This window comes from Streptomyces sp. NPDC006207, assembly GCF_040613835.1.
Classification (GTDB): Bacteria; Actinomycetota; Actinomycetes; order Streptomycetales; family Streptomycetaceae; genus Actinacidiphila.
Genome location: NZ_JBEXSX010000056.1, coordinates 1 through 57,671, shown reverse-complemented (window position 1 = coordinate 57,671; position 57,671 = coordinate 1). Strand labels below are relative to the sequence as shown.

Below are 57,671 nucleotides of genomic sequence, written 5' to 3'. Positions count from 1 at the left end.
TCACCACGCCGGGGAGGCCGAGTTCATCGAGCAGGGCTGGGCGCGGATCGTCAGTGCGCGGGTCGACGACCAGTACCCCGTCGACGCGGTGCTCGGCCCACCAGCGACGGTAGACACCGCACTCGGCTTCGGTGTCCTCCACTACCTGGAGCAGCAGGCCCAGATGACGCGGGGCCAGCACCTCCTGGATGCCCGAGACCAGTTGCAGGAAGAACGAGTCGACGCCCAGGGTCTCGGCGGGCCGGGCCAGTACGAGGCCCACCGTCGCCGCCCCTTCGCCGGACAGGGCCCGTGCCGCGGCGCTGGGTCGCCAGCCGAGCTGCTCGGCGACGCGGCGCACACGGTCGCGCGTTGCCTCGGAGACGCCGGGACGGCCGTTGAGCGCGAACGAAGCAGCGCTCTCGGACACCCCCGCCCGCTGGGCGATGTTCTTGATCGTGGGACGGCGGCGCCCGGCCGGACGGCCGTGCCCCGGCGCATCGGCCCCGCCTCTGGCCTGCTGCTCGTCTGCCACCGCGAGTGGTCCCCTTCCGTGCATGTGAGCACACATCGTACGGCCCCGCGCATGTTTCTCCGACCAGGGTGGACGGACGGAACTAAAGCGCTTCAGCGAACTTGCCCTAAAGCGCATTAGTTGCGAGCGCAAGACGCCTCTCACACTCGCTCTGACCTGCTTATATGCATCGACCAGGAAGAAACCTTCAGGGAATTCGTTGACTTTCCCCGCGACGGCTGGAATGGTCTCCTCCACGTGCGCACCCGGCCGGCCCAGCCCCGGGGCGTCATCCACGCGCAAGGTCCGAGCAAAGGAGCCGTCCACCGTGCGTTCCTCCTACAAGGCGGTAGCCACCGCCGTCGTCGCCGCCGCGACGTTCTCCCTCGCCGCCTGCGGGAGCGGCGGGGGAGATGCGTCCACCGACTCGTCAGGCAAGGTGACGGGCACGATCACCTTCCAGACCTGGAACCTGAAGGCCAACTTCGCGGGCTACTTCGACGGCGTCATCGCCGACTTCGAGAAGAAGTACCCGGGCACTCACGTCAAGTGGGTCGACCAGCCGGCCGACGGCTATGCGGAGAAGCTCAGTGCCGACGCGTCCGGTGGGACCCTCCCCGACGTCGTCAACGTCACCCCCGACTTGCTGGCGCCGCTCGCCAAGGCCGGTCTGGCCCTGGACCTCGACAAGGACGCGGCGGAGTACAAGTCCGAGTACCTTCCCGGTGCCTGGTCCGCCGACGTAGTCCCGGGCCTGGAGGGCACCTACGCCTTCCCGTGGTATCTCAACACCGGTCCGCTGTTCTACAACAAGGCGCTGTTCAAGGAGGCCGGGCTGGATCCGGAGAAGCCGCCGAAGACCTACGACGACCTGTTCGCCGACGCCCTTGCCATCTCCGAGAACAGCAAGGGCAAGGTGGCCACCCTGTCCAACGTGCCCACCATCGAGGACTTCGGCCGTTACGGGGCCCAGCTGGTCAACAAGGACGGCACCGCGTTCACCTTCAACGACGCCAAGGGCGTTGAACTGCTCACGCACTACAAGAAGCTGTACGACGCGCACGCACTGGACCCGCAGGCTCTGACCGCCACCCCCGAGTCGGCCGGCCACAAGTTCCTCACCGGCGCGGTCGCCATGAACCCCGGTAGCGCGCTGGACCTCAAGAACTTCAAGACACAGGCGCCGACGCTCTACAAGAACATCGGGATCACCGACCAGATAACCAACACCGGCAAGGTCAACGTCTACGTGCAGAGCATGATGGTGAACTCCAAGGCCAAGCAGAAGGCTGCCGCCATCGCCTTCGCCCACTTCGTCACCGACAACACACGGCAGATGGCCTTCGCCAAGCAGGTCGCGATCTTCCCGAGCACGGCCGGAGCTCTGAAGGACCCGTACTTCACGAAGGAGGACGGCACGGACGAGACCCGGGTGCGGATCGCGGCGGCCAGCTCCCTCGCCAACGCCGTGAACTACACCCCGGTGCAGTTCAGCGACCAGATGAAGACCGCCCTCGGCAACCAGGTGGCCAAGGCGCTGCAGGGCAAGGAGAGCCCCAAGGAAGCGCTTGACAACGCTGTCAAGGAAGCCAACCAGCTCCTCGCCCAGAGCTGACCGGGATACGCCATGACGTCCTCGACCGCCCCTGGCACGATCGCCGGCGGTCCGCGGGCAACGGCCGTCCGGAGCTCCGGCTCCGGCCGGCCGCGCCCCCGCGGGATCCGCCGCCACCGCTGGTGGAGTCCGTGGCTGTTCGCCGCGCCGGGCCTGATCGTGGTGTGCGCGTTCAGCCTCTGGCCGTTCTGCAGCACCTTGTACAACTCGCTGACCGACCGCCGGACGCTCGTCGGCGGCAGCTTCGTCGGGTTCGAGAACTACCGGGCCCTGGTCCACGACGACGCGTTCTGGATCGGGCTGCGCAACAGCTCCCTGTACGTGGCGGGCGTGGTCCCGGCGCTGGTGGTCCTGCCGCTGCTGCTGGCCCTGCTCGTACAGCGCCGCATCCCCGGTATCGCCTTCTTTCGCGCCGCCTTCTACACGCCTGTCGTCGCCTCGGTGGTCGTGGTCGGCCTGATCTGGGTGTGGCTGCTCGACGACCGCGGCCTGCTCAACTCCATCGTCACGGCGGTGGGCGGGAGCCCGGTCAACTTCCTGGGCGAGCAGTGGACCCTGCTGCTGAGCGCCATGGCCCTGACGATCTGGAAGGGTCTGGGCTACTACATGATCATCTACTTGGCGGCGCTCGCCGACGTCCCGCGCGAGCTGCACGAGGCGGCCGCGGTCGACGGCGCGGGAGCCCTGCGCCGCTTCCTCACCGTCACCGTTCCGGCCGTCCGCTCCACGATGGTGCTGGTCGCGGCACTCTCCGCGGTCTCCGCCTTCAAGGTCTTCACCGAGGTCTACGTCCTCGCCGGGCCGAACGGCGGCCCCGCAGGCGAGGACACCACGCTGGTGATGCTCGTCCAGCGCACCGGCACCGGACTGACCGGGCGGGTCGGGTACTCCTCGGCCATCTCCGTCGTCATCTTCGTGGTGGTGGTCGCGCTGATGCTGCTGACCCTGCGCGCCGACCGGAAGGAGGACGCGTGACCAGCGCCACCGACACCCCCAACGCTCCCGCCACCACGCCGGCCGCCGGTCGCCGGCCGCGACGCGGAGTGCTGGACGCCGACGGCCGCCGCGTGCGGGTCCCCGAGCTCGTACTGCGCTACCTGCTGCTGCTCGCCGTCCTCGCCATCAGCGTGGGACCGTTCCTGTGGCAGCTGTCGACGTCGCTGAAGGGCCCGCACGAGGACATCTTCAGTACGCCCCCTTCGTTCCTGCCGCAGCAGCCCACCCTGCACAACTTCGGGCGCGTCTCCGAGACCATCCCGGTGTGGGACTACGCGCTCAACTCACTGACCGTGGCGGTGTCCAGCGTCGTCACCAACTGCGTCGGCGCGGCGCTCGCGGGTTACGCCCTGGCCCGGCTTCAGCACCGCGGACGGCGCGCGGTCCTCCTGGCGTTCGTGCTGGCGATGCTGGTGCCCGTGGAGGGCCTGATCATCGCCCAGTTCACCTTCGTACGCGACCTCGGCCTGAACAACACCTTGATCGGCGTATTGCTCCCCGGCTCCGTCGGCGCGCTGAACGTGTTGCTGATGCGCAACGCCTTCCGCAACCTGCCCAACGAGGTGGAGGAAGCCGCATACATGGACGGCGCCAACGTCTGGCAACGCTTCTGGAGCATCGCCCTGCCATCCGCGCGGGGCACCCTGGCCGTCGTGGCGATCTTCGCCTTCATGGGCGCCTGGGACGACTTCCTGTGGCCCCTGGTGGTGCTGAGCGACCCCTCGAAGTACACCCTGACGGTCGGCCTGAACTACCTGCACGGCACCTTCGCCAACGACGAACGCCTGGTGGCCGCCGGGACCATCATCGCGGTGGCCCCCCTGATCGTGCTCTTCGGCGCCCTGCAGCGGTACTTCTTCCGCGGCGTCGGGGAGGGAGCCGTCAAGGGCTGACCGTACGACCCCGCCCAGCACACCGGCACCGCCCCATCCCACTGCTCCGCCCCCGGCGGAACAGGGCCCCACGAGAGTCAGGACACCCGATGCCCGCCCAAGGACCGCGCTTCGGCGCCAACTACACGCCCAGCCAGGGCTGGTTCCACCACTGGCTCGACTTCGACCTCGATGCCGTGCGCAGGGACCTCGACGCGATCGCGGACCTCGGCCTGGACCACGTCCGGGTCTTCCCGCTGTGGCCGGTCTTCCAGCCCAACCGCTCCCTGATCCGGCCCCGGGCCGTCGAGCAGCTCGTCGCGCTCGCCGAGGCCGCCGGCGAACGCGGCCTCGACGTCAACGTGGACGGACTGCAGGGGCACCTGTCCAGCTTCGACTTCCTGCCCTCCTGGACCCAGACCTGGCACCGGCGCAACATTTTCACCGACCCCGACGTCGTCGCCGGCCAGACCGCCTACCTGAGCACGCTGGCCGCCGCCCTGGACAGCCTGCCCAACTTCATCGGCATGACCATCGGCAACGAGATCAACCAATTCTCCGGGCCGCCCCATCCGGACCCCGACCCGATCACCCCGGCCCAGGCCGCCGCCTGGCTGCGGACCGTGCTCGCCGCATGCGAGGACGCCGCCCCCGGCAGGCAGCACCTGCACGCCGCCTACGACGCCGCCTGGTACCTGGACGGGCACCCCTTCACCCCCGCGCACGCGGCGAACCTGGGGGCGATGACCGCAGTGCACTCATGGGTCTTCAACGGCACGGCCCAGCGGCACGGCCGCACCGGAACGGCCACCGAACACCACGCCGCCTACCTCATCGAGCTGTCCAAGGCATGGGCCGGCGACCCGCACCGCCCGGTCTGGCTCCAGGAGGTCGGCGCGCCCGCACCCCTGATACCCGCCGAACACGCCGCCGACTTCACCGAGGCCACCGTCGCGAACGCCCTGGACTGCGAAGACGTATGGGGCATCACCTGGTGGTGCTCGCACGATGTCTCCCGAGACCTCGCCGACTTCCCCGAACTCGAGTACTCCCTCGGCCTGCTGACCAACGAGGGCAAGGTCAAGCCGGCCGGCGAGGCCATCCGGAGGATCGTGGGGGAGCGCCGCGCCGAACCGCGCCGGCCCGCCCCCCGGACCACCGCGCTCGCCGTCAACGTCGGCGACGACGATGCGGCCCCCGACCGCTCCGTGTGCGCGCCCGGAGGCGCGTTCTACGAGGCGTTCGTCCGACTCACCGCCGACGGTGTCCGCCCCGCCGCCGTGCTCGCCTCCCGCGCAGACGACGCCGCCCACCTTGCCGCACGCGGCATCACCGAAGTCGTCCGGCCCGACCAGGTGCACTGACCCGCGGCACTCCTACCTGACGTCACTCCTTCCGCACCACCCGCACAGGAGCCATCCCAATGCACGACGACCGCAAGCTGGTCGAAGCCCGCCTCAAGCGCGTCCTCGACGAACGCATCCGTCCCGCCCTCTACCCGGACTCGACACCGCTCGAGGTCGCCGTGTGGACCGCCCCGGGAGAGCCGGTACCCGTTGCCGAGGGCCTGACCGCCCCCGCAGAGCCGATCGCCGTCGGCGATCGCTGGGGCGCCCCCTGGGGCACCAGCTGGTTCCGTGTCTCAGGCACCGTGCCAGAGGCGTGGGCCGGGCGGACCGTCGAGGTGGTCCTGGACCTCGGCTTCGACGAGAACATGCCCGGGTTCCAGTGCGAGGGCCTGGTCTACCGGCCCGACGGCACCCCGGTGAAGGGTCTCAACCCCCGCAACCAGTGGGTCCGGATCGCCTCCCCCGCCAGCGGCGGTGAGCAGGTGCTGCTCCACATCGAGGCTGCCTCCAACCCGGTCCTGCTCGACTACCACCCCTTCCTGCCGACCCAGCTCGGCGACAAGGACACCGCGGGCAACGACCCCCAGTACACCCTGACCCGCATGGACCTGGCCGTTCTCGACGAGACCGTCTGGGAGCTGGTGCAGGACCTGGAGGTGCTCGGCGAGCTCATGGCAGAGCTCCCCGAGGACTCCGACCGCCGCCACGACATCCTGCGCGCCATCAGCCGCGCCCTGGACGCCATCGACCTGCAGGACGTCAACAGCACCGCGGCCGCCGCCCGCGAGCGGCTGGCCGGCGTCCTCGCCGTACCCGCCCGGCCCACCGCGCACCGCATCAGCGCGGTCGGGCACGCGCACATCGACTCCGCCTGGCTGTGGCCGCTGCGCGAGACCGTGCGGAAGGTCGCCCGTACCACGTCCAACATGACCGCCCTGCTCGAGGACGAGGGCGACTTCATCTACACCATGTCCCAGGCCCAGCAGTACGCGTGGATCAAGGAGCACCGCCCCGAGGTGTACGCGAAGGTCAAGAAGGCCGTCGCGGAGGGACGCTTCGTGCCGGCGGGTGGCATGTGGGTGGAGTCCGACACCAACATGCCCGGCTCCGAGGCGATGGCCCGCCAGTTCGTTCACGGCAAGCGCTTCTTCCTCGAGGAATTCGGCATCGAGAACGAGGAGGCGTGGCTGCCCGACACCTTCGGCTTCGCCGCCGGCCTCCCTCAGATCATCAAGGCCGCCGGGTCGAAGTGGCTGCTCACCCAGAAGATCTCCTGGAGCACCATCAACAAGTTCCCGCACCACACCTTCACCTGGGAAGGAATCGACGGCACGCGGATCTTCACCCACTTCCCGCCCGTCGACACCTACAACTGCTCGATGAAGGGCAGCGAGATCGCGCACGCCGCGCGGAACTTCAAGGAGAAGGGCAGGGCCCGGCACTCCCTCGCGCCGACCGGCTGGGGAGACGGGGGCGGCGGCACCACCCGCGAGATGATCGCCAAGGCCGCCCGGATGCGCGACCTCGACGGCTCTGCGACGGTCCACTGGGAGACGCCCCGCGAGTTCTTCACCAAGGCCGAGACCGAGTACCCCGACCCGCCGGTGTGGGTGGGCGAGCTCTACCTCGAACTGCACCGTGCCACGCTGACCAGCCAGGCCCAGACCAAGCAGGGCAACCGGCGCAGCGAACACCTGCTGCGCGAGGCCGAACTGTGGGCGGCCACCGCCGCCGTGCGGACCGGCTTCAGCTACCCCTACGAGCAGCTGGACCGGCTCTGGAAGACGGTGCTGCTGCACCAGTTCCACGACATCCTGCCCGGCTCGTCGATCGCCTGGGTGCACCGCGAGGCCCGCGCCACGTACGCCGCCGTCGCCGAGGAACTGCTCGGCATCATCGACGCCGCGCAGCGTGCCCTCGCGGGCCCGGCCACGGGCGGCGAACTGGTCTTCAACGCTGCGCCGCACACCCGTGCCGGCGTGCCCGCCGGCGCCGCCGCCCCCGTGGCCCCGGCTGCGGCCACGGCACCGCTTCCCCGCGACGGCGGCGGATTCGTCCTCGACAACGGCCTGCTCCGGGTGGAGATCGACGGGCGCGGCCTGGTCGTCTCCGCGTTCGACCTCAGCGCACGTCGCGAGGCCGTGGCCCCAGGAACGGCGGCCAACCTGCTGCAGCTCCACCCCGACTTCCCCAACCAGTGGGATGCCTGGGACGTCGACGAGTTCTACCGCAACACCGTCACCGACCTGACCGACCTGGAGGAGATGGCCCCGGCCGGCGACGGCACCGCGTCGGTACGCGTGGTGCGCCGCTTCGGCTCCTCCTCGGTCACCCAGCTGCTGTCCTTGGCTCCGGGCGCCAAGCGCCTCGACATCGACACGGAGGTGGACTGGCAGGAGACGGAGAAGTTCCTCAAGGCCGCCTTCCCGCTGGACGTGCACGCCGAGCGATACGCCTCCGAGACTCAGTTCGGACACGTCTTCCGGTCCACCCACACCAACACCAGCTGGGACGCGGCCAAATTCGAGGCGTGCAACCACCGTTTCGTCCACGTCGAGGAGCCGGGCTGGGGGGTCGCCCTGGTCAACGACTCCACCTACGGGCACGACGTGACGCGCACCGTGCGTAACGAGGACGGCGGGACCACCACCACTGTGCGGGTCTCGCTGCTGCGCGCGCCGCGCTTCCCCGACCCGGAGACCGACCAGGGGGTGCACCGCTTCCGGCACGCCCTGGTGCCCGGGGCCTCGATCGGCGACGCGGTCGCCGAGGGCTACGGCATCAACCTCCCCGAGCGCCGCGTGCCGGGCACAGCAGCGGTCGAGCCTCTGGTCGTCCTGGACAACGACGCGGTGGTCGTGAGCGCGGTCAAGCTCGCGGACGACGAGAGCGGCGATGTGATTGTCCGGGTGTACGAGTCGCGGGGCGGGAGGGCGACCACGCGGCTGCGGCCGGACTTCACGGCGGCCGAAGTCACCGCGACCGACCTGCTGGAGCGGCCGCTGCCCAGCGTGGCTAGCCCGGAGTTGGTCGACGGCGCCGTAGAACTCCTGCTGCGACCCTTCCAGATGGTGACTCTCAGGCTGACCCGTAGCAACTGATGACGGCACGAACGCGATGCCCGGAAGCCGTGCTCGGCTTCCGGGCAACGCCGACAGGGACTGAGCCGGGCACCGACCCGGAACACACAAGCGGCGGAGGACGGGCGGTCGCTGCACTCCTCGTGCCGGCCCGGTCACCGGCCCGATGGACAACATGCGGGTGTACGTGCTGGACGTCGGTCTGACGCCGGTGCCGACAGGGGCTTGCGTACTGGCTAGGCGACCGTGATCATTACCTCGGGCGAGACGTGGGCCCAGGCTCGCTTTCCTCGCCTACTCCCCACTGCGAGGCATGGCCACCTCAAGTCCACGGCGCGCTCGCGTGCTCGAAGAGCTGGCGGCGCACTATGACGCCACCACCGCACAGATCGCCCTCGCTGGCTGCTCGCCCGGTCCCCGTCCCTCATTGCGGTCTCCGGGGCGACCCGGCCGGAAACCGTGCGGAATTCGGCGGCGGCCGCGACGATCACCATGAGGCCCGAACACCTTGAAGAACTGGACAAAAGCATGGACCGCTGAGATCGCCGCGAGCCCTGGTCAGCCCGGCTCCTGATGCCACGGTCCGCTGTGGTCCGGCTCAGCGAAGGCCTCGGGGTGGGTGTGCGATGGGACGTCCGGCGTCAATCCGCAGGCACGAGCGCAGTCATCCTTCGGGGCTCAGCGGCGCGTGAGCGGCTGTGCCTGGCATCAACGTGCGAACTTCTCGATGGCCGCTGGGGTGACGGGGGTGAAGAAGTTGACGAGGTTGCCGTCGGGGTCGCGGAACAGCAGTGACCGGTTGCCCCAGGGCATCGTGGTGGGCCCGCTGACGAAGTCGGTGACGAAGTCGGTCAGGTTCTGGTGAACGCGGTCCACGTCGTCGACGAGGAACTCGGTGATCACGCTGTGGTTGTCCGCCGGTCGGGCAGAGCCGGGGGCGAACATCGGGACGGTGCGGGTGCCGGCGATCGCGAGAGTGGCGCCCGCGGTCTCGAGCTCGGCGAAGTCCGCGGTGGCCCACGTCGCCCGCGCCCCTGTGGCTCGCTCGTAGAACTCGACGAGGCGGGCCACGTCGCTGGTGATGATGCGGATGGAGACGAAATCCACGGGATCTCCTTGGCTGTGCTGAAGGGCGTGCACTCGGCAGGCTAGGAGAAATAGTGGACAGAATCGGTCCTGTATAGACCATAGACTGTGACCATGTCTCGCCCTACCGGCCGCGTGCTGACACTCCTGGAGCTGCTGCAGTCGGGCGGCACCCGGACGGTGGCGGAACTGGCCGACCGGCTCGGCGTCGAAGGGCGCACTGTGCGGCGATACGTGGACCAGCTGATCGACCTGAACGTGCCCGTGGAATCGGTGCGCGGCCGCTACGGCGGGTACCGGCTCGCCCCCGGGTACCGCCTGCCTCCGCTCATGCTCAGCGACGACGAGGCGCTGGCCGTACTGCTCGGCCTGGTCGCCGGGCGCCGCGCAGGGCTGTCCACGACGGAGCGCACGGCGAACGAGACGGCATCGGCGAAGATCCGGCGGGTGCTGCCCAGGCACGTCGCCCGTCGGCTCGACGCCCTCCTGGAGGCTCTCGCCTTCACGGATCAGCCGGGCGAGTTCGCGACTCCGGACGCTGCGGTGCTGCTCGCCATCGCCGACGCGGTGCGCCACCGCCGACCGCTGTCGATCCGCTACGCCGACCGCGACGGACGGCGCAGCGAACGCACGCTGCACGCGCACGGGATCGTCGCCCATTCGGGCCGGTGGTACGTCACGGGCGTGGATGCCCGGATCGGCGAGGACAGGACCCTCCGGCTCGACCGCATCGCAGACGTGCGCACCCTGCCCGGCTCTTTCGAAGCGCCCGTGGGTCCCGATCCGGCGCAGCGCGTGTTGGCAGGCTTCGCCACGGCCGAGTACCAGCATGAGGTGACCTTGCGGATCCACGGGACAGTTGATCAGATCCGTGCTCACCTTCCCGCCGGCATCGCGAGCCTGGAGGAGCACCCCGAGCCCGCGGCGGCCCAGGACACGGAGACCGAGCGCTGGCTGCGCGTCGAACTACGGGCGGAGCGGCTCGACTGGTTGCCTCGGGTGCTCGCAACCCTCGACCGGCCGTTCGTCATCGAGCGCCCCCATGAACTGCGCGACCTCGTCATCGCGTTCGCCGATCGCCTCGCTTCCCACGCCCGGCGAGTCTGACGGAGGGCGAGGTACCCCCATCATGGGATGGCGCAGCCGGCACGTCGCGCTGGCCGGTGCAGATGACGGTGACGGGGGGATGGGTCAGTTGGGTGGGGAAGCGGTGGGGCCGAGTGTGGCGAAGGTGGTGTTGTCGTAGTCGGCGATGGAGATGTCGTCGGGGACTTCGAGTCCGGCTTCGCAGACGGCGTGGAGGACACCCATGGCACGACGTCCGCGCAGGCGAAGATGGCGGTGGGGCGCGGGGCCTCGGCCCCTATGGCGTCGCCGGCAGGCAAGGGCTGGGCCGCAAGCGGAGCGTCATCACGGACACCCCCGGTCTCCTGCTGGCGGTCCTGGTCACCGCAGCCAGCGTCCAGGACTCCACCGCAGGTCAGACTCTCCTCGACCGGGTGGCCGCGGCCCATCCCACCATCCGCAAGGTCTGGGTCGACGGCGGCTACCGCAAGCACTTCGTCGAGCATGCCGCCACCCTCGGAATCGACCTCGAAATCGTCCAACGTGCTCCCGGAGCCAGGGGATTCACTCCCATCCCGAAACGCTGGACGGTCGAGCGAACGTACGGCTGGCTCATGCTCCACCGCCGCCTGGCCCGCGACTACGAATCCCTCCCTGGCAGGTCCGAAGCCATGATCCACCTCGCCATGACCGACCTGATGGCCCGCCGCCTCACCGGCGAGAGCACCATCTCCTGGCGCGACCCGACATCACCACACCAAGCCCGCATCACGGGATAAAACAACGGGACAAAACGACCTCTTAGTGGCGGTGGACCTCAGGCGGTCGTGCTCTGCATCTGGGGCTCTGCTTGTGTGCGGTGGGTGGCTGCGATCGTGCATGCGACGCGTACGAGGGCGGCAACGGCCGGGGAGCGGGCGTCCTGGGGCCACGCGATGGCCAGTGTGCAGTTCGGTAGGTCGCTGACCGGCCGGTAGGCGACCCCAGGTCGCGGGTTGCGTTGGGCGACCGAGGCAGGTGCGAAGAACACGATGCTGCCCGTTTCGACGAGGTTGAAGATCTCCGACAAGTTGGAGGCCGGCCTTGTCGCCCCGGGCTGGCGCGGCTCGGCGCGGCCGGCCTCGGCTGGCGCACCGCTGGGGAGTTTCCGGCCGGCCAGGTCCGCCAGGCACAGCTGGGTCCTGGCGGCCAGCGGGTCGGTGGCGGCCATGGCGACCAGGACTGGCTCGGTGATCAGCGGCTCGCTGTCCAGCCCGCGGTCGTCCATGGGGCAGAGCACGAGTGCCACGTCGGCCAGGCCATCGCGCAGTGCCTTGGGCTGATCGCCGAACCCTCCGAGGATCAGTTCGGGGGGCAGGGCGGCGGGGTCGGTGCTGTAGGCGTCCAGGATCTGTGGCAGCAGGCCACCGTCGATGTCGGCCTTGAGTGCGATGCGCAGCCGGGGCGAGGTGCTGCCTGCGTGCCGAGCACGGTGGGCGGCGGCGGTGATCGCCTCCAGGGCGGTTCTGGCGTCGCGCAGCAGAACCTCCCCGGCGACAGTGAGCTTCACATGCCGGGTGGTCCGCTCGAACAGCGTCACACCGAGCTGCTGTTCCAGGTCCCGGATCGTGCGGGACAGCGGGGGCTGCGCCATGCCCAGCCGGGCGGCGGCGCGCCCGAAGTGCAGTTCCTCCGCGACCGCGACGAAGTACCGGAGCTGCCGTACCTCCAGATCATTCATATCCCCAGGGTATCAATCGCGACCAGGTTGGTCCTTCACCTGCAGCGTTGCTCCGGGTTCACTCGAGAGCACCTGCCCGGCGCCCTTGGGTGCGCCGTCTACCACCACGCATGGAGGCAATTCATGATCACCATTACTACGCCGACCGGTGACATCGGCCGGCAAGTCCTGGACCGCGTTGTGGACAGCGGTGAGCCGGTCCGGGTGATCGTCCGCGACCCCTCCCGCCTCCCGGAGCACGTGCGCACGCAGGTTGAGGTGGTGGCGGGCTCCCACGCCGACGCGGACACGATCGCGAAGGCACTGGAAGGCGCTGAGCGGCTGTTCTGGCTCGTGCCCCCGGCCGGATTCCGTGACGCCGGCCCCGCCAGGCGCTACTACCTGGACTTCGCTCGGGCAGTAGCCCAGGAGGCCGCGAGCCGGGGCGTACGGATGGTGCACGTCACCTCCCTGGGCCACGGCTACCAGGACGAAGCCGGACTCCTGTCGGCCGCGCTCGACATGGACGAGCTGATCGCGAGCACCGGCGTGCAGTACCGGGCCCTGGCACTGCCGTTCTTCATGGAGAACCTGCTCCGTCAGGCCCAGACGATCACAGAGCAGGGGGTGTTCTCCATGGCGAACGCCGCGGACCAGCCGCTGTTGACCGTCGCCACCCGGGACGTGGCTGCCACGGCGGCAGCGCTCCTGCTGGACACCGCCTGGAGCGGACAGGCCCGCGTTCCACTGGTCAGCCCCGACAGCCTGACCCCCGCCGCCATGGCCGAGATCATCTCCGAGACCTTGGGCCGCACGGTGCGCTATCAGCAGGTCCCGCTCGCGGACTTCCAGGCCCGCATGGTGCAGCGCGGCGCGAGCCCGGCGCTGGCCCAGGACATGGCCGACATGGTCAACGCGCAGAACAACGGAATCTACGATGCCGAACCCTGCGACCCCGCCTCCGCCACCGCCACCGATTTCCGCCAGTGGTGCCAGGGCATCTTGCTGCCGTCCCTCCAGTCCTGATCAGCGCGCCGGTCGGTGCCCGGCACAGCCGCCCAATCCAGCACCGAAGGAGGCGGCCCCGCACTTCAGCATCGGGCGATGCCGCCCTTCGAAATGGTCAATAGAGATCGCGCGCCGCGAACGGGATGTTTGGCAGATCGTCCCGTTCGCGGCCTTGCTCTCTAGAATCCAAACCCCCAGAGGCGCAGGTGTCCCACCCCCATGCAGGGTCGAAGACCTCCGGGTGGTGGAGCTGTCTAGGACTGCACCACACGGAGGTCTTCGTGTCCCACCGTATGGCCCGGCTGACCGTTCAGCAGGCAGCTGCTGGTCGCGCGTGTCTGCGTGGGACGCCCAGTCGCGCATGTGGCCGCCAAATGGGGCATCTCCCGCGCCACGGCGGGTGGTCACCAGCCGCAACAGGCTCCTAGGACTGGTGGCCCAGGAGGGGCCTATCCTCACCGTGCCGCGGGCCGGTTGCCGGCGTCAGCCGCGGTGCTACTCGTCGTTGCCCAGTCCCAGAACAGCGCACCGCTCCTCAGCGGAGCATGCACGCGGCGAGTGCGGGGCCTTGGGCTCGCAGTGATGCTGTCCGCCAAGGCAGCACGGCGCCTCACACTAGGTTTCACTTTGCCCGCAGGGCTCTTGGCATCAGTCCGATCCATATGCTGTCGCTCTCGCGGAGTACGTTGACCGGGTCGGTCCGGGGTTCCCAACCGATGGGTACGACGTAGTACCGGCCGCCTCGCTCGAGCAGCAGTCGCAGTCCCGTGTAGCGATAGCGCAGCCGGTACTCCGATCCCAGATCCTGCTCGTGTCCCGCTCACGCTCCCGCGACCATAGGCTCATCGTTGCAGACCTAGATCTGCTCCTGTGCCCTTAGGGACGAAGCCGTGATCGTCGGCAACGCCGCATCCGACGGCTGCTTCCCGCGCCATGGGGCCAACCGAGAAGGTGTCGGGGACGGTGTGCTCAGGCGGCCTTGAGCGCTGCGACTTCCTGCGCCCGACCGGCCAGATTTCGCACGGACGGCCGTGCGGTGCCGCCCGAGTTCGTTGCGCATCGTGCCGAAGTGGTCGTCGCCCCGGACCGACGGGTGGTTGGCCCGCGAATCCTTGCGGGCAGAGGTCGCCGTGGGCGGCCCATGTCTCGACTTGGCCAGTTGAGCGCAGATCAGCGGCGGGAGGGGTCGCCGACGAGCTGTGGGGTACGACATCGGACGGTCGCATCAGCCAAGCAACGCCGAGAGGGGAGGCGACATGATCCCGGTTCTGGTTCTCGTCCTGGCCGTCGCGTTGGTGGTCTTTGCGTGCATCTTCGTTGTGGCACGCGAGAGTCGACGGCGTGCGCTTCGGGAACGTCCTACCCTGATCACGTCCGGCGTCGTCTTCAGGCGCGCAAGGCGGGGGGCCATGTGGTCGATGCAGTCGGCCTGGGTGCGGAGCCAACACCGCGGCTGCGGCAGGCGGCGTCGGTCGGTGACGAGGATGACCGCACCGGCCAGCTCCTGGACGAGCTGTGTGCGATCGGCCGCGGTCAGGGGTTTCTGACCCTGCGGGGGAAAGACCGGCGGACCCGGGAGATCGGTGCCGAGTTGGACGAGATGGGCGGGAAGCAAGAGATGCTCGACGCGCACAGCGTGGTGCGGGCCCGACTTGGCCCGCTGTGCGCACGCGAACTGGAGGCCGCGTGGGATGGGGTCGGTTCGTGGCTCGGATAGCCGTCCACCGGGTTCAGAGGGCCGAGGCAGGGTGAAGGCCGTGGTCACCGCAACTCATAGTGCCACCCACACTTCGGTATTCAGTCGCATGTGATGATCTTGGTCGTGTCTGGGTTGATCACGGCGTCGGAGCCTTCTTGGATAGTCACGTTCAGCGGGCTGAGCCCGGGTGTCTTCGGCAAGTTGGTGGCGCAGCTGCGGCGGGATGGCATCGACGCCCCGGGTACGGGCCGGCCGTGGCAGCTGGCGTTGGAAGACCGGGTGCTGCTGGTGGCTGCGCACGGGCGAACGAACCTCACCATGCGCCAACTCGCTCCGCTGTTCGGGGTGTCGAAGTCGGCGGCCGACCGCGATAGCGAAGACCTCGGCCCGAAGCTCGCCCTCCAGACCCCGCAAGCGGTTCGTGTAGGACGCCGCCCTCATGGTGGACGAAGCCAGCGTCAGCAGCAGTTGGGGGCGTGCCGGCAGCAGTACGACCAGTGGGCGGCCGGTCAGCTGGCGGAGATCCGCGGCCACAACGCCGGTATCACGCAGCTGGCCGGCGCCGTTCGCGACGGGGACCCCGAGGCGGCCGTGGAGTACTTCTCGGCCGCCTTGTATGCCTCGGCCGGCTGGCCGGAAGGTCTGCCGCGCCAGCTGACCGCCGCGTACGACGCGCCGGTGCGGCAGCCGCGCCTGACCAGGCTGGGGGAGTACCGATGACGGTCACCGCTCCATGCCTGCGCAGCTGGGCCTTCGTGCTCCTGGCTGCCATCGGCCTGCTGTTGGGCACCACCGCTCCGGCCGCGCGCACGCCGCGCTGACACACAGCACGCCCGTGCACGGAGCGGTGACCGCCCGGCCACCCACCCGGGTCGTCCTGGTCTTCTCCGAGAAGATCGCCCTGAACAGCGACGCCATCCGCGTCCTGGACCCCACCGGCAAGCGCGTCGACGACGCCCACCCCACCCCACAGGGCGGCACCGCCTACGCCGTCGGCCTGCCCACAACACTGGCCCACGGTACCTACACCGTCGCCTACAGCGGTCCGCACGGACCGCGGGGCCGGGGCACCCCGGCCCTGATCGTCGCCGACGAACCCACCGGCCAGCTCGACGCCGACACCGGCCGCACCGTCATGGAACTTCTGCGCGCCGTCGTCCACAGCGAGGGCGTCACCGCCCTCGTTGCCACTCACGACCCCGAACTCCTCGCTCTCGCCGACCGCGTTATCGAACTAAACGACGGCACCCTCGTCGACTCCGTCTGAGGCGGGCGCATAGTCGGCTCCGCGCGCTCCGTCGTCAGATGTCCGGAGCGCCCGCGCCCAGTCGTCAACTCCGCCTTCCCCGATTCTACTTATAAAAGATTAGCTACTTACCTGCCACTTTGTGAGGTGGGCCGCTACGCGCATCATGGACGCGTGACGGGGTGATGGCCCCGATCGGGAGCCCGACGTCGCGGAGAAGACCCATTGCACAGCGCCCTACCCGACCCAACCCTGTGTCCGCGTCCTAGGGGGTCCCGCCGTAGGGGAGGCTGGACCGCTGTCGGTCGCCCCGGCCTCGACAGGACTGGTCGGGGATGGGAGCGGCGCACAACGGCCGGGCGAGCCACTGAGCCGGCCACCCCCTCCGGGATACCAGGCCTGCGCCGGGTGGCGTCGACAACCTCTGCCGCAGGCGGGTGCCCGGGCTTGTTTCGGATTCACATCCTGAGCGAACAGCGCCCCGGCGATTCGCGCATCTCGTGCCCGCGCACGGCGTCAGCTGTTCTTGCGCGGCACCACCTCTGCCGATCGGGGGCACGGTGACGGGCTTGGTGTTGCTGCGTCTGCGCGCCCATCGGCTGCTGCTGGGCGCGGCGCTGTTGTCCATTGTGCTGACGACCTGCGCGGTGGCGGCGCTCGCGACGTTCAGCGCCGCGATCGGCGACGCGGGCCTGCGTCGGGCACTGCAGGAACAGTCGGCGGGCCGGACGCTGATCGATGTGAAGTCCGGCGTCGGGAGCCAGGACCCGGCACGGATGGACGCCGCGGTGCGCCAGGCCGTGGCGGGCGCCTACGACGGACTGCCGGTGAGCGTCGCCTCCACGACGCGCTCCGGCCCGTACGGTCTCCCGCTGAGCCTGCGTCCTGCGGGCTCGCCCCGTACGGACGACCCTGACCTGACGCTGCTGGCCACCTTCGACCCGTCCCGGGTGACGCTCACCCAGGGGGACCTGCCCGGGCCGGCGCCCGCCGGAGAAGCGGTTCCGGTGGCGGTGCCGGAGACCGTCGCTACGGCTCTGCGGCTGCGGCCCGGAGACATGATCACGCTGGCCGACCGGCTGGGCGGGCCGTCGCTGCGCGTGCGCCTGACCGGCGCGTACCGAGCCACCGACGCCACCGCCCTGTACTGGCGGCTGGACCCGCTTGCCGGACGCGGCGTGCGGACGCTGGCGTTCACCACCTATGGGCCACTGCTGACCGACCCGCGGTCGTTCTCTTCCGGTGCCGTTCCCGCGGCCGAAATGCAGTGGCAGACCGGCGGGGACTTCTCGGCCATGACCGTCGGCCGCATGGACGACGTGCGGCTGGCCGCCGAGCAGACCCTGCGGAGCCTGGACCGCCTGTCACCCGACGGGACCGTCGTCGCCGAGAGCGACCTCCCCGACCTGCTCGAGGACCTGAACGGCACCCTGTTGGTCAACCGCTCAACCCTGCTGATCAGCGCCCTGCAGCTGGGACTGCTGGCCGCCCTCGCGCTGTTCCTGGTCGCCGGGCTGCTGGCCGCCGAACGCTCCGGGGAGCTGGCGTGGCTGCGCGCCCGCGGCGGCTCCCGCGCCCGCGTCACCGGGCTCGCCGCGACCGAGGCCCTACTGCTGGCCCTGCCCGCAGTCGTGCTTGCGCCGCTGCTGGCTGAGCCGTTGGCGCACCTGCTGGCCGCACACGGGGCTCTCGCCCGCGCCGGGGTGTCGCTGGAGGCCTCCGCTTCGACTGCCTGGCGGGTGGCCACGGTCGCCGGGCTGGCCTGCGCCTTCATCGTGCTGGCCCCGTCGCTGCGACGCCCGGGGACGTACGCGGGGGAGCAGGCGGCGGCCACCGGCCGGCATTCCCTCCCCGCCGCCGCGAGGGCAGGCGCGGACATCGGCCTGGTGGTCGTGGCGGGCCTGGCGTTCTGGCAGCTCTCCCTCCGCGGCGGCGGATCGGGCGTGCTCACGGCCGACAGTGGTGGAGCCCTCGGGCTCGATCCGGTCCTCGTGGTCGCACCGGCGCTGTGTCTGCTGGCGGGCGCAGTGCTCACCCTGCGTCTGCTGCCGCTGGTCGCCCGGCTGGGGGAGCGGCGCGCGGCACGAGGCCGGGGGCTGGCGGCGGCGCTGACGGGCTGGCAGCTCTCCCGGCGGCCCGGACGCGGGACCACGCCCGCACTGCTGCTGGTCTTCGCCATGTCGATCAGCATCTTCGCCGTCGGGGAGAGCGCGAGCTGGACGCGCTCTCAAAGTGACCAGGCAGACTTCGCCGTGGGCTCGGATCTCCGTGTGACCGGAACATCCACCACGCCCTTCGGGCAGGGCGGCGTGTACGACGAGGTACCCGGCATCACCGCGGTGATGCCGGTCAACCGCAGCGAGGCGCCGCTGCCCAGGGACCGCGAGGCAACCGTGCTGGTGATGGACAGCACGGCCGCAGCGGAGGTGATGAAGCTGCGCGACGACCTCGCCGACCGGCCGGTCGCGGACCTGGTGCGGCCGCTGCGGCCCGACGGGGCCTCCGGACCCGACGCCGGGTTCGTGCTGCCGCAGGGCGCGGCGCGGCTGCGGTTCGTCGTGAGCCTTGAGGCCGTGGGAGCCGACGGCCGGTCGGTCGCCGGCACCGTCACCGACCGCATATCGGCGACCTTCGTCGACCGTTACGGCGCGCCGTACACCTTCGCTCTGGGACAGGTTCCCGCGGACGGTCGGCGACATGTGCTCGAGGCGGACTTCGCGGCCGAGGCGGGCCGGGCAGCTGGTGCCCGACCGGCCGGTCCTTTGCGGCTCAGTGGTCTCAAGGCCGATTACCTGGTGCCTCGCCGGGCCGAGCACCACCGTCTCTCGCTCACCACGCTGACCGCGGTGACCGCAGGCGGAGTGCCGGAGGCCGTGTCCGTGCCGAACGGCACGGCCTGGAGTGCCCGCACCCGGATCGAAGCCCCGGATTTCGAGGAGGACCCTGCGCACGGCTACCGCAACTCGCGGGTGGAAACGCCACGCTCCGACAGCGGTACTCCCTTGACCGTGCGTTACGACACAGGGGCGGAGCCCTTCCAGGACTACGTCCAGGGCGGCTCGCACGGTGCCATGGTGAGCGTGCGAGCCGGTACTCCGTTCAGGAGCGAGGTGCCCGCCCTGGTCACCGACGCGTTCCTGCGTGCGGTCGATGCCCGAGTGGGCGACAAAGTGAACGTCGACGTGCGGGGTGTGAAACTGACCGTCCGCGTCGCGGGAACGCTGCGTGCCTTGCCCACCACCCGCGCCGTGGCGCCCGACAGCGACGGCGGTGCGGTCCTGCTGGACCTGCAGACGGTCAACCGCGCGCTGGCGGGGCTGGACCGGGGCGGGTTGCAGCCCGGTGAGTGGTGGATCGCCACCGATCCGCATGCCGGTCCGCAGGTGGCGTCCGTCCTGCGGGCCCGTGGTGACATCACCTCCGTCCTGGTACGTGCCGAGCAGCGGGACGAGTTGCGGAGCGATCCGCTCGGCGCCGGTCCCCTGTCGGCTCTGCCCGCCGCAGTGGTGGCGGCGTCGCTGCTGGCCGCGCTCGGGTTCGCGGCCACGGCAGTCGGCGCGATGCGGGAGCGGGCGCAGGAAGTGGCGATCCTGGCCGCTTTGGGTGCCCCGCGGCGTTCGCTGTCCCGGGTGGTCGCCGCCGAGCAAGGTCTGTTGGTGCTGGTCGCGGTGGCGGTGGGGGCGGTGCTGGGTGGCTTGCTGACCCGGCTGGTCGTGCCGCTGATCGTGCTGACCACCGGTGCGGACAGTCCAGTGCCCGCGGTGCGGGTGGAGCTGCCGCCCGGTTCGTTCGTCGGACTGCTGGTCATCGTGGCCGTGGTGCCGCTGCTGGTCGTCGCGTTGACAGCGCTGCGGTCGGTGGACCCCGTTAAGGCGCTGCGCCGTCAAGGAGGTGAGTGACATGACCCAGTCGCGGACTTCTCGCGGTCACGGCGATGTGTCCTGGATCCGTGCCCGGTTCCGGGCCGCCCCCGGTGCGACGGTCGCTCTGGCCGTGCTGGTGCTGGTGACGGCGTTCCTGGCAGCCGCGCTGCCCCGAGTCGTGGACGGGTACGAGAACGACACGCTGCGCGACATGCTGCGACGGGCACCGGTGGTCGGCCGCAGCGTCAGCATGTCGCTGGACGTGTCGCGGATGGCCTATCCGTACAACGCCGAGGCGCTGTTGACCCCGGACGCGCTGGCCGCGGCCGAGGAAGCGTTCCAGCAGGTCGTCCGGCCACCGCTGGCGCTGGACAAGGGCCAGACCATCTACGGTGTGCGCAGCGCGCGCGCCAACCCGGTCACCGACCCCGGGCTGCCCCGCATCACCAAGAGCCTCGCCCCGGAGATCACGCTGGTCGCCCAGCAGGACCTCGCCGCCCGCATCCGGGTCGTGAGCGGGCGGCTGCCCCGCCCCGGCGGCAACGACAACGGCGTCATCGAGGCAGCCGTCACAGACCGCACCGCCAAGGTCATGAATCTGGCCGCGGGCAGGCTCCTGCACATACCCGGCCCGAGCGGGGAGGCCACGGTACGCATCACCGGAATCCTCACACCGCGGTCGCCCTCGGCAACCTACTGGAGATCCCAGCCGGACCTGCGCGCGCCGAGCGTGATCGCGCTCCCCAGTCAGCCCGATCCGACGTTCCACTGGCATTTCACCGCGCTCATCGACCCGAATGCCGCGGCTGCGCTGCTCGGTCTCCGTGACGGCGCGCAGGCGTACTGGCATCATCCGGCCGACATCGACACCCTCACCGCGCGCGACGCTCCTGCCGTCCGCGACCGGATCGCCGCGCTCAACGCCGGCCCGGACGCCACCCGACTGCAACTGCTCGCCCGGCAGCACGGCCTGACCGTCGAGGAGGACGGGCTCGCCGACGTGCTGACGCCCTTCCTCCGCGAGCGTGCCGCGGCCCAGCCGCTGATCATGGTCGCTGCGGTGGGCATCGGCACGGTCGCCGCCGTCGTGCTCATGATCGCCGCCGGACTCCAGGTGGCCCGGCGCCGGGCGGAGCTGACGCTGCTGCGCGCCCGGGGCATCGCCCTGCCGGGCCTGGCCGCCCGACTGTTCGGCGAGAGCACGGTGGTAGCGGCGCCGTCGGCGGCCCTCGGCCTGGGACTCGCGCTGGCGCTGTTCCCGGTCGAGCGCTTCACGCCGTCCGTGGTCTTTGCCGCGACTGTCGCCGTCGTGGGGTCTCTCGCCCTTCCCCTGCGCGCTCTGGTTGTGGCCGGCAGGCCCCGTCCGGAGCAGCGGGAGGACCTGGTGGCGGTGCGTCCCTCGCGGCGCCGGACCGTGGGCGAAGTGACGATCGCCGTCATCGTGGCCGGCGCGGTGATCGCGCTGCGCCGCAGGGGGACCGCCGACGGCGGGGCGGATGTGCTCATGGCCGCGGCCCCGGTACTGGTGGCAGTGGTGGCCGCGCTGGTGCTGCTGCGCGTGTATCCGCTGCCCGTACGACTCCTGGGCCGACCCGCCGCACGCCTCGAGGGCGCCGTGCTGCTGATCGGTGTGGCACGCGCCGGCCGTACTCCCGCGACCGCGGCGCTGCCACTGCTGGCGGTGATCACCGCTCTGACCGTGACCTCCTTCGGGGGCGCTGTCCTCGCCGGCGTCGAGGAGGGGCGCGACCACGCCGCGGTCACAGCGGTAGGCGCCGACGCCCGGCTGGAATCTTCGGCCGCCCTCCCGAAGGGGCTGGAGGCTCGCATCCGCCGGGTCCCCGGAGTACGCGACACCCTGGACGTGCGGATCGAGAGGGGACTGTCGGCCACGTCGAGCGGCCTGCCGTACGCCCTGATCGTCGCCGACCCGCAGCGGTACGCCCACCTCGCCGCGGAAACCGGCCTCGGCGCCACCCTTCCGGCCGGGGCGCTGGCCGCCGACGACGGGCGTGAACCGCTGCCCGCGGTCGTCTCCCCCCGTCTCGCTCGCGCATTCGGCGGGTCGACGGGCGAGGTGCCGGCGTCCGCCGGCCTGACCCGGGTGCGGTTCGTCGCGACGAGGGAAGTCTCGCCGGCCGCGACGAGCGGGGACTTCGTGATCGTCTCGGCGGCAGCCATGCGCCGGGACCACCCCGACGCGCAGCCCCAACTGCTGGAGCCCAACGCGCTCTTCGTGTCCGGTGCGGACCTCGACGGCACGGCGCTGCGCACCGTGGCGCGCGAGGCGGCGCTGCCCGGTATGCAGGTCTCCTTGCGTTCGCAGGAGCGGGCCGCGTACGGGCGGACGACGGCGTTGCAGTCCGGCGCACGGAGTGTGTATCTGGCGGCGGTTGCGGCCGGTGCCGGGTTCAGTGCGCTGGCGTTGATGTTGTCGTTGCTGCACAACGCGCCGCAGCGGCGGGCACTGCTGGCCCGACTGCGCACCATGGGCATGACCAGCCGTCAGCGGCAGGATCTGGCGGTCCTGGAGATGCTGCCGCAGGTTCTGCTCGCAGCGGTCGGCGGCGTCCTGGTCAGCGCCGTGACCGTGCCGCTGCTACGGCCGGGCGTCGACCTGACGGCGCTGGCATTCAGCACCACCACACCCGCCACCGACGTCTCGGCAGCGGTACTGCGCACCGACCTCGCCTCCCTGCTCCTGCCGTCAGCCGCGCTCATCGCGCTGGCCTGCGCGGTCCTGGCAGTACAGGCCTGGGCCACCGGACGACGCGGCGAAGGAACGGAACTGCGGATCGGGGACCGAGCGTGACCGACGACACCATTGAGACCACCACCGGCACCCCCGTTCCCGCGGAAGGTGGGGTGACCCTGGCCGAGCTCGAACGACGCGCCACCCAGCGCCGCGAACGCCCCGCCTACGGCCAGGAAGCTCTCATCGCCTGCGACCGCCTGGTTCGCATCTTCACCGCCCAGGGCGTCGAGGTTCAAGCCCTGCAAGGCCTGGACCTGCTCGTCGCGCGCGGCGAGCTCATGGCCCTGGTAGGTGCGTCTGGCTCCGGCAAGTCAACTTTGTTGAACATCCTGGCCGGACTGGACACCCCCACCGCCGGCGCCGCCTCCGTCGCCGGCTTCGACCTCCTCGACCTGGATGGCGGCAGCCGCCTGCGTTACCAGCGCGAAGTCGTCGGCTTCGTGTGGCAGCAGACCTCCCGCAACCTCTTGCCCTACCTCACCGCCCTGCAGAACGTCGTGCTGCCCATGCGCCTGGCCGGCGGCGTCAAGGGCCGCAGACAACGTGCGGCCCGCGCCGCCGAACTGCTCGATCTGGTCGGTATCGCCCACTGCGCCGACCGCCGGCCCCAGCAGATGTCCGGTGGGGAACAACAACGCACGGCCATCGCCGTCGCCCTGGCCAACCACCCCGCCCTGGTCCTGGCCGACGAACCCACCGGCCAACTCGACTCCGCCAACGCCGAACAGGTCTTCGCCGCCTTCCGCACCGCCAACCAGGAACTCGGCACCACCGTCGTCATCGTCACCCACGTCCAGGCCGTCGCCCAGGCCGTCGACCGCACCGTCGCCGTCCGCGACGGTCGCACCGCCTCCGAGGTCCTGCGCCACACCACCGTCGACGACCAGGGCAACACCGTCACCCACGCCCGCGAGTACGCCACCGTCGACCGGGTCGGCCGTCTCCAGCTCCCACGGGACTTCACCACCGCCCTCGACATCAGCCACCGAGTCCTGCTCGACCTCGAGCCCGACCACATCGAAGTCCGGCCCGACCGGCACGACAACTGACAACACAACCGGCAAGCGGGTCGGTTGCCACGTCGGCCGGCATCGGCACATCACCCTCGCAGTGCTGGCCCACGTCTGCCTGCCGTCGCCGCCGGCCACAAGCGACACATGGTCCCGACAACAGGCGGAGCACGACGTGCCCCGACTGAACATCAGCATCCACACCGAACGCCGCCGTCCTCAACCGGCGACGTCGCTGTATCCGCATTCCCCTCGACCAGCACATCCGCTCGAGGGACCACCGACGAAAGGTGTTTCTCTGATGGCTTGGACCCGCCTAACGGCGGCAATATCGGCGGGATTGATGGTGGCCACCGGAGGTGTGCAGGCCGCCGCCGCGTCAGGGACGGATGCCTCCGGGACCGCTGCCCGCCCCGCCGCCGTGCCGAAGCCCCACTCCGCGACCGTGCGTCTGGTGACCGGTGACCGGGTGACCGTGACGACGCTGCCCGGAGGACGGCGCACTGCTTCCGTACAGCCCGCCCCCGGGCGCGAGCACATGCCGTTCAAGACACTGGAGGGGGACGACAAGGCGGCGCTGACGGTCATGCCGTTCGACGCTGAGACACTGGTCGCCGCCGGCACCCTGGACCGCCGGCTGTTCGATGTGACGGCCCTGATCGCCGACGGCTACGACGTCACCCACACCTCCGCACTGCCGCTGATCGTCTCCTCCCTGCCGGAGCCGTCCCGCGCCGGGGCGAGGGCCACCGCGCAGGCGTCGAAGGCCGCGGCGGCCACCGCCGACCGCCTGGTGTCGCTCAACTCGGACAAGGCGCCCTCCCGCAGCCTGGAGAGCATCGGCGCCCGATCGGTACGGATCGCCGACCGCGACCTGGGCACGTTCTGGAAGACGCTGAACTCCGGCGGGACCTCGGACGCCGCCCGTGCCGCGGTCACCCCGCGGATCGCGCTGGACGGCAAGGTCAAGGCGGTACTGGACCGCAGCACCGCGCAGATCAACGCGCCCGCGGCCTGGAAGGCCGGCTACGAGGGCCAGGGCGTCAAGGTCGCCGTACTGGACACCGGCGTCGACTCCGAGCACCCCGACCTCGCCGACCGCATCGCGGGGGCGAAGGACTTCTCCGGGAGCGCCAACACCGAGGACCACTTCGGTCACGGGACCCACGTCGCCTCCACCGTCGCCGGTACCGGTGCCGCGTCCTCCGGCACCCGCCGCGGCGTGGCGCCCAAGGCCGACCTGCTGATCGGCAAGGTCCTCGACGACAACGGCTACGGCTCCGAGTCGGGCGTCATCGACGGCATGGAGTGGGCGGCCGGCGAGGACGTCAAGGTCGTCAACATGAGCCTCGGTGCGGACATGGAAACCGACGGCACCGACCCGATGAGCCTGGCGCTCAACGCGCTGACCGCGTCCACCGACACGCTCTTCGTCGTCGCCGCCGGCAACGCGGGCCCGTCCCCGTCCAGCGTCGGCTCGCCCGGCGCCGCCGATGCCGCGCTGACCGTCGGCGCCGTCGACCGCGACGACTCCCTCGCCTCCTTTTCCAGCCGCGGCCCCCGCGACGGCGACGGCGCGGCCAAGCCCGACGTGACCGCCCCGGGAGTCGGCATCGTCGCCGCCCGCGCGGCCGGCACCACCCTGGGCACGCCGGTCGACGCTTACTACGTGGCACTGGACGGCACCTCGATGGCCACGCCGCATGTGGCCGGTGCCGCAGCGCTGCTGGCCCAGCAGCACCCGGGCTGGTCCGCACAACAGCTCAAGGACGCTCTGATCAGCACCTCGCATGCAGTGCCCGGCACCGGTGTGACCGAGCAGGGCGGCGGCCGGATCGACCTCGCCGCGGCGACCGGCCCGGTCACCGCCACCGGCACCGTCACCCTGCCGTCGCTGCAGGCCGACGACACAGGGCGGTCGCGGCAGGCGGCCACCGTCCGCTACTCCAACACCGGTGACCGCCCGATCTCGTTGACGCTGGGCGTCAGCCTGGCCACGACCTCCGGACGTGCGCTCCCCGACGGCGTGGTCGCCGTCGGCTCCGGCACCGTGCAGGTGGCCCCCGGCGCCACGGCCGAGGTCCCGCTGCGCACCGACGCGGCGCGCGCCGTCCGCGGCAAGTACTACGGATACCTCACGGCGCGGGCCGCCGACGGCACCGTGGTCGGCCACACCACCGTCTCCCTGGTGGTGCACGCCCCGCGGCACCTGCTGACCGTGGTCTATCGCGACCGGACCGGCCGTATCGTGCCCGGCGCGGCCCCGACCATCTGGGGTGCCGACGGGGTCGTGGACTACACCGACCGCGAGACCGGCGTCGCCCTTGTCGAGGAGGGCACCTACCAGCTCAGCTACGACTTCTACGACGCCGCAGAGAACGGTGTCGCCGAGTACGGCGACGTCGTCGTCCCGGAGGTGAAGGTCGGCAAGGACACGACGGTGACGCTGAGCGCCGTCAAGGCCACCGAGGTCAGCTTCCGCACACCGCGCCCGGCCAAGCGGTACGGCATCATCAGCCCCACGTACTACCGAGAGATCGACGGCCACAGCCGGACGGCGGGCCTCATCGTCTGGCCCGGCGACCGGTACCTCACCTCGCCCACCGCCCCGGTCACCGACGGCGCCTTCGAGTTCACCCTGCGGGCGCAACTGGCCGCCCCGCAGGTGGAAGCGGAGGTTTCCGGCCGGCCGCTGGGGCTCACCCCCGTCTACGAGCCGTACTCCCCGCCCCTCGGTGACCAGGGCGCGCGGCTGACCGCCGTGTACGCCGGCACGGCGCAGGCCCCCGCCTTCCGCGGCGTGCGCGGCAAGCTGGCCGTCGTGCAGGACGACAACTCCGGCGGCTATGACACGTACCTCCTGGCGCGAGCTGCGGCGGACGCGGGAGCCAAGGCGTTGCTGGTGGTGTGGGCCGAGAGCCTGAACCCTACGGCGGACTGGCGGCCCATCGGCGACCGGCTGGCCCTGCCGTACGTGCGGGCCTCCTGGACGGAGGGGACGGCGCTGCTGAAGCGCATGGCGAAGGACACCACGACGGTGACGCTCTCCGGCACGGTGGTCAGCCCTTACATGTACGACCTCGTGATCGCCAAGAGCGCCGTCCCCGAGCACCCGGTGTTCGAGGTGTCGGAGCATGACAGTGCGCGGGTCCGCGCCACGTACACCCGTACCGGGGCCTCGGCCTGGGCGACCGAGCAGCGCTTTGGATGGCGTCCGTACCAGGACACCGCCTGGAACCAGTGGAGCCGCTTCGTCCCGGTGGGCCGGGACCGCGTGGAGTACGTGACGGCCGGGGACACCCAGTGGCAGCACGCCGTGGCGTACGGCCCCGTCGACGACCTGGGCTCCCCACTGCAGGGCGGCATGCGCGACGACGCGCACACTTACCGGCCCGGTCAGCAGGCCACCGAGCGCTGGTACGGCGCGGTGGTCCGCCCCTCGATCCCGCGCGGCGGGCACCTGCCGTCGGTGCGCACCGGCAACACCCTCGCGGTGTACGTGCCGGAGTTCAACGACTCCTCCGACACCGTCCACTGGTCCTTCGCGCAGACCGGGGGCTTCGACACCATCGGCGACACGGCCGTCGCGGAGCTGTACCGGAACGGGCAGCGGATCGCCTCCTCCGAACGCGGCGCGTGGGGCAACTTCGAGGTGCCCGCGGGTGACGCCGCGTACCGGCTGGACCTGGCCACCACCCGTACGGCGGACAACTGGCGCTTCGGCACCGGCACCCGCACGTCGTGGTCGTTCCGCTCGGCGGCGGCCGACGCCGACGCCCTGCTGCCACTGCTCCAGGTCGACTACGACGTCCGGGCCGACGCCTTCAACGCGCTGGGGCCCCAGCGCAGGCACACCATCGAGCTGACCGTCCGGATGCAGGACGGCATGGCAGCACCGCGCGGGGTGTCACTGAAGGCCGAGGCCTCCTATGACGACGGGCGGACCTGGACCAAGGCCGTCACCACCCGCAAGGGCAGTGTGTTCAGCGCCACGGTCGAGCGGCCCCTTCGGGTGCGCGGCGACGCCTATGTCACCCTGCGCGTGACCGCGACCGACGCGGCGGGCAACAGCGTCCGCCAGACGGTGGACCGCGCGTATCTGCACCACGGCACCGCATGATCGCCGAGGCCGGCGGCACGTGCCAATCCGGCTGATCGCGGCGGGTGCCAGGGTTCGCTCCCTGGCACCCGCCGCGCTTGTGCGGGGCAGTGGCGGGCATGCGCGGCGGCACGACAGACGGCCGGAGCCTGGACGCGGGCTCACTCAGCGAGGTCTTCGACGGTTCGCCGTGGAGTCACCGCGCCGTATGCAGATGGCGCCGGCACCCCGGAGAGCCGTTACCGGACGGACGTAGGTCGCCAGCCGGCGTCATGAGAGGCGACTCGCGGCGTACCTGGCGCGAAGCGGCGCGTCCAGGCCGCGCACCATCAACACTTCTGGTGTTCCCGTTCCCGCCGAGACGCGGCCGGGTTCCCGGACGGTCAACCCGCATACGTCTGAGCTTGGGCATTCCGCTCAAGTCGAGTGTCGAATTACGCGCATTGGCGTAGCACTCCAGCTGTGGATCGTGGTCTTGCTGGGCCGGTGCGGATAAGGGTGCGGCCACAGTTGATACACGGTCCGAGGACGCTGCGTGCGGGTTGAATTTTTCCTTACCTCGATGCGGCTTTGTTCCCGCAGCTGTGTGAGGGCCTCCTGCAAGGCCGGGCTGGGACCCAAGTCGTGTGCATCCTGAGGCGGTGAGCTCCTTGCGGGGCGGACGTCTGGTAGGCGTGGCGAAGGTGCCGCCGGCGCCGATGCAGGCGAGATCGGCCACGGCGGAGTGCCGAGCCGGACGCAGGTGGTCACGATGCGGTGAGTGCGGGCCGCGGTCAGGTCGTGAGTCCGGCCGGGGAGGGCCGGAGAGATCCACAGGATCTCGCCCTGGGGATCGGTGATGAGTTGGCGGAGTTCGCCGGAGTGGTCGGCGCGACCGTCGCCGATGCGGTCGCACTCGGCGAGTGTGCCGTCGACCAGCACGTACTTTGCATCGGCGGGAGAGGAGATCGATGATGGATCGGACGTAGGCGTGGGCGCTGCCGACCGACGTTGATCCGGAAGCCGGCCGCGATCTGGGCGAGGGAGTCGTGCCTGCGCAGGTACACCAGCGCGACGAGCGCTCGCTGGGAGGGCCGCAGCTTGCTGCGGCGGTCACCCTCCCGGGTGACGATCAGCATGGCGACTCACTCAAGCAGTGCGTGAGGCAGGTCCAGTGCGGAAGGATATGTAACCAACGAGGCTCGCCGGCGGCAGGGTTGAGACGCCAGACATCTCGCTCAAGCACCGAGGGGCCTCGCTTGTCGACGAAACGGCAGTACCGCGCCTTGAGCTTCTTGATCTCTTCGACGTCCGCCAGCCTCTCGTATGCGGTCATGGCGCTCTCCATTGGTTTGCGATGTGTTGGGTCTGGGACGGTGGACTCCGTCGACTTGGGGACCACCCCCCTTGCCGCGCGTATCTGCGGCGATTTAGGTGTGAACGGGTCGGACGGCCCGTTTCCGGGCAGGGCCTGCCGCAGGCGGATAGGGCGGCGCCCGCCCCACAGGGCGCAGACCCCATCCGGCTGCCGGGTCAGACCATGAGGCTCACTCGTTCGTTCACATTCAGCAGTGTCTTGCCATAGACCTCCAGGCCGACGACAGGGATCAGGCCGGCGTGGCGGGCTGCGGTGTTCGCATCACGCCAGATGCGCTGCAGGGTGTTCGTCTCGGCGAAGGCGGAGGCACCGTGCGCGTCCAGCAGGATGCCGATGGCCTCGAGGATCTGGCGGGCCGCGTAGCCCGCCCGGGCCCTGATGTGGGCGCGCGCGGCATAGTCCAGTGGGCCGGCGGCGGCCGCCTGGTCGACCTGCGAGGTCGCGCGGTGGGTCAGAAGCCTGGCTGTCTCGATCTTCAGCGCGGCCTCGGCCACCTGCATCTGGATCCCCACCGAGTCCGCCTGCCGGTTGTGAACGGTGAACGACAGCGGTTTGGACACCGCAGCACGTACCACCACGTCCAGAGCCGACTTGCCCAGCCCGAGCAACGGACCAAGCAGGCACAGCAGCAGCATCGGGCCGAACGAAGCGCCGTACAGCTCCTCCTCGCGGGACGAGCGCGGGTAGACCCCCTCCGCCGCCTCCGTGACCGAAAGGATTCGGTGCGCGGGAACGAACACATCTTGCGCGACGAGGGTGTTGCTGGCGGTACCCCGCATCCCGGCGGTGTGCCAGGTGTCCTCGATGACCAGTTCCGAGGCGGGAATCAGCACCAGAGCCTGATCTGCGACCGCACCATCCTCGTCCTGCAGGAGTGCGCCGACCGCCGCCCAGGTTGCGTACGGCGCGCCAGAGTTGTACGACCAGCGGCCGCTGACCCGCCAGCCGCCCGCCACCCGCTCCCCGATGCCTGTCGGCGCAGCCACACCGGTCACCCGTGCATCAGGGTCGGCTCCGAAGATCTCCTCCTGGGCCTCATCCGGAAACAAGCAGGCCAGCCAGTTCGTCACGGAGATGATCATCCCGACCCAGGCCGCCGAGCCGTCGGCTTCGCCGAGCGCCTCCGAGACATCGGTCAGGGTGCGCAGGTCCGCCTCCTGACCGCCGTATCGCCTCGGTATCAGCAGCCGGAAGACGCCGGCGTCGGACAGCGCATGGACGATCTCGGCTGGTACGACGCGGTCCCGGTCACCGCGACCGGCGTGCTTCCGCAGCAGCGGCTGCAACGCGGCCGCCGCTGCGACCGACTCGGACCTGGGACCGGCCTCGACCGGCCCGTCGGGCACGCCGTGGAACGTGGAGCTGTGCATACGTGTCTTCTCCGTCGTGGTCATTGAGTGTGCTGCTCGAGACGCGGCGCCGCCGGCGGAGACAGCAGGTGTGCCGCTTCGCCGCCCCGGCGCCGGCACGAGACCCGCCGACGCCTTGACCCGAAGGGCGGCCCAACCGGGCGGGGCGGGATGTCAAGCCGGCATTGCCGGCAACGCTGCCGACACCTTCTTCGTCCGTGGATGGCAAGTGCCCCATCCGTGGTGACGTCCGGTTGTCGCATGCCCTGGCAGCCCGTGTTGAACTGCTGCCCGGGTGCGTCAGCCCGGCGAGAGGCATGGGCGCCAGCACGGGCGAACCCGGCCCGAACGCTTGGCGCGCCGCTTCATGGGGGTGAGAGGCGGAAGCGACCTTATATCGAGCGTTCGTTAAAGATTTGCGCCATGGTGCCTCGCGGAGCGGGGAGGGAAACGGTCTCCCGCGCGACGTCAGCCGAGGGTCTGCGCGTTCTACTGGCGGGACGAGTTCTTGATGGTGTTCATCAATTGGTGGCGTGTGTGGGCATAGGTGAAGTCGGGCGCTGTGTGGGTGCCTTCGCGGAGGTCGCGTCCCAGGTGGGTGTAGAGCGCGGCGACGTTCCGGGCGGGGCCGACGAGGCCCTCGGGGATGTCGGCGGAGTACTCGGCGGGGACTTCGAGCTTGGAGACGGTGGCATCGTCGCCGAAGCCGGCCTGGAGGGTGAGGTCGGTGACCTGGATGTTGCCCCAGGGGGCGGTCAGGACGATGTCGCCGTCGGTGCCGTTGATCTCCCAGCGGAAGTTGTCTCCACGTGAGACGCCGCCGCGGTAGAAGACCGAGGCCGCGGCGCCGTTCTCGAGGGTGCCGATGACCGAGATCTGGTCCGGGGCGGTCACCGGGACGATGGTGTTGCCGTCGTCGGTGACGGTCACTTCCGTGCGGCCGCGGACGAGGTTGGCCGACAGGTGGTCGAATTCTCCGAGAGTGACATTGAGTGCGTCGATGGCGTGCAAGGCGGCGCCGGACAGGGGGGTGGCGCCCTGTGTCTCGTCGTACCAGTAGGTGTGGGCCCTGGTGGTCTGCCCGTTCCAGACCATGCCGGAGGCGACGAGGGAGGTGCCGATGACCCGGCCGATCCTGCCGTTCTGGATCAGGTCGCGCGCGTAGCGCAGTTCGGGGTGGTAGCGGCCCTGCAGGCCGATGGCGGTGCGCACCCCGGCGGCGTCGGCACGCTGGGTGAGCTCGGTGGCATCCGCCAGGTTCAGGGCCAGCGGCCATTCGCTGTAGACGGTCTTGCCGGCGTCGATCGCGGCCGTGATGAGCTCCCTGTGGTGGGGGACCTTGACCGCCACCACGACGATGTCGATCCCGGGGTGGGCCAGCAGGGTGGCGTGGTTGTCGAACGCCGCCTCCACCCCGAATTCCCGCACGGCCGCCTCTGCGGACTCGCGGCGGGAGGTGCTGACGGCGCGCAGTGTGAAGTCCGGCAGGGCCTTGAGGGCGGGGATGTGGCTGATGGAGGCCCAGCCGCCCGGGCTGCCGCCGATGATGCCGACGCCGATGGTGCTCATGTTGTTACTCCTGAGGTGACGGGCCCTGTGCGGGCCGAGGGGGTGGTGAGTGTTACTTCTTCGGCGCGGTGGACGGCGTCCAGTTGGGGACGGTATCCACCCGGAACCGGGACAGCACGGTGCTGGAGATGTACCAGTGGCCGTGGATCCGCCGATAGGTGTCGCGGTACTCGCCGTAGCCGTGGAAGCCGTTCTTGTAGCTGGATCCGGCCGGGAAGCTCACGTAGTCCTCCATCGCCCAGATTGCCGTGGCGCGGTCCCCGTGAACCTGGATCTCCGGCAGAAAGCCCTGGTGGGCGGTGGGGGCGTCCCCCAGGAGCGCCGCTGTCTTCTCGGCGAGCTCCTTGCCGCTGCTGTACTTCGCGCCCACGTCGATGGTGGGGTGGGCGGTGAAGAGCGCGGCCAGCTTGGACCACTGCTTGCTGTCGAGGTAGCGGAAGTAGTGCGCCTTCACCTGCCGGATGTCCTCGATGTCGGCGAGCCGCTGCACCGTGGCCGCGTTGTGCGCCGCAGCGGACTGCGCCGGATGGTGCGCGGCGGACGCGGGCTGGGATGCCCAGGCCGCCGCGCCCGCGCCCCCGCCGGCCAGCAGTGCGGCCACGGCGGCGGCGCCGACCACACGTGAACGCCATGCGGAAGGCGTGCGGGATTCCTGCTTGCTCATGTTGTGTCCTTTCGGTGCCGCATCCGTGCGTGGGCGGCGTTCGTTGAGTCCTGGGCCTGGGAGTTAGCGACTTGGCGCTCACCGAGGAAGCGCCGCACTACCGGTCGGTCGCGACCCGGCCACGTCAGCCAGTGAACCCTATGTGGAACGATGCGTCAAAAAAATAATCGAATTTTCTGCCTTAAATGTGAGGAATATTTGTAGCGATCGTTCGTGGCGAAGATCGACGGCGACGAACGACGAACCTGTCTCGCTCGTCGCCCATGGGGGCCGCTCACGCAGTGAGTCCCGACGTTCACCTCGCCGGCTGGCGACCGATTGGATCCGACGCCCTGGTCGGCCTTCGCGCGCCTATGCGGGGGTCGCGTCGCCGGTGGTGACGCTCCCTGCGGGACTCTCGCCGGACGCATGGTCGTCGGTCTGCCCGATGCGGGGAATCAGGAGGGAGACCGCGGAGGCGGCGAGAGCGGCAAGTGCGAGGGTGGCGAACGCCCAGGTGTAGCCGCTTTGCGCAAGAAGGTCCGCGAGCTGGAAGAAGAGCGTGAGATCCTGCGGAAGGCGGCCAAGTATTTCGCCGGGGAGACGCGCTGGTGAACCGCTTCCAGTTCGTTGCCGACCACCAGCGCCGCTACGGCGTGAAGCGGCCAGCCTCGGACATCGCAGCCCGATCGCCTACGAGCGAGCATTCCGAACAGCATCAACTACGCTGGCCAAAGCCGCATAACCCGTGTTCAGGATCCGGGGTCAAGGCCCGTACATCCGGATGACAGGACGGGGCGCCGGGTTCTCACCCGGCTCCATGGCGGCAATGCGCACGTGCCGCTACCGCCCTGCGGTCAGCCGGGGTGGTGGGCGGGCGTTTGCGCCGTGCCCGCCGGGACGGAGCGGCGGGCCATCCACTGGACCAGGGGTTGGAGCGCGTTCAGCAGTGCTTGGCCATCCGGGGTCAGGCTGTAGCGGATCTGCACGGGCGTGGTCGGCATCACCGTGCGCTCGATCAGCCCCTCGGCGGCCAACTCCTTCAGACGCTGGGTCAGCAGGCGGTCGGAGATACCACCGACCATCGTCCGGAACTCTCCGTGGCGGCGGGCACCATGTGCGGCGGCCGCCAGAATTCCTCCCGTCCAACGTCGCCCGACAAGCTCCAGCGCGCCCAGCAGATTCGGGCAGGTGGTGTCGTCGATGGTGCGTTCTGTGCCCTGCGCGGACGGTGAAGCATGCATTCGGAAACTCCAATTCAAGGTCGGTTGCTGTTGACGGAGACTGAGGGAGGGCCGGAGAGTCAGCACACCTTCCGGCATCGGACGGCAGGGTCGGCACGTCGTTGCACGACGGTTGCTGCATCTGAATCTCGCTGATGGCATCCGTTCTGCTGCCGCCGTTGCCAACGCGGCCAGTGACGAGCGCCGTTTTCTCATTCTCGGGAAGGACAGCGGTGCCCGGTGCGGGCCCGGGGGAGCCCGGGACGGAAGGACTTGAGGGTCAGCGCCGGGTGGGGGCTGCTCCGCCGGGGTGGGCGGCACCGTCGGAGGGCGCCGCGGGCGGGATGGCGAAGTTGCGATTGAAGACGTTGTCCGGATCCCATGCGGCCTTCAGGGCGCGGAGCCGGGTGAGGACGGGCTTGGGGAAGGCGTCTACCAGACGGGTCGGGTCGGTGTCCGTCTCGAAGCTGGAATACATGCCGTTCAGGTGCGGGTACAGCCGTGCCCAGTGGGCGTTCATGCGGGTGACATGACTGGAGGCGGTGGCGGCGATGACGGAGAAGTTCTGGGTGCGGTGCGACCAGGCCATGGCGTCCTCCGGGACGTCGTGAACGGCGCCGCCCATCGAGCGGAACTGCATGACCATGACGTCGCCCGACTTCATCGCCTTCTCGATGATGCCGGCGGCCTCCGGGGTGATGTGCCAGCAGCCCGCTGCGGGTGTTTCCCAGGCCCTGGCCGCGGTGCTGGTTCTCGGGCGGGGCGACGATCGTGTGGTAGGGGACGAGCTGCGCCCTCTGGTCCAGGACCGGGCCGGCGCCCAGGAACGGGGTCAGGGCGTTCTGCGCGTCCTCGGTGTCGTCTCCCGCGTAGACCAGGGTGATCTGTGCGGTGACTGGCCCGCCGCGGCGGCCGGGGAACATCGATATGAAGCTGGTGATCTCCCGCGGGGCGGCTTCGACCAGCCGTCCCCATTTCAGGAGGAAGTCGGCCGTGTTGGTGGCGTCCACGACCATCGTGGCGTAGGCGACGCTCTCGAACTCGTACGCCTGCAGTTCGAAGGCGGTGACGATGCCGAAGTTGCCGCCCGCGCCCCGGATCGCCCAGAACAGTTCCGGGTGGTGCTCGGCGTCGACGCGCAGCCTGCGGCCGTCGGCGACGACGATCTCGGCGGCGGTGAGGTGGTCGATGGTCAGGCCGTGCTTGCGGGCCAGGTAACCCAGGCCGCCGGCGGTGGCGAGGCCGCCGACACCGACGTCGCCGTAGTCGCCGGAGCTCATGGCCAGTACGTGCGGTGCGAGCGCGCGGGCGACATGTCCCCAGCGTGCGCCGGGGCCGACGCGGATGAGTCCGATGGCCCGGTCCAGGACCTCGGCGCAGTTCATCTTCGACAGGTCGATGATGATGCCGGCGTCGTTGGTGGCCCGGCCGCTGATGCCGTGGCCGCCGCTGCGTACCGAGAGCGCTACGTTCTGAGCGCGCGCGCAGGCGAGGGCGGCAACGACGTCGTCGGAGTTCTCGGCCCGGATGACCAGGGCGGGCGATCCGGGATGGACGTAGCTGTGGCGGACGTCCTCATAGGCCGAGCTGCCCGGCTCGACGACCTTCTTCGCCAGGGATTCGGGGACCGCGTCGTGGTCGATGGTGTCGCGCCGTTCGGCGAGGACGACAGCCGTTCGGTCGGGCACCGTGCCGGTGTCGGCGGGGGCGGTCGACCGCTCGCGGGCGACGGCCTCACGCAGGGCGGGCGCCACCTCCTCGCCGAAGGTCCGGATCAGCCGGGCGTCGTCGCGGCCGATGTCCCAGGCGCCGCGGAGGATGTCGATCGCCTCGTCGAGCGCCTCGACGCCCTGCCCAGGGCTCAGACGGGGTCCCCCCATGCCGTGAACGGCGTCGGGGAAGGCGCCCGCGCCGAGTCCGAGTCCGAATCGGCCCTTGGACAGGACGTCGATGCTCGCCGCCGTCCGGGCGAGCATCGTCGGTGGCCGCAAGGGCAGGTTCGTGACGTTCGCCGATACGCGGATGCGGCTGGTTCTGGCCGCCACCCAGGTCAGCAGCGTATAGATGTCAAGAAAGTCCGCATTGTACGGATGATCCTGGAACGTGGCGACGTCCAGCCGGGCAGCCTCCGTGAGTTCCGCAAGCGCCACGGCTTGCGCCGGGTCCTGTGCGGTGGGGGTGATGAATGTGCCGAGCAAGAGTTCGTGGCCGTAGTCGGGCATGCACTTCCCCTGGATGGGCTGTCAGGTAGTTCATCTGCCAGATGTATGGTATTGGAAGCAACACATCTATGAAGCTGCGCATTCCCGGCGTCTGGGCGAAGAGACGGACGACTACCGCGGGGCACCGGCGAAAGGTCGTCGCATGCCGCGTGTGTGTGGGCAGGACACCTCACGCGCTGGTGTACTCAGGCCGCGGAGCGCCGCCGGCCGCACCGTGCGCGCGCATTTTCGGTGCGGCTGATGATGTTGCACCCGATGGTTATGAGGCGGTGTTGCCGGGGTGCAGGCTGGTCGGCGGCCGGTGAACTGCCGGCACGGTCCGGAGCGATCATGCTTGCGAGGAGGCGGAGGCGTTCCTCGGAGGTGCTGCCTGGCTGTGCGTGGTAGGTGATCAGCGTTTGACCGGTGCTCGATATGAGCAGCTTTTCGTAGCGCAGTTCCAGCGGCCCGGCCTGGGGTGGCGGAACAAGGTCCACCGACTCGCTCGGCCAGCCGCTCGCAGAGGGCGATCGGATCGTCCGGACCCACGGCATGTGCGGCCGTTGCCGCGCCTGCGCCCTCGACGGCGAGCCGAGCCTGTGCGAGAACCTGCGCCGTTTACATGACCGAGAGCGCTCACACCTACCCGTTCCTGCACGGCGGCTGCTCCGAATACGGGTACGTGTACCCGACCGCGGGCCGGGTCCGCGTACCGGACGATGTCCCGGACGCGGTGGCCTCCGCCGCGGCGTGCTCGCTGCGCACGGTGATGCACGGCTTCGAACGGCTCGGCCGCATAGCCGCGGCCGACACGGTCGTGGTGCAGGGCGCCGGACCGGTCGGACTGTTCGCCGTAGCCAAGGCGGTCGCCGAGGGTGCGCGCCGGGTCATCGTGATCGGCGGTCCCGCCGAGCGCCTTGAGGTCGCCGCCCAGTGGGGCGCCGACGTCACGGCATTGATGTCACCGTGCTGCTGCCCGGGATCGGCATGTACCTGCTGCTGTCCGTGAGTACCCGCATGATTCAGGCACCGTCGACGACCGGAGGGCTCGACAAGTCCGTCGTGGTAGCCGGTCTTCTCATGCTCCCGCAGGCGCTGGGAAGTCTCGCCGCCGGATGGATCACCCGCCGACTGGGCAGGTGGCTCCCGGCACGCTGGACGCTGCCGCTCGCCGGCGTCGTGATGATGTCCGCGATGGCGTTGTTCGCCCTCTGGCGGCACAGCCTGCCGGGCCTGGTGGCCGCGATGCTCCTGGCGGGCATCGGGATCGGCATCATCTTCTGCACCGCACCGGCGCTCATCGTGGAGAACACCGGCAGCGATCAACGCGGCAGCGCACTCGGCTTCGACCAGGTCTTCCGTTACGTCGGTTACGGCTTCGGCAGCGTGCTCCCGGCACGCGCTCGTCGGCGAGCTCTCCCGGCCAGGCACCGCGACAATCGGCCCTCACTTCACCGCGACCGTGTTCCCCACCCGTACCTGGCGGTCGGGAAGCAACACGTGATTGGCACCGGGCGGACACTGGCCCCCGCGGCCCGGAAACTCAGCGCGCCGCGTTCCACGCGTCGCGCTGAGCGGTCCGTTCCCCTGAGGCGGTCGTCCCGCGGAGCGAGAGACCGGAGATCGGTGACGCGGCTGGCCGCCTCAGGCGGTTCAGAACTCCAGGACGAGGCGTCCGCGGACGCCGCCGGCCTCCATCAGACGGTGGGCCTCGGCGGCCTGTTCGGGAGGGAAGGTGCGAGCCACGCGTAGGGTCAGCCTTCCAGCTTCAGTCTGTTCACGCAGGTCATCGAGCCGGCTGCGGTCGCCCAGGTAGTCCGGGACGAAGGCCATGTGCATGCGCAGAGACCGCCGCCGCATCTCCTCGGGGCTGACGGCGCGGGATCCTTCGCCGAGGACGGTGACTATGACGCCGCCGTCATGGACGGCCGGGGCCACCACCGCCGAGCCGATGACCGCCGTGTCGATCAGCCCTGCTACTCCCGCCGGGACTGCTCGCAGGATGTGCTGGGCAACATCGGCCCCTCGCGGTACGACGATGTCGGCACCGAATGAGCGCACGAGTTCCTGATCGGCCTGGGAGGCGTCCGCGACGACGGTGAGTCCGTCCGCCCTGGCCATCTGGGTCACGTAGCCGCCGACGGCTCCTGCTGCGCCGGTGACCGCGAGCGTCTGCCCCCGTGAAAGCCCGGTCAGGTCGACAGCGAGCCGCGCGGTCAGCCCGTTCATGGGCAGGGTGGCCGCCTCGGCATGGGTCGTCCCCTGCGGCGCACGGGCGACCTGCGCCGCGGGCAGGACGACGTATTGCGCGTAGGCGCCGCCCAGGGGACCCCTCGGGTCGGCCATGGCCATCACCCGGTCTCCGAGACGCAGATCGGTTTTCACATCGCTGCCGATCTCGTCCAGCACCCCGGCTGCTTCCATGCCGGGGACATAAGGGGGTGCGGGGGAGGTGGGTCCCAGCGCGCCATTGCGCAGGTAGCGGTCGCCAGGGTTCACCGTGGCGGCGTGGACCCGGATGCGTACCTGTCCGGGACCGGCATGAGGCTCGGGCACCTCAAAGACGCGCAGGGCTTCCGGCCCTCCGAATTGGGATACTCCCACTGTTTTCATGATTCCTCTTCATGGGCCGAAGTCGCGTATGCGTGGTAGGGAGGGGTCGTGTCCGGCCGGGGCATCCGGCCGGGTCAGCCGAAGACGTGTACAGCCCGTTCGGCTGAAGCACTTTTGATGAGGTCCATCAGCTGGTGGCCTGTGTCGGCGCAGGTGAAGGCTGGGGCTGTACGGGGCCTCACCGCAACCGGCGTCGGACCTGTGGACGTGCGCACTGTCACGCTGATCACCGGCGACACGCAGAATTCCCGCCGCGCGGTTGAATGCGCCCCAAAGCGTCGGATCCAGCGCGCCTGCACGTGCTCTATGACGTAGACGACATGCACGTATCAGGATCAGGCGGATGAAATCGGGAAAACGGATCTGCCCCGAAGATGGCGTGTCACTTCGTGAGCGGTGTCTGGCTGTGCGATATCGCAGGCGCGTCGCCGAACTCCCCGGATGGGATTTGGGGGCCGGTGGGTGCGTCCTGCGCAGACATCGGTTGGGAAGACGTCGTAGATCCGGTTCCAGCCGCTCTCGGCCACAGCGTAGACCTCCGGATCATCGCAGATCGCCTCCTGAATCCGTCGGCCCATTTCTTCCATAGCCGCGCTCATCGGGCCGCCGGAGACCAGCGGATGTGCCACTGCCGTCTGCAGACCGACCATCACGATCCAGGCGTCCGCCCGCGACAGATTGAGCATGACAGGTGGCATGTTCTGCCAGCGCTTGTATGCGCTGGCCATCAGATGCACGCCCGTCGCGTCGCGTTCGTTCTGATCGCCGGCCATTGCCGCCCTCTTCTATTTTTGCACCACTTACCTGACCGTGGACTCGCGACAGCTGACGGGCACTTTGATGTCGCTCACCGCAGCGGGTCGGCAACGGAGAACGGCGGCTCGGTTGCCGCGCGCACCGTGTCGACAGTGGCGCCGCGACCGAGTTCCACCAGATGCAGGCCGTCGGCAGTCACGTCGAACACCGCGAGCTCGGTGATGATCCGGTCGACGACCCTGCGGCCGGTGAGCGGCAGGGTGCATTCCCGGACGATCTTCGGAGACCCGTCGCGGGCAGTGTGTTCCATGACCACGACAACCCTGCGGGCGCCGTGGACGAGATCCATGGCGCCGCCCATGCCCTTGACCATTTTCCCGGGAATCGTCCAGTTGGCCAGGTCTCCGGAGGCAGACACCTGCAGGGCACCGAGGATCGTCGTGTCGATGCGGCCGGAACGGACCATGCCAAAGGACGCCGCCGAGTCGAAGTAGGCGGCGCCGGGCAGCACGGTGACGGTTTCCTTCCCGGCATTGATCAGGTCCGCGTCCACCTCCTCCTCGTACGGGTAGGGGCCGACGCCGAGGATCCCGTTCTCGGCATGCAGCACTACGTGCACGCCGGGGGGAATGTGATTGGGGATCAGAGTCGGCAGGCCGATGCCGAGGTTCACGTACTGGCCATCGGTCAGTTCCCTGGCCGCGCGTGCGGCCAGCGCGTCGCGCAGATCGCCGCTGTGGGTTTCGGTGGTCGTCACTGTTCCTCCTGCGTCGTGTTGGTGGCGGGTGTGGGGTGTCGAAGGGTGAGTCAGACGTCGCCCGGCACGCGCACCGTGCGGCGCTCGATGCGCTTGTCCGCGACGTCGGCGGCCACCACGCGGTCGACGTAGACGCCCGGCAGATGGACGGCGTCGGGCGGAATCTCGCCGGGCTCGACGATCCGCTCGGCCTCCACCACGGTCGTCCGGCCGGCCATGGCGCACAGCGGATTGAAGTTGCGGGCGGCGGCGTGGAAGACGAGGTTGCCGTGCCGGTCTGCGACCGCCGCCCGGACGAGCGCGAAGTCGGTGGCGATGGCCTCTTCCAGCAGGTACCGGCGGCCGCCGAATTCCCGCACCTCCTTGGGCGGGGAGGCGACCGCCATGCTGCCGTCCGGCGCGTAACGCCAGGCCAGGCCGCCCTCTTCCACGAGGGTTCCTGCACCGGCCGGGGTGTAGAAGGCCGGGATGCCCGCGCCGCCGGCGCGCAGCCGCTCGGCGAGGGTGCCCTGGGGCACCAGCTCCACCTCGAGCTCGCCTTCCAGGTACTGGCGGGCGAATTCCTTGTTCTCGCCGACGTAGGAGGAGGTCATGCGGGCGATGCGGCCGGCCCGCAGCAGGAGTCCCAGGCCGCCGTCGTCGACACCGCAGTTGTTGGACACCACGGCCAGACCGGAAGTACCTGCGGCGACAAGAGCGGAGATGAGGGTGGAGGGGATGCCCGAGAGTCCGAAGCCGCCGACCGCGAGGGTGGCGCCACCGGGGATATCGGCCACCGCGTCGTGTGCCGAGCCGACCACCTTGTCCATCTGACTTTCCTTCACTTCGAATTGGGCGCACGCGCGGGATCATCACCGTGTTGGCACACGGCTGGAGCACGTCTGCCGCCGGACCTGGTCGGCGGCAGACGTACCGTCTAACGGGTGGCCGTGGGAGCCATGCGTACGGGGTTGCGGAGCCGGCCCAGCCCCTCGATCTCCACGGTGACCACGTCACCGGAGCGCAGGTATCCGCCGGTCGCCAGGGCGACGCCGCCGGGTGTCCCGGTCAGCACCACGTCGCCGGGCAGCAGGGGCGTCGTGGCCGAGACATGCGAGATGATTTCCGGGACAGAGAAGATCATCTCGCTGGTACGGGAGTCCTGGCGCACCGCGTCGTTGACGTATGTGCGGATCGCCAGGTCCAAGTCGGTGCCGGTCTCGTCCACGGTGACCAGTGCCGGACCCATGGGCTTGAAATGCGGGAAGGACTTTCCCCTCCGCACTCCGTCGATGTCGGTGACGACGCCTTCGGTCATCGCCGCCAGTTGTACGTCGCGGGCGGAGACGTCGTTGACCGCGATCAACCCCGCGACGTGCTCCCACGCCCGTCCCACCGGGATGTCCCGCCCCGGCCTGCTGATCACCACGGCGAGTTCTGCCTCGTAGTCGACCTGCGAGGGGGCCTCGGCCGGCAGCCAGATGGGGTCGTGGGGCCCGGTTGCGCTCATGCCCGTCACAGTGATGAAGACCGGGGCAGTGGGGGTGGGCATGCCGGCCTCCGCCACGTGGTCGCGGTAGTTCGCACCGGCGATCACCACCGTGCCCGGGGCCGCCACCGGTGGCAGGAGCACCGCCTCACGCATCGGTATTCTGCTGCGGACACGGGCGGATCGGGCACGTTCGATGCCCTCCGACAGCACATCGGTGACATCGAGGTGGGGGAGGTCCAGCAGGGCGAGTTCATCACCCTCGCCGCGGGCCAGCCCCGCGGTCGTGCGGTAGAGGCGCACGGTCATTCACCTCCCGCGATGATGTCCACGACCCGCCGGGCGATGCGCCAGCGGCCGTCGTCGCCCTGCACGAACCGGTCCGTGAGCAGCGTCACCGCACGAGGCACCGGAGCAGTGCCCGCCCGCTGGTCTGCTTGCCGGTACAGATGCAGGTACGTCTGCGCCTCCGCCTCAGTGGGCGACAGCAGCCGGAACGAGGAGGCGGCCGGGACGTGGACGCCCTGCTTGGCGCTCTCCTCCTGCCGGGCCTGCATGGCTGCGGCCAGCCCGGCTCCCGAGAAGGACCACGGACCCATCACCATTTCACCGTCCGGGGTGAACAGTTCCACGGTGCGCGCGGCCTCGCCGTCGTCGACCCATCGGAAGATCGCGTGGATCACGTCCAGGCACGCCACCCGGGCCCGCAGGGCCGCAAGGTCGGGTTCGGTACCAGGCTGCCGCTCCGCCGCGGTGGTTGGTTCAGCCATCACTGAGCCTCGTCTTCGGGATTAGGGGTTGTGCGTCGTTGAGTGAGCCTTCTCGGTGGCCCCGGTGGAGGGTGACCCCGGGCGTGGCTGACACGCCCGCGATCTGGCGCGTGGGGTGTCACCCTCCTGAATGCCGGCTCACCCGATGGGTGGCCGTTGCGGCAGGCTCAGTGGCCGAGGGCCCAAGCGCCCTCGGTCAGGCCGAGCTTGTCCGTGTACATGTCCACGAGCAGGTGGTCGCCCTTGAGCTGCGCGACCGAGGCATCGTCGAGCAGATCCTCCTGGTTGACCAGCCAGCCGGTTCCCTTGCCCGGGCCGAAGGGCACGACGAGGTGCGGGAAGGGGTCTGCGAACGTGGCGTCCTGCCCCTCCTCCTCACCGACGATGTGCCGCCGGATGTTCTTTGCGGCCACCTCCGCCTGCAGGTCGGCGAGGAACGCCGTCGGCAGGCCGAGACCGGCGATGTCGCCCACCGCGTAGACGGTCTCGTGGTCCTCGACCCGCATGTCGTCGCCCACCCGCACGGTTCCCGAGGTGTTTCGGGCCGCTGCCAGGCTCCCGGCGAGATAATCGGAGGGCACCGTCCCGCCAAAACAGCGCAGCCACAGGTCCGCCTCGATCGTCTGGCCCGTGGTGGTCTGCGCCGTGAACGGCGCCACCACCCCGGCCGGCGCCTCGGGCAGTTCCGTGAGGCCCTCTCCCAGGCGCAGGTCCACTCCGGACTCGGTGATCATCTTCCGCAGTGCCGTCCGCAGCTTTTCGGGGTAGTTGCCGCCGAGCACGTCCGAGGAAGGATCGAGGAGGGTGACCTTCTTGTCCGGCCACTGCGCCAGGATCTCACCGGCCATCTCGATACCGACCGCACCCGCGCCCAGGATCACTGCGTGGTCCGCCCGCTCCAGCTCCTTGGCGGTCCTGGCGTAGTTGTCCTTGGACCTTTCGCTGCTCTCCTCCGCGTCCTTGGCCGGGAAGGGGTACCGCGATCCGGTCGCCAGCACCAGGAAGTCCGGACGCAGGACCTCACCCGAGACCAGTTCGACGCGGCCCGGCTCGACTCGTGCGGCCCGATCGTGCACCACGCTGCCCCGCGTGAGCAGGCGTTCGTAGGACATGAAGATGTTGGGCGCCCAGTCCGGCTGCACCGTCGCGCGCAGTGAACCGATGTTGTGGCGGAAGGAGTCGCGCGGCTCGACGAGGACGACGTCGGCGATGTCGTCCAGCTCCCGGGCCGCACGGATGCCGGCATAGCCGCCTCCGATCACCACGACACTGGGACGGCTGTCGGATGCCTGGGACATGTGCTGTTTCTCCAAATCGGTTGTCGCGGCCACACGTTCGTTTGCTGCCGCTGCGGGAGCTGCTGGGATCCACTGCGTGGTGCTCGTTTCAGACCGTCGCGATCAGCAGCGACGGTCGGCACACGACGTCCCGCCGGGACATCAGCCGCGGGGGAGGGGAGGCTGGTGCGGCGGGCGGCTGTCCGTCCGGGATCGTCCGCCGCACCAACCAGGGCCCGCGCGAGGGTCGCCGCGGGCAACCTGCCTCTCGTGTACCCGCACAAAGACGAGAAGCAGGTGCTTTTAGGAAATCACCAGGTCGGCTTGACCAGGTCCTCGAAGGATTCGCCGGCCCGGAAGCGCTGCACCAGGTCGTCGAGGTCGATCGGGGCGCCACCGGGGCGGCGGAGCCAGACCTCGCCCTGCATGAAGTCTTCGGCCTCCTCCGCCGTGGTGAAGTTGTCGATCTGCAGTTCCACCAGGTTGTCCTCTGGATCCCGGTAGTACATCGAGGTGGTCACGCCGTGGTTCATCGCCAGAACCGGCCATATCTCGGCAGCGGCCAGCCGCTGGTAGGTGTCCAGCAGCTCCAGGAGCGTGTCGTAGGTGAAGGCGATGTGGAACAACCCCGTGGCAGGACCGGCGAGCGCCTGGAAGATGTCGGTGTCCGCGGTGATGGGGACGGGCCTCTCCCGCTTCACGATCGGTCGGACCGGCTCGGCCTGGTCGGGGTTCTCCAGGTCGCCCATATTGGCCAGCGCGATCCGGTGGTGCTCATCGTCATAGGTGATAAAAGCCGAAGCAGGGTCCTCGTGCATGACCTTGCCGTCGAGCACGGTCACATACCATTCCCGCATTTCCTTCAGGTGCTGCGTCCGCAGGACCACATGTGCGAGCTTGGCAGGAGACGCCATCGTCTTTCCTCCTTGTGGTGGGACGGTCATTGGGCCGGACCGAGGTTGACCGCAAGCCTGGGCGCGCGGCCGCACTCAGGCTGAAACTGCCGCCAGGGCCACAACAGACCCCGTCAGCGCAGACCGGCATCCCGGTCACGCCGCACGACAGGAGCGCGGTGGGCAGATGTGAAGGCCTGCGCGGGTCGAGGCGTCACCTCGTCCTGGATGCGTTCGCCGTCGACCCGTCCCAACCCGTCATGCGGACGGCCGCCACGGTGACCAGCCGTCGCGTCAGCAACGGCGGACGGGGCTATCGGCCGGTGAGGGCCGGATGTGCTCGGTCATGCGTCCCATGGTGCGGCCGACGCCTGCGGCGGCCAAGAGGAACATTAGTCACTAATGAAAAGTAAGTTTCAGTATCGCCCGCGGACGCGCAGTCCGCAGACGCCACTCGGGTGCCCAGCGCGGCGTGATCGTGTCGCGGACACCGCCTTGCGCTCCTCAAGGGGGCAGCGGAGCGTGCTATGGGTGGCCGTCAGGATGTGAACAGGGCATCGTCCGTATCGGACAGACTTGTCTGTTAGCTTTGATGCGCCGGGGCCAACTGACCCCGCTCATCGACGGCACCTTTGCCGCGGGCAGGCTTGAGCAGAACCCGGCGATACCCGCCGCTGCCAAGGACGCGGCGTGTGCCGCGGTCGAGCGGGCCTGCCCGCCTGCCGCCTGAGCGCACGGCCGATTCATCCGCTCCGTCGCCGGCGTTCGCGCCGTGGACGGGGAGCTCGATCGGTAGGCGTCGTGGACGCCAGGACCACCCGCATCTGCGGTGCCTCACTATCCAGCCCTGAAGCCGGAGAGGTCATCGGCGCCATCCCAGCCTGCGGTGGCCGCTGGCCTTGGGGGAGTGCACGGCGCTACAGGACTGCGGCCCGAGAGATCACCCCCGGCCTTCGCGCATGCCGGGAGGACCCGCTGCAGGACCCTACAGGCCTCGCGCTGGTGGCGACCGCCGGATGACGTCGCACGACGTGCCTTCAAGGCCAGATGTCCCCCCACCCGTGCCCGCAAAACCTGTCCAGGAGCAGTCGGCGATGACCAGCCGCAAGACCTCCACCTTTATTTGCCGAACGTTCCATCAATAGGTACGGTCAGGTTTATGGCACGTACTCGCGAGTTCGACACCGAAGCCGCCGTCACCGCGGCGATGCAGGCGTTCCGGCGTACCGGATACGGTGGCACCTCCGTGCGGGACCTGGCGAACGCCATGGAGATCGGCAGTGGTTCGATCTATGCGGCCTTCGGCAGCAAGGAAGGTCTCTACCTGGCTGCACTGGACTTGTACCGGCGGCGCTACGCGCTACCGTTCATCGAGATGCTGCGCGCCGGCGGTGACGCGAGGGAGACGATCCGTGCGGCTTTCGCGGCGGTGATCGACGAAGTGACCTGCGGTCCCGGCCAAGCGTCATGCCTCATTGTGGGGGCGGCGATGGAGCGTGCGCACAGCGATGCGCAGGTGGCCGAGCGGCTTCGCGCAACGACGCAGCTGCTGGAGCTCACACTCTTCGAGGTCATTGCCGAGGCGCAAGGGCGGGGCGAGATCCCGGCCGGTCGGAGCGCCGCAGACCTCGCCGGATTCCTCGCCATGACCTTCCAGGGCTTGCGGGTCATGGGGGCCATAAATCCTGATCGGGCCGCGCTGACGCGGGCCGCGGAGGTCGCCCTGAACTGCCTTCGCTGACTCCGCAGCGCCGGGTGCCGACCAGTCCTGTCACCGCACGACAGCCGGGCATTTACCTGCCCGCTTAATTTAACGATCGTTCGTGTTAGAATGGAGGTGGGATGCCCGGTTCGGCGGAGGGGTCAGGACTGGGCCCCATCTCGCCGTGACGTCAGCACGTACGACAAGGTTCGGCGCGGGCCGCCGCAGCCGCGTGCAACGACCGTGAAGAGCCTTTGATGCAAGCCGCCAATTGCCTCCTGGCCGGAGTGTAGGGCGCGGACACCGTTGTCCGCTTCCTCCGGGTATCCGAGTCGTGCGGGGGTCACGACGCGCCCGCCGAACTCCGTCACCTCATGTGCGGCAACGACGCCCGCATGGCCTCCCGGCTCGCCCCGGACCCGGCCCGGCGGAATCAAGATGGCGCCCGACGTCATGTCATGTCCCGGGCCTGACCTACGCCATCGAGCGCGCCTGCACCACCGGCACGGCGCAGACCTTCCACTCACGCGGCCCGGCTGAAAGAGCCTGGCCGACAACCGACACCTTCAAGGAATGCCAGTCATGTCTCAAGACGTCCACCATCCCGACCCCCGGCGCTGGTTGGCCCTGCTGTTCATCGCCATAGCCCAGCTGATGGTCTTCCTCGACGGGGCGATCATGAACATCGCTCTGCCGTCTGCTCAGCATGACCTCCACTTCACCGACGGCGGCCGGCAATGGGTCATCACCGCCTACGGCCTGGCCTTCGGAGGTCTGCTCATTCTGGGCGGGCGCCTGGGCGACCTCTGGGGCCGCAAGAGGGTGTTCGTGATCGGGCTGGTCGGCTTCGCCCTGGCCTCGGGCGTCGGCGGCGCGGCGCAGAACCTGTCCACGCTCCTGACTGCCCGCGCCCTCCAGGGCGTCTTCGGCGCGCTCCTCGCCCCCGCCGCCCTGGCGCTGATCTCGCTGGCGTTCACCGATGCCAAGGAGCGTGCCAAGGCCTTCGGCATCTACGGCGCCATCGCCACCGCGGGCGGCGCCCTCGGCCTGCTGCTCGGTGGCGTGTTCACCGAGTACACCGACTGGCGCTGGGGGTTCTACATCAACCTCCCCATCGCTGCCATCGGCATCATCGGCGTCCTGGCCGTCGTCCGTGACGCCGGCGCGCACATGGGCCGCGGACGGCTGGACGTCCCGGGGGCCATCCTCGCCAGCGGCGGTGCCGTCGCCCTGGTGTTCGGCTTCGCCAAAGCGGAGAGCGACGGCTGGGGTGCCGGTGTGACGATCGGCATGTTCGTCCTGTCCGCCCTCCTGCTGGCGGCCTTCGTCGTGCTGGAGGCAAAGGTGAAGTCACCGCTGCTGCCGCTGCGCGTCCTCACGGAACGCAACCGCGCGGGCTCCTATCTTTCCTTGGCTTTGTCCGTCATGTCCATGTTTGGGATGTTCCTCTTCCTCAGCTACTACTTCCAGCTGGTGAAGGGATACTCGCCGGTGCAGAGCGGTGCGGCCTTTATCCCGATGGCCGCCGCGCAGGCTATCGGCTCTACGCAGATCGGCGCCCGCCTCTCGCACCGGGTTCGGCCCGGCCTGCTGATGGGTGTCGGCTACGCGGTGTCCGGCGCTGGTGTGCTGCTGCTCGCCCTGCTTGACGTCGATTCCTCGTTCGGCTTCATCGCGGTTGCCGAGATCGTGGTGGGTGTCGGAATCGGCACGGCGTTCATGCCCGCGTTCAGCCTGGGAGCCCACGGTGTCGAGCCCCGCGATGTCGGAGTCGCCTCCGCGATGACCAACACCGCGCAGCAGATGGGCGGCTCCATCGGCACCGCGCTGCTGAACACCATCGCCGCGAGCGCCACCACCGGATACGTCGCTTCCCACCACCGCTCCACATCCCTCACCAACCTGTCGCTGGTGCACGGCTACTCCATGGCCTATTGGTGGGGCACCGGATTCCTCGCTGCCGCTGCACTGGTCGCGTCCTTCGCCGTCAACGCCGGCAATCCGAAGCACCAGTCGAAGGTCGCGGCCAGCAGCGCGGAGACCTCGGAGCTCCAGCACGCAGAGTGACGAGAACAGACCCGGGGCCGCGCGCGATCGTGGATGCGGTCGAGCTGCGGATTCTTGAACCGCTCGAGCAGTGGTGGGAGATGCCGGCGACGGTGATTGCCGAGCGGATCGGCTGGGACCGGCCTGGGTGTGCTCAGGGCCGGGAACCGAATCTGCGGCCGGCCTATCGCCCGGATCCGGCTCGCGGACGGTTTATGAGCCGGGCGAGATCGGTCTTTGCGACCTGTGGTTCCCGCCCGCCGACATCCGACTGGGCTTCGGGCAGGTCGGACGGCCGCCGGTGTTGGTGGTCGCGGGCTATTGGCGGTGGATCACTGCGCGGATGATGCCTTCCCGGTCCGGAGCCGACTTGATCGCCGGGCACTGGCGGCTGCTGACCGAGTTGGGGGCGGTTCCGTGGGTGCTGGTCTGGGACAACCAGGGAGCCGTCGGCTCCTGCCGGTCCGGTGACCAGCAACTCACCGACGACTTTGCCGCGTTCGCCGGTCTGCTGGGGATCAAGTCTTGCTCTGCAAGCTGCGGGACCCGGAAGCCAAGGGCCTGGTCGAGCCGGCCAACGTCTATCTGGCGTGTCAGCTGCCATGCGTCCTACTGTGACGCTGGCCCCTCGGTGAGGAGGCAGGGGTCGCAGTTTCCGGCGGGGTTGTCGGTGCGGCGCCGTCGGCCATATCCCGGTAGCGCACCACTCCCGGGTGGTACTCCAGGAGATGAGTAACGCCCGAGGCCGCCTCCCCACCCTGCGAACCCGTGCGGTCACCGGTACGTGTCATCGCCTTGCGAAGTCAGGTGATGGATTGATGCCGCGTGCGACCACCCGGCGGCCGGTCGGGTTTCTGGGAGACATCGACGTCGGCGACCGCCTGCGAGGAGTGCCCCATCATGGGGTCGTCCGGGCTTACGTGGTGGGCCAGGGTGCGCAGCAAGGTACGGAATGTGGTCCGCGCCTCCTCGGGCAGAACGTCCAGGAGCTGCTGCTCGGCCAGGCCGACCGGGCCGCTGAGTTCCTCCCAGCGCTGTCTTCCGTGCTCGGTGGCGACGATGCGCCGACTCCTGCGGTCGGCGGGGTCCGGCTTGCGTTCCACCAGGTCAGCCCGCTCCAGGTCGTCCAGGAGATACGTCATGATCGTGCGGTCGATTCCTAGTCGTTTGGCCAAGGCCCGCTGGCTGTTGGCGTGGCCCTGGAGGGCAGCCATGAGCGTGAAGTAGCCGCGGGGGCCCCCGGGGATCTCGGCCACGGCCGCCTCGACGACTTTGGCGTAAGCGCGGAAGACCACACCGAGGGCAAAGCCGAAGTTGTCCTCCATGTGGACCCCGGCTTCCGGGCCCTCTGCACTGTTGCTGCGCTGCGAAGTCACAGCGGCCACTTTAGTTGACGAAGACATTTGTTTCGTCTGCACTATAGAGTGCAGATGCGACATACGGTCTTCTTCGATTCCCGGCACAGGCGCGCACCACCCGGCCGGGAAAGGTGAACGCTCATAACTCCGATCGACAGACCGGACGTGCTCATGTAGCTGAAGTGGATCTACGAGAACACCCGTCGCGATCGACAACGTAGGAGGCCCTCACCTGGTAGACGCCTGGTCCGCGCTCCGTGACAGCGGCGTTGCTGGAGCGCTGGCATGTCTCCTCCGGCGCCGCCCACTCCGGCCAGGACGGAGCGCCTGGTGCCGGGTTCGACATCACGCCGTGTGCCCGGCCGGCCCGGCGGGCAACCGGAGCCTGCTGCTGGCGGAGGTGCGGTGTATGTTGGGTCTGAATGCGCGCCGGCGGCAGGACCCGGTTTGTTCACGCCTCGTTCCGAGCAGGAGTCAGCCCCTGCGTCGCCCTGCTTGGCGGTTCGGCCGATGGTGTGCCTGCTCTACACCCGCTACCCGGGCCCCACACCCGCAGCCGCCGCCGCTGCCCTCTATCGGTCCAGGACCCAGGTGCCCTGCCGGGTACGTGGCGCCTGGAGCCAGGGGATCCACTGCTTGGCACCGGCGGCGGACGCCTGCCGATCGCGCAGGAACTGATGGGGGTCTACGATCTGACCGGACTGCCGTATGCCGAGCAACTGTGCTGGTACAAGCACCGCTGCTCCACGCACGCCGGCAATGACGCGGCCGCGGACCACACGCGCACCGAATGGGAGCCCTTCGACCCGAGTGCGCCACCGCCAGTACATCCGCGACCGGCCCCCAATCCCTAGGAACCGCCGCTCTGCCTGAAGGCGCGGCCACCGGCATCCCCCTGCGGTCGACGCTGCCGCTCCAGCAGCCTCATTCGTAGCTGTCGAGACCGTTCTCCGTCCATCTGTGAGGCGCGCATGCCATCTGTGAGGCGCACATGCCCAAGACCTTGGTCGGTACGTCCGACCCTGATCAGCCCCCGCCCGGGCCTGTGCTCTATGCCGAGCACGTCGAGCGCATGGTCCTGGCAGCCGTCCTCCACCACCCCCAGCTCACCCCGTACTTCATGGCTGACCTGCGCCGTCACGCGGCTGCGCTCTCCGAGGGCTTGCCGCCTGTGCCGATGCGCGGCTTCCTCACCGACGACGACACCTGACCACCCCCTGCGCGTCTCAACCGCGCTCTCACAGATCGATGAAGCTCAACGATGCTGAAGCCCACTGACGACCAGCCGGACGGCATCGTCAACGCCGTCTATGCGAAGGGAAGCGCTCCGCCCCACCAGCAGGGCTAACCTCCTGTCGCTCCCTCCCGGTTATCGACCGTGAAAATTGAGAGATGGGCGGTACCGCCCGGGAGGCGGCGAAAGCCGGTGCCGCGCACGCGCTGAAAGTGGCCGACACCATCGACGCGTTCTGCCAGTCGCCACCGCAGCCCCCGCCCCATCGCCCGCCGCCCGCGTCTGGCTGACGGAGCGAAGCGTGCGGCCGGCACCGGGCCCACCCCTACCGAAATCCCCGCCCCCGCCCCCAGCGTTGGGCCTACCACCGGGACCGTGACCGGTACAGAGTCCAGCCGGGGTCACGGCCGGTGTCCGCCCGGCCTTGCGGGGGGCCCGAGGAGTTCGCGGCTCCCACGCAGAACGCCAACGCGCCCAACTGACCCGTCACCAAAGCGTTTCGCGGTTCTGCGGTCGTCGGCCAGCCGTGGGCCCACAGTCGGCGACGGTCGCAGCGAAACGTCGACGCGGCACCGGCTCGCACATATGCGTGTTCGAGATGGACCCAGGCCCATGTGAGCTTCGATGCAGACTGGAGCGCCACTTCAGCCCGTACGTGCCAGCATGTCGCGCATGATCAGGGCGGCGGATGCCGGAGCGGCCTTGACGAAACCGAAGAACGGCCCGAAATCCTGCGCCGCGGAGAAGCCGGTGAGATACAGCCCAGGAACGGTGCTCTGGAGGGCTTCGTCCAGCACTGGAGAGCCATTTCGCATCTTGATGCGTTCCACCAGGTCCGCCAGGAACGGGACGCGGGCCAGTTCGACCGCGTATCCAGTGGCGAAGATCACCTGATCCACGGTCAAGGACTCAGTGTTCGACATCGTGATCCGCACCGGCCCGCCGTCCACTGTCGGCTCCGCCAGGACCACTGCGGTCTCCGGCCAGATCCGGACGTCGGCCGCATCGAGCCGCGCCGGCAGCCACGGCTCCAGCGTGCCGCGGCCGGCCTCCCAACATCGCGCCAGGATTGCTTCCCGTACGGGAACCGGCAAGCGGCGCCACCATCCGGAACCCCGCATCGTGGCCTCAAGGTAGTCGTCAAAGAACGTCCAACTCACCGACGCGAAACGGGGCATGGGATGGCGGTGCACCACATCGACGCGAGCCGCCCCGTGTTCACCGATCAGAGCCGCCCACTCATACGCACTCTGTCGGCCTCCGACGATGAGCACACGCTGCCCGGACAGGGCATCGAAGCGGACCAGGTCACAGCTGTGGGACGCGCGGCCCGACGGGATCGAGCCGCCCCAATCGGGTAGTCGGGTGAAGTAGCTGATACCCGCCGCGGCGACCACGACATCGGCGCGTATCCGCCCGCCGCTGTCGAGCTCTGCGTAAAACGTGCCGTCCCGGTGGGTGAGGCGCGTGACCAGGTCCTGCCTCAGGGTGATGCCTTTGGCGCGGCGGAACCAGTCGGCATACTCACGAAAGAGCTCCACGGGAATCGGATCAACCTCTTTGGGCGAGAGGGCCCGTTCCCGCAGATAGGCCTCCAGGGTGTAGACGCCGGTGGCGTCCAGATGCCAGTCGATGCCCGAACGCAGCAGCATTCCCGGCGGCATGTGCTCGGACCAGAACCCCATCGGCCGTCCGACCACGACCGCATCCACGCCTCGGTCACCTGCGAGCGCGGCCGCCGACAGCGCAAACGGCCCCCCGCCGATGATGAGCATCGGCACCGACGTGGAATCCTGCATCGTCGTCTCAGGGCTCCGTTCATTCGTCACTCGGGCCACACCGGCGGCCTCTTCTCCAGGAAGGATGCAATGCCTTCGCGAGCTGCCGGGGTCTGAGAGGCATCAGCCATGACCTCGCAAGCGATCTCATAAGCGTCGGATTCGGGACGGTCCAGCTGTGCGTAGAGGGTTCGCTTCCCCAGCGCCTTGCTGGCCGCGCTGCCACGACTGGCCCGGGCGAGGAGTTCCTCGACCGCCTCGTCCAGTTCGCCGTCGGGGACCACTCGATTGACCAGTCCCCACTCCAGGGCGGTACGGGAACCGATCACCTCGCCGGTGAGGGCCATCTCCATGAGTCGCTTGCGTCCGATGGAGCGGGCCACCGGCACGGCAGGCGTGTGGCAGAACCACCCCCCCTTGCCGCCGGGAAGTGCAAATCCGGCACACTCACCCGCCACCGCCAGGTCACACGATGCCACGAGCTGACAACCTGCGGCCGTGGCCAAACCATGCACTCTGGCCACCACCACTTGCGGTGCGGACTGAAGAAGCCGCATGACGTCCGTACACAGATGCAGCAGCTCCCGAATGCCCTTGGCGTCCTGTGCGAGCACGTCGGAGAAGTCATGCCCGGCGCTGAAAACCGGTCCATTCGCCGCCAGAACAACCCCTACCGCCGGAGAGCCCGCCACCTCGGTCAGTGCCATCTGCAACTCGCGAAGCAGCTCCCAGCTCAAGGCATTTCGGCGTTCAGGCCGATTCAGGGTGATCCAGACGGAATCCCCTTGACTGGCCACGACGAGATTCTCATATGCGGCCACAAGATGATTTTATCGTAGATTCTGGCGATCTATCCCGAATGGGCGAGGCGTGGCCGAGTCGGCGTCTCGCGCGGAGGGTGTGATCGGGGCCTAACATTTGGAATGACCGATCGTTCCAGCTTGGATGAGATGCCCCGGGCCTGCGCGGGGGTGAAGGGGTGCAGGGCGGGGCGCGTCAATCCACTGGCCCACGGCACCTACACCGTCGCCTACCACGTGGTCTCCGCCGACAGCCATCCCGTGGCCGGCGCCTACACCTTCTCCATCGGCGCAACCTCCACCACCTCGGTGTCCGCCTCCGGCACCGGCAGCGCCTCCTCCGGACCGGTCGCACACGCCTACCTCGCCGGCCGCTTCGGCGCCTACGCCGGACTGCTGCTCCTCGTCGGCGGCGCCTGCAGCGGGCCGGTGCGGCACAAAGCCGCCTGGAAACAGGGGACGGGAATGGGTCACGCATCCTCCTCGGCCCGCAACGCAGTCAGCAGCGTCTGGCGGAACACTTGGGTCGTCGAAGGGAAGACCTGCCGTCTGCAGGGGAGCGCAGACGGCAGGGCTTGGCCGCCGGGTGCGGCGAGCCTGCCCCGACGCTCGCACCTGCTTTGGGCTCCCGGGCTGCGCGGCCCGGATATGTGCCACGGCGGTGGACGGGAGATTGCCCGACTGTCCCGCGCGGGCGTGCCGTCCCGGCGCGCGGCCCGCCCCTTTTCCGCGGCTGAGCTTGTCCGCAACGCGCCCGGCGGCGCCTCCGGACGCCCCAAGCGTGTGCTCGGGAGCGTCCTGGGCCACCAGGACCCGCATCACCAGCCCGTCGCGCCCGTAGGAGTACCCCGGCTCGGTGGAAGACCTCAGCCCAAGGCACCCGTCAGCCGCCGCAGCAGTGGCACCCGGACGCGACCCAACTCCGCGCCCCGGCCATGAATTCGTGCGCTTCCGGCGGATGATCGAGCCGCCCCACACCTTGGTGGACAGCTGGTGCACCCCAGATCGGTCGCGACTTCCCCGGGCACCGGCCCAGTGGTACGCCGAAGGAGAGACGCCGGTTTGGATAGTGCCCTGTCCATGCGAGGCCGGGGCACTTGCCCGGGGACACGGGCGAACAGTGCCAGAGGTGCGTGGTGGCTTCGCTCACCGGTGACGACAGCAGTTATTCAGTGCTTCGGAAGGCACCCGGGCCGCAGCCTGTTCGATGTTCACGACAAGCGACAGCACCCGAGTACGCAGATGAGAATGTTGGCGCTCCATGCTCCAGCGGCGCGGATGGGCGGGATCGGTGGGGCAAGCCAAGACGTTGAGCTCGCCGGAGCGAGTCACGGTGACCTCGGTGGAGGTTGTGGACTGAAAAGCCGGCAAGTCTCGGTCCTATCGACCGGCCGTCGGCGTGCTCGTCGGGTGCCACTCGCGGCGGAGGAGGCCGAAGACCCAGGAGTCGGAGACGTCGCCGTTGACGACGCAGTCCTCGCGGAGGGTGCCTTCGCGGACGAAGCCGAGCTTCTCCAGGACCCGGGCGGACGCCACGTTGCGGGTGTCGGTCTCGGCCTGGACGCGGTTCAGGTCCAGGGTGTCGAACGCCCACCGCAGGACGGCGTGCGCGGTCTCCGTGGCGTAGCCGTGGCCCCACGCGGCGGCGCCGAAGACGTAGCCCAGGGACGCGCTGCGGAAGTCCGGGTTCCATCTGGTCAGGCCGCACCAGCCGATGAACGCGCCGTTGGAGACGCGGTCGACGGCCACCCGCGCTCCCGTGCCTTCCTCCTCGATCATCCGGCAGGTCGCGATGAAGCGCTGGGCGCGGGCCGGTTCGGTCCACGGCGGGGAGTCCCAGTAACGCAGCACGTGGGTGCTGCTGTGCAGCGCGTAGAGCGGCGCAGCGTCGGCGTCGGTGAACGGCCGCAGTCGCAGGCGAGCGGTGTGCAACTCGGGGGTGGGCAATGTCATGCGGAGCATCCTGTCGCGTCACGCTCGCCCTCGACCATCCGATTACCCGGACGGTCGGGGGCGCGTACGTCCCGGTGACGCCGAACGCGCCGCATGGGCGGCGAGTGCGCAGTCCCTCGCCGGCATGGCGAGTAAACGGCGGCCGGGGGGGGACGTTGACCAGTCTCGTCCTGTACCGGACTCCGGACGGATGGAGGTACGCCGTTCACTTCACCAGGTCGGCTGGTATTGCCGACGGCGCGCTCACCGGTCCTCCGCCCTCGGCCGAGCCGGACATCGCGCTAGCGCCCCTGGTTCAGAAGGCGGGGAATTCACCCACCGCCGGCTCGACGCCCTCGGGCATGCACCCGATCAACGTGACTACGCCAAGAGGGTGCTCGGTGCCGTCGATGGTCTCGATGTGGGGGCGGGGGACGTTGAGGTGTCCTTCCCGTTGGGCGTATTGGCGGGCGGCGGTGAGGTTGGCGGCCCAGATCTGTGCCCGGGTGCGTTTCGGCTTTGCAGCCCTCAGGGCCGGTGTGCGTTCCTCCGGAGCGGTGGTGATGCCGAGGATCTCGGTCAGGAGCCATTGCTGGACGGTGGTGAGGGTGTCCCACTGGGTTTGCTGAGTGTGGATCCAGCGGCCCATGTCTTCGCCTTGGATGACGAGCTGGGCGTCCCGGTCAGGGAGTGTGCCGCCGGCGGTGTGGTAGGTGCGGGCGAGGTGGAAGCAGCGTTGCCACACCACGGGCCAGGTGGGGCACCAGGCGGGGTCGATGTCTTCGGGTGCCTGCCGCCGGTCGCGATTCAGCCCTGCGGCCTTCCGGCTACCAGCTGCACTGCTGCGGCGGGCTGCTGCGCGCTGGTTCTTCAGCCATTGGCCGATGGGGTAGCCCTGCCAGGTGGCGTCGGTGGGGCGAGGAGATCACCGTGTTCGGCGGCCCGGCCTCGTGCAGCGGCCAGGCCCTCGGTGAAGGCGAGCTCCCCGTGGCTCCAGATCATGCCGAGCTCGTCGACTGCTGAACCCGTTCGGCGTCGAGAAGGCTGCGGGTGTGGGCTTGGCGCTGGCGGGTGATCCACATACCGAGGGGGAAACCGTCGGGAGTGCGGTGTCCGTAAGGGACGCGCAGGTCGCCGTGGTCGCCGTGGTAGGCGAGGGCTGCCTGCAGGCCGCGCCGCCAGAACTCGGACTCCGGCTACAACACCCGCAGGCTGATGAACGCCGCCAGCTGCGCAGGGTCCCGCGGCGCAGAGAACGACAGCAGCCCACTCGCCGGCGCACTGACGCCTCCCACCGCGCCATGCCCTCCACCGGCAGCCCCAGATGGGGCGGACCGCCGCCGGGAGGCCGCCTGCGGGGTGGCCAGCTGCTCGACGGCCTCGGTGTCATGTGCGCGCAGTGCGCTCAGGGCCTTGGTCAGGCCCTCGTAGGAGCGGGAAGAGACCATGTCGTCGGGCTCCTTGCCGGGGCTGAGGAAGACCGGGACGACCAGGGAGGCCGTATTGCCTTCGCCGGGCTGCATACGCAGGGCCCGGCCGACGGTCTGGACGATGTCGGCCCCCTATTCGGCCGCGCACCCAGTCCCCCTTGCTGGCTAAAGGGGCGGGAACGACGTAGGGCCAGGTCCCCGAAGCCATGGGGCCAGCGGTGAGAACCGGGGCTGGCTGTGCACCCGCTGGGTGCTTGTGCCCAGGCCCGCGGCCCGTCAACCCGGCGCTGGCGGCCCCGCGGTTGTCCCCGTTCGCAGCCGATTACCTCAGTGTCGAACACGCAGAAATCTGTGTTGGCTGGAGTAGACATTGGACGGTGGTGTGGTTATGGTTTCTCTCGTAGCCCAGAGGGACCAGAGGGCCTGGCAGAGACGAACTGCCGGTCAGCAGTATCCGCAGTACAGCTAGTTGCAGTGTGCAGGGACGGTGCGGTGGTGGAGTTCCGAAGCCAGAGCGGTTGCAGGACGGCGACGGGACTGACGCCGGACCGGGTGGCCCGCAGTGATCAGGGGCCGCCGT

General features: G+C 69.6%; 45 protein-coding genes and 7 pseudogenes (1 of these 52 running past the window's edge). 25 read left to right on the top strand and 27 right to left on the bottom strand.

Annotation, left to right across the window (positions count from 1 at the left end; all coding sequences use genetic code 11):
- Positions 1 to 436, bottom strand: partial view of a LacI family DNA-binding transcriptional regulator gene (locus ABZ312_RS33815; RefSeq protein WP_500331099.1) — the 5' portion only. The gene continues 584 nt to the left of window position 1, outside the view; only the first 436 of its 1,020 coding nucleotides appear in the window; the start codon lies at positions 434 to 436; its stop codon lies beyond the left edge, outside the window.
- Between the two features lie 385 nt (positions 437 to 821).
- Here ABZ312_RS33815 and ABZ312_RS33810 point away from each other — a divergent pair, with 385 nt between their 5' ends.
- The 5 genes from ABZ312_RS33810 (at position 822) to ABZ312_RS33790 (ending at position 8,426) form a co-directional block, all read left to right on the top strand.
- Positions 822 to 2,108, top strand: coding sequence for an ABC transporter substrate-binding protein (locus ABZ312_RS33810; RefSeq protein WP_500331082.1), 1,287 nt, complete (start codon positions 822 to 824; stop codon positions 2,106 to 2,108).
- Positions 2,109 to 2,120: 12 nt separating this feature from the next.
- Entirely contained in the window at positions 2,121 to 3,083 is a 963-nt protein-coding gene (locus tag ABZ312_RS33805) for a carbohydrate ABC transporter permease (protein ID WP_500331080.1), read from the top strand.
- Positions 3,080 to 3,997 carry a carbohydrate ABC transporter permease gene (locus ABZ312_RS33800; RefSeq protein WP_500331079.1) on the top strand — a complete coding sequence of 306 codons (918 nt, stop codon included), beginning with the start codon at positions 3,080 to 3,082 and terminating at the stop codon, positions 3,995 to 3,997. Before ABZ312_RS33805 ends, ABZ312_RS33800 begins: the two co-directional genes overlap by 4 nt.
- An 89-nt stretch (positions 3,998 to 4,086) precedes the next feature.
- Positions 4,087 to 5,340 carry a glycoside hydrolase 5 family protein gene (locus ABZ312_RS33795; protein WP_500331077.1) on the top strand — a complete coding sequence of 418 codons (1,254 nt, stop codon included), beginning with the start codon at positions 4,087 to 4,089 and terminating at the stop codon, positions 5,338 to 5,340.
- 59 nt (positions 5,341 to 5,399) lie between these two features.
- Complete coding sequence (locus ABZ312_RS33790) at positions 5,400 to 8,426, top strand: alpha-mannosidase (protein WP_500331075.1); 3,027 nt, start codon at positions 5,400 to 5,402, stop codon at positions 8,424 to 8,426.
- Between the two features lie 687 nt (positions 8,427 to 9,113).
- Here the strand turns inward: ABZ312_RS33790 and ABZ312_RS33785 are convergent.
- Entirely contained in the window at positions 9,114 to 9,512 is a 399-nt protein-coding gene (locus ABZ312_RS33785; RefSeq protein WP_500331074.1) for a VOC family protein, read from the bottom strand.
- 93 nt (positions 9,513 to 9,605) lie between these two features.
- Between ABZ312_RS33785 and ABZ312_RS33780 the strand changes: the two genes are divergently transcribed.
- On the top strand, positions 9,606 to 10,598 hold the full coding sequence (locus ABZ312_RS33780) for a helix-turn-helix transcriptional regulator (protein WP_500439393.1): 993 nt from the start codon (positions 9,606 to 9,608) through the stop codon (positions 10,596 to 10,598).
- 84 nt (positions 10,599 to 10,682) lie between these two features.
- Here the strand turns inward: ABZ312_RS33780 and ABZ312_RS33775 are convergent, their stop codons facing one another.
- Positions 10,683 to 10,802 carry a substrate-binding domain-containing protein gene (locus tag ABZ312_RS33775; protein WP_500331070.1) on the bottom strand — a complete coding sequence of 40 codons (120 nt, stop codon included), beginning with the start codon at positions 10,800 to 10,802 and terminating at the stop codon, positions 10,683 to 10,685.
- A gap of 62 nt (positions 10,803 to 10,864) precedes the next feature.
- Between ABZ312_RS33775 and ABZ312_RS33770 the strand changes: the two are divergent.
- Positions 10,865 to 11,335: pseudogene (locus ABZ312_RS33770) on the top strand (transposase); the annotation flags it as partial.
- Between the two features lie 38 nt (positions 11,336 to 11,373).
- Here ABZ312_RS33770 and ABZ312_RS33765 read toward each other — a convergent pair.
- The gene (locus tag ABZ312_RS33765; protein WP_500331068.1) at positions 11,374 to 12,276 is read right to left on the bottom strand and encodes a LysR family transcriptional regulator; all 903 of its coding nucleotides are present in this window, start codon (positions 12,274 to 12,276) and stop codon (positions 11,374 to 11,376) included.
- Between the two features lie 123 nt (positions 12,277 to 12,399).
- On the opposite strand from ABZ312_RS33765, the gene ABZ312_RS33760 reads away from it, so the two are divergent.
- The 11 genes and pseudogenes from ABZ312_RS33760 (at position 12,400) to ABZ312_RS33710 (ending at position 27,956) form a co-directional block, all read left to right on the top strand.
- A complete protein-coding gene (locus ABZ312_RS33760; protein WP_500331067.1) occupies positions 12,400 to 13,281 on the top strand; it encodes an NmrA family NAD(P)-binding protein in 882 nt (293 codons plus the stop codon).
- Positions 13,282 to 13,544: 263 nt separating this feature from the next.
- A pseudogene (locus ABZ312_RS33755) lies at positions 13,545 to 13,746 on the top strand (IS481 family transposase); the annotation flags it as partial.
- A 928-nt stretch (positions 13,747 to 14,674) separates the two neighbouring features.
- On the top strand, positions 14,675 to 14,980 hold the full coding sequence (locus ABZ312_RS33750) for a hypothetical protein (protein ID WP_500439392.1): 306 nt from the start codon (positions 14,675 to 14,677) through the stop codon (positions 14,978 to 14,980).
- Positions 14,981 to 15,085: 105 nt separating this feature from the next.
- Positions 15,086 to 15,383, top strand: a pseudogene (locus ABZ312_RS33745) (helix-turn-helix domain-containing protein); the annotation flags it as partial.
- A gap of 47 nt (positions 15,384 to 15,430) precedes the next feature.
- Positions 15,431 to 15,682: a hypothetical protein gene (locus ABZ312_RS33740; protein WP_500331064.1), complete on the top strand. Its 252-nt coding sequence runs from the start codon at positions 15,431 to 15,433 to the stop codon at positions 15,680 to 15,682.
- 115 nt (positions 15,683 to 15,797) lie between these two features.
- Positions 15,798 to 15,944, top strand: a pseudogene (locus ABZ312_RS33735) (copper resistance protein CopC); the annotation flags it as partial.
- 90 nt (positions 15,945 to 16,034) lie between these two features.
- A pseudogene (locus ABZ312_RS33730) lies at positions 16,035 to 16,229 on the top strand (ABC transporter ATP-binding protein); the annotation flags it as partial.
- Between the two features lie 551 nt (positions 16,230 to 16,780).
- On the top strand, positions 16,781 to 20,107 hold the full coding sequence (locus ABZ312_RS33725; RefSeq protein ID WP_500439401.1) for an FtsX-like permease family protein: 3,327 nt from the start codon (positions 16,781 to 16,783) through the stop codon (positions 20,105 to 20,107).
- Between the two features lies 1 nt (position 20,108).
- Positions 20,109 to 22,883, top strand: a complete 2,775-nt coding sequence (locus tag ABZ312_RS33720; protein ID WP_500439391.1) for a hypothetical protein — start codon at positions 20,109 to 20,111, stop codon at positions 22,881 to 22,883.
- A complete protein-coding gene (locus ABZ312_RS33715; protein ID WP_500439390.1) occupies positions 22,880 to 23,875 on the top strand; it encodes an ABC transporter ATP-binding protein in 996 nt (331 codons plus the stop codon). Before ABZ312_RS33720 ends, ABZ312_RS33715 begins: the two co-directional genes overlap by 4 nt.
- 415 nt (positions 23,876 to 24,290) lie before the next feature.
- The gene (locus ABZ312_RS33710; RefSeq protein WP_500439389.1) at positions 24,291 to 27,956 is read left to right on the top strand and encodes a S8 family serine peptidase; all 3,666 of its coding nucleotides are present in this window, start codon (positions 24,291 to 24,293) and stop codon (positions 27,954 to 27,956) included.
- Between the two features lie 619 nt (positions 27,957 to 28,575).
- Here the strand turns inward: ABZ312_RS33710 and ABZ312_RS33705 are convergent.
- The 5 genes and pseudogenes from ABZ312_RS33705 to ABZ312_RS33685 all read right to left on the bottom strand — a co-directional run.
- A pseudogene (locus ABZ312_RS33705) lies at positions 28,576 to 29,053 on the bottom strand (transposase); the annotation flags it as partial.
- A complete protein-coding gene (locus ABZ312_RS33700; RefSeq protein ID WP_500331058.1) occupies positions 29,047 to 29,250 on the bottom strand; it encodes a hypothetical protein in 204 nt (67 codons plus the stop codon). The pseudogene ABZ312_RS33705 and the gene ABZ312_RS33700, both read right to left, overlap by 7 nt.
- Before the next feature lie 197 nt (positions 29,251 to 29,447).
- The gene (locus ABZ312_RS33695) at positions 29,448 to 30,686 is read right to left on the bottom strand and encodes an acyl-CoA dehydrogenase family protein (protein ID WP_500331056.1); all 1,239 of its coding nucleotides are present in this window, start codon (positions 30,684 to 30,686) and stop codon (positions 29,448 to 29,450) included.
- A gap of 444 nt (positions 30,687 to 31,130) precedes the next feature.
- Positions 31,131 to 32,210: a Gfo/Idh/MocA family protein gene (locus ABZ312_RS33690; RefSeq protein ID WP_500358056.1), complete on the bottom strand. Its 1,080-nt coding sequence runs from the start codon at positions 32,208 to 32,210 to the stop codon at positions 31,131 to 31,133.
- A 52-nt stretch (positions 32,211 to 32,262) separates the two neighbouring features.
- Positions 32,263 to 32,874 carry a nuclear transport factor 2 family protein gene (locus ABZ312_RS33685; RefSeq protein WP_500331052.1) on the bottom strand — a complete coding sequence of 204 codons (612 nt, stop codon included), beginning with the start codon at positions 32,872 to 32,874 and terminating at the stop codon, positions 32,263 to 32,265.
- Between the two features lie 408 nt (positions 32,875 to 33,282).
- On the opposite strand from ABZ312_RS33685, the gene ABZ312_RS33680 reads away from it, so the two are divergent.
- Positions 33,283 to 33,468, top strand: a complete 186-nt coding sequence (locus ABZ312_RS33680; protein ID WP_500331051.1) for a hypothetical protein — start codon at positions 33,283 to 33,285, stop codon at positions 33,466 to 33,468.
- 242 nt (positions 33,469 to 33,710) lie between these two features.
- Here the strand turns inward: ABZ312_RS33680 and ABZ312_RS33675 are convergent, their stop codons facing one another.
- From ABZ312_RS33675 to ABZ312_RS33665, 3 genes and pseudogenes are all read right to left on the bottom strand, one after another.
- Positions 33,711 to 34,097, bottom strand: a complete 387-nt coding sequence (locus ABZ312_RS33675; RefSeq protein WP_500331049.1) for a winged helix-turn-helix transcriptional regulator — start codon at positions 34,095 to 34,097, stop codon at positions 33,711 to 33,713.
- Positions 34,098 to 34,356: 259 nt separating this feature from the next.
- A complete protein-coding gene (locus ABZ312_RS33670) occupies positions 34,357 to 34,554 on the bottom strand; it encodes a BBE domain-containing protein (RefSeq protein WP_500331096.1) in 198 nt (65 codons plus the stop codon).
- A gap of 715 nt (positions 34,555 to 35,269) precedes the next feature.
- Positions 35,270 to 36,298 (bottom strand): annotated as a pseudogene (locus ABZ312_RS33665) (LLM class flavin-dependent oxidoreductase); the annotation flags it as partial.
- A 601-nt stretch (positions 36,299 to 36,899) separates the two neighbouring features.
- On the opposite strand from ABZ312_RS33665, the gene ABZ312_RS33660 reads away from it, so the two are divergent.
- Both ABZ312_RS33660 and ABZ312_RS33655 read left to right on the top strand, forming a co-directional pair.
- Complete coding sequence (locus tag ABZ312_RS33660; protein ID WP_500331047.1) at positions 36,900 to 37,286, top strand: hypothetical protein; 387 nt, start codon at positions 36,900 to 36,902, stop codon at positions 37,284 to 37,286.
- Positions 37,244 to 38,029, top strand: coding sequence for an MFS transporter (locus ABZ312_RS33655; RefSeq protein ID WP_500331045.1), 786 nt, complete (start codon positions 37,244 to 37,246; stop codon positions 38,027 to 38,029). The genes ABZ312_RS33660 and ABZ312_RS33655 overlap by 43 nt, the downstream gene beginning before the upstream one ends.
- Here ABZ312_RS33655 and ABZ312_RS33650 read toward each other — a convergent pair.
- The 8 genes from ABZ312_RS33650 to ABZ312_RS33615 all read right to left on the bottom strand — a co-directional run bounded on the left by ABZ312_RS33650 (position 37,931) and on the right by ABZ312_RS33615 (position 44,832).
- Positions 37,931 to 38,890, bottom strand: a complete 960-nt coding sequence (locus ABZ312_RS33650) for an NADP-dependent oxidoreductase (protein WP_500439388.1) — start codon at positions 38,888 to 38,890, stop codon at positions 37,931 to 37,933. The genes ABZ312_RS33655 and ABZ312_RS33650 overlap by 99 nt on opposite strands.
- A gap of 335 nt (positions 38,891 to 39,225) precedes the next feature.
- Positions 39,226 to 39,663, bottom strand: a complete 438-nt coding sequence (locus ABZ312_RS33645) for a hypothetical protein (RefSeq protein WP_500331043.1) — start codon at positions 39,661 to 39,663, stop codon at positions 39,226 to 39,228.
- 74 nt (positions 39,664 to 39,737) lie between these two features.
- The gene (locus ABZ312_RS33640; protein WP_500439387.1) at positions 39,738 to 40,403 is read right to left on the bottom strand and encodes a 3-oxoacid CoA-transferase subunit B; all 666 of its coding nucleotides are present in this window, start codon (positions 40,401 to 40,403) and stop codon (positions 39,738 to 39,740) included.
- A gap of 50 nt (positions 40,404 to 40,453) precedes the next feature.
- Positions 40,454 to 41,212, bottom strand: a complete 759-nt coding sequence (locus ABZ312_RS33635) for a CoA transferase subunit A (RefSeq protein WP_500331040.1) — start codon at positions 41,210 to 41,212, stop codon at positions 40,454 to 40,456.
- A gap of 107 nt (positions 41,213 to 41,319) precedes the next feature.
- Positions 41,320 to 42,174 (bottom strand): fumarylacetoacetate hydrolase family protein, encoded by an 855-nt coding sequence (locus ABZ312_RS33630; protein ID WP_500359383.1) that lies wholly within the window; start codon positions 42,172 to 42,174, stop codon positions 41,320 to 41,322.
- Between the two features lie 2 nt (positions 42,175 to 42,176).
- A complete protein-coding gene (locus tag ABZ312_RS33625; protein ID WP_500331036.1) occupies positions 42,177 to 42,641 on the bottom strand; it encodes a nuclear transport factor 2 family protein in 465 nt (154 codons plus the stop codon).
- A gap of 167 nt (positions 42,642 to 42,808) precedes the next feature.
- The gene (locus tag ABZ312_RS33620) at positions 42,809 to 43,939 is read right to left on the bottom strand and encodes an NAD(P)/FAD-dependent oxidoreductase (protein WP_500331035.1); all 1,131 of its coding nucleotides are present in this window, start codon (positions 43,937 to 43,939) and stop codon (positions 42,809 to 42,811) included.
- A gap of 290 nt (positions 43,940 to 44,229) precedes the next feature.
- Positions 44,230 to 44,832 (bottom strand): VOC family protein, encoded by a 603-nt coding sequence (locus ABZ312_RS33615; protein WP_500331033.1) that lies wholly within the window; start codon positions 44,830 to 44,832, stop codon positions 44,230 to 44,232.
- 1,138 nt (positions 44,833 to 45,970) lie between these two features.
- Between ABZ312_RS33615 and ABZ312_RS33610 the strand changes: the two genes are divergently transcribed.
- Positions 45,971 to 46,552, top strand: coding sequence for a TetR/AcrR family transcriptional regulator (locus tag ABZ312_RS33610; protein WP_500359380.1), 582 nt, complete (start codon positions 45,971 to 45,973; stop codon positions 46,550 to 46,552).
- A 543-nt stretch (positions 46,553 to 47,095) separates the two neighbouring features.
- Positions 47,096 to 48,580, top strand: coding sequence for a DHA2 family efflux MFS transporter permease subunit (locus tag ABZ312_RS33605; protein WP_500439386.1), 1,485 nt, complete (start codon positions 47,096 to 47,098; stop codon positions 48,578 to 48,580).
- 782 nt (positions 48,581 to 49,362) lie between these two features.
- On the opposite strand, the gene ABZ312_RS33600 is transcribed toward ABZ312_RS33605, so the two are convergent.
- The gene (locus tag ABZ312_RS33600; RefSeq protein ID WP_500331029.1) at positions 49,363 to 49,935 is read right to left on the bottom strand and encodes a MarR family winged helix-turn-helix transcriptional regulator; all 573 of its coding nucleotides are present in this window, start codon (positions 49,933 to 49,935) and stop codon (positions 49,363 to 49,365) included.
- 973 nt (positions 49,936 to 50,908) lie between these two features.
- Between ABZ312_RS33600 and ABZ312_RS33595 the strand changes: the two genes are divergently transcribed.
- Positions 50,909 to 51,127 carry a hypothetical protein gene (locus ABZ312_RS33595; RefSeq protein ID WP_500331026.1) on the top strand — a complete coding sequence of 73 codons (219 nt, stop codon included), beginning with the start codon at positions 50,909 to 50,911 and terminating at the stop codon, positions 51,125 to 51,127.
- Positions 51,128 to 51,795: 668 nt separating this feature from the next.
- Here the strand turns inward: ABZ312_RS33595 and ABZ312_RS33590 are convergent.
- Both ABZ312_RS33590 and ABZ312_RS33585 read right to left on the bottom strand, forming a co-directional pair.
- Positions 51,796 to 52,950, bottom strand: a complete 1,155-nt coding sequence (locus ABZ312_RS33590) for an NAD(P)-binding domain-containing protein (protein ID WP_500331024.1) — start codon at positions 52,948 to 52,950, stop codon at positions 51,796 to 51,798.
- Between the two features lie 26 nt (positions 52,951 to 52,976).
- A complete protein-coding gene (locus ABZ312_RS33585) occupies positions 52,977 to 53,750 on the bottom strand; it encodes an enoyl-CoA hydratase-related protein (protein WP_500331023.1) in 774 nt (257 codons plus the stop codon).
- A gap of 102 nt (positions 53,751 to 53,852) precedes the next feature.
- Here ABZ312_RS33585 and ABZ312_RS33580 point away from each other — a divergent pair, with 102 nt between their 5' ends.
- Entirely contained in the window at positions 53,853 to 54,668 is an 816-nt protein-coding gene (locus ABZ312_RS33580) for a copper resistance CopC family protein (protein WP_500439385.1), read from the top strand.
- 441 nt (positions 54,669 to 55,109) lie between these two features.
- On the opposite strand, the gene ABZ312_RS33575 is transcribed toward ABZ312_RS33580, so the two are convergent.
- From ABZ312_RS33575 to ABZ312_RS33560, 4 genes are all read right to left on the bottom strand, one after another.
- Positions 55,110 to 55,682 (bottom strand): GNAT family N-acetyltransferase, encoded by a 573-nt coding sequence (locus ABZ312_RS33575; protein ID WP_500331020.1) that lies wholly within the window; start codon positions 55,680 to 55,682, stop codon positions 55,110 to 55,112.
- Between the two features lie 295 nt (positions 55,683 to 55,977).
- Positions 55,978 to 56,409 carry a helicase associated domain-containing protein gene (locus tag ABZ312_RS33570; RefSeq protein ID WP_500359375.1) on the bottom strand — a complete coding sequence of 144 codons (432 nt, stop codon included), beginning with the start codon at positions 56,407 to 56,409 and terminating at the stop codon, positions 55,978 to 55,980.
- A 250-nt stretch (positions 56,410 to 56,659) separates the two neighbouring features.
- Positions 56,660 to 56,791 (bottom strand): helicase associated domain-containing protein, encoded by a 132-nt coding sequence (locus tag ABZ312_RS33565; protein WP_500439399.1) that lies wholly within the window; start codon positions 56,789 to 56,791, stop codon positions 56,660 to 56,662.
- 66 nt (positions 56,792 to 56,857) lie between these two features.
- Positions 56,858 to 57,184: a hypothetical protein gene (locus ABZ312_RS33560; protein ID WP_500331017.1), complete on the bottom strand. Its 327-nt coding sequence runs from the start codon at positions 57,182 to 57,184 to the stop codon at positions 56,858 to 56,860.
- Positions 57,185 to 57,671: the final 487 nt, after the last annotated feature.

Excerpts from the sequence above, each read along its gene's own strand:
- ABZ312_RS33805 (WP_500331080.1), top strand. The coding sequence starts at position 2,121 with ATGACGTCCTCGACCGCCCCTGGCACGATCGCCGGCGGTCCGCGGGCA.
- ABZ312_RS33795 (WP_500331077.1), top strand. The coding sequence starts at position 4,087 with ATGCCCGCCCAAGGACCGCGCTTCGGCGCCAACTACACGCCCAGCCAG.
- ABZ312_RS33790 (WP_500331075.1), top strand. The coding sequence starts at position 5,400 with ATGCACGACGACCGCAAGCTGGTCGAAGCCCGCCTCAAGCGCGTCCTC.
- ABZ312_RS33780 (WP_500439393.1), top strand. The coding sequence starts at position 9,606 with ATGTCTCGCCCTACCGGCCGCGTGCTGACACTCCTGGAGCTGCTGCAG.
- ABZ312_RS33775 (WP_500331070.1), bottom strand. The coding sequence starts at position 10,802 with ATGGGTGTCCTCCACGCCGTCTGCGAAGCCGGACTCGAAGTCCCCGAC.
- ABZ312_RS33765 (WP_500331068.1), bottom strand. The coding sequence starts at position 12,276 with ATGAATGATCTGGAGGTACGGCAGCTCCGGTACTTCGTCGCGGTCGCG.
- ABZ312_RS33760 (WP_500331067.1), top strand. The coding sequence starts at position 12,400 with ATGATCACCATTACTACGCCGACCGGTGACATCGGCCGGCAAGTCCTG.
- ABZ312_RS33720 (WP_500439391.1), top strand. The coding sequence starts at position 20,109 with ATGACCCAGTCGCGGACTTCTCGCGGTCACGGCGATGTGTCCTGGATC.
- ABZ312_RS33700 (WP_500331058.1), bottom strand. The coding sequence starts at position 29,250 with ATGACCGCATACGAGAGGCTGGCGGACGTCGAAGAGATCAAGAAGCTC.
- ABZ312_RS33695 (WP_500331056.1), bottom strand. The coding sequence starts at position 30,686 with ATGACCACGACGGAGAAGACACGTATGCACAGCTCCACGTTCCACGGC.
- ABZ312_RS33690 (WP_500358056.1), bottom strand. The coding sequence starts at position 32,210 with ATGAGCACCATCGGCGTCGGCATCATCGGCGGCAGCCCGGGCGGCTGG.
- ABZ312_RS33685 (WP_500331052.1), bottom strand. The coding sequence starts at position 32,874 with ATGAGCAAGCAGGAATCCCGCACGCCTTCCGCATGGCGTTCACGTGTG.
- ABZ312_RS33680 (WP_500331051.1), top strand. The coding sequence starts at position 33,283 with ATGGTCGTCGGTCTGCCCGATGCGGGGAATCAGGAGGGAGACCGCGGA.
- ABZ312_RS33675 (WP_500331049.1), bottom strand. The coding sequence starts at position 34,097 with ATGCATGCTTCACCGTCCGCGCAGGGCACAGAACGCACCATCGACGAC.
- ABZ312_RS33670 (WP_500331096.1), bottom strand. The coding sequence starts at position 34,554 with ATGTATTCCAGCTTCGAGACGGACACCGACCCGACCCGTCTGGTAGAC.
- ABZ312_RS33660 (WP_500331047.1), top strand. The coding sequence starts at position 36,900 with ATGACCGAGAGCGCTCACACCTACCCGTTCCTGCACGGCGGCTGCTCC.
- ABZ312_RS33650 (WP_500439388.1), bottom strand. The coding sequence starts at position 38,890 with ATGAAAACAGTGGGAGTATCCCAATTCGGAGGGCCGGAAGCCCTGCGC.
- ABZ312_RS33645 (WP_500331043.1), bottom strand. The coding sequence starts at position 39,663 with ATGGCCGGCGATCAGAACGAACGCGACGCGACGGGCGTGCATCTGATG.
- ABZ312_RS33635 (WP_500331040.1), bottom strand. The coding sequence starts at position 41,212 with ATGGACAAGGTGGTCGGCTCGGCACACGACGCGGTGGCCGATATCCCC.
- ABZ312_RS33625 (WP_500331036.1), bottom strand. The coding sequence starts at position 42,641 with ATGGCTGAACCAACCACCGCGGCGGAGCGGCAGCCTGGTACCGAACCC.
- ABZ312_RS33620 (WP_500331035.1), bottom strand. The coding sequence starts at position 43,939 with ATGTCCCAGGCATCCGACAGCCGTCCCAGTGTCGTGGTGATCGGAGGC.
- ABZ312_RS33615 (WP_500331033.1), bottom strand. The coding sequence starts at position 44,832 with ATGGCGTCTCCTGCCAAGCTCGCACATGTGGTCCTGCGGACGCAGCAC.
- ABZ312_RS33610 (WP_500359380.1), top strand. The coding sequence starts at position 45,971 with ATGGCACGTACTCGCGAGTTCGACACCGAAGCCGCCGTCACCGCGGCG.
- ABZ312_RS33605 (WP_500439386.1), top strand. The coding sequence starts at position 47,096 with ATGTCTCAAGACGTCCACCATCCCGACCCCCGGCGCTGGTTGGCCCTG.
- ABZ312_RS33595 (WP_500331026.1), top strand. The coding sequence starts at position 50,909 with ATGCCCAAGACCTTGGTCGGTACGTCCGACCCTGATCAGCCCCCGCCC.
- ABZ312_RS33590 (WP_500331024.1), bottom strand. The coding sequence starts at position 52,950 with ATGCAGGATTCCACGTCGGTGCCGATGCTCATCATCGGCGGGGGGCCG.
- ABZ312_RS33580 (WP_500439385.1), top strand. The coding sequence starts at position 53,853 with ATGACCGATCGTTCCAGCTTGGATGAGATGCCCCGGGCCTGCGCGGGG.
- ABZ312_RS33575 (WP_500331020.1), bottom strand. The coding sequence starts at position 55,682 with ATGACATTGCCCACCCCCGAGTTGCACACCGCTCGCCTGCGACTGCGG.
- ABZ312_RS33560 (WP_500331017.1), bottom strand. The coding sequence starts at position 57,184 with ATGCAGCCCGGCGAAGGCAATACGGCCTCCCTGGTCGTCCCGGTCTTC.